Source organism: Paenibacillus sp. FSL R10-2734 (genome assembly GCF_037963865.1).
Taxonomy (GTDB): Bacteria; Bacillota; Bacilli; order Paenibacillales; family Paenibacillaceae; genus Paenibacillus_AQ.
Map to the genome: position 1 here is coordinate 4,728,766 of NZ_CP150170.1, position 57,671 is coordinate 4,786,436.

At 42.1% G+C, this 57,671-nt stretch carries 54 protein-coding genes, 1 pseudogene and 1 other annotated feature (2 of these 56 only partly in view); of the genes and pseudogenes, 17 read left to right on the forward strand and 38 right to left on the reverse strand.

Annotated features, from left to right (window positions below; all coding sequences use genetic code 11):
• Positions 1-167, forward strand: the end of a protein-coding gene (locus NSS67_RS20625; protein ID WP_339315460.1) for a PilZ domain-containing protein. Its footprint begins 211 nt before the window's first position; the window shows 167 of its 378 coding nt (coding positions 212-378); the start codon falls outside the window, past its left edge; it ends in the stop codon at positions 165-167.
• Between the two features lie 114 nt (positions 168-281).
• On the opposite strand, the gene mnhG is transcribed toward NSS67_RS20625, so the two are convergent.
• The 7 genes from mnhG to NSS67_RS20660 all read right to left on the reverse strand — a co-directional run bounded on the left by mnhG (position 282) and on the right by NSS67_RS20660 (position 6,872).
• Positions 282-686, reverse strand: coding sequence for a monovalent cation/H(+) antiporter subunit G (mnhG, locus tag NSS67_RS20630; protein ID WP_339315461.1), 405 nt, complete (start codon positions 684-686; stop codon positions 282-284).
• Entirely contained in the window at positions 661-954 is a 294-nt protein-coding gene (locus NSS67_RS20635) for a Na(+)/H(+) antiporter subunit F1 (protein ID WP_339315463.1), read from the reverse strand. The genes mnhG and NSS67_RS20635 overlap by 26 nt, the downstream gene beginning before the upstream one ends.
• Entirely contained in the window at positions 954-1,427 is a 474-nt protein-coding gene (locus NSS67_RS20640; protein WP_339315464.1) for a Na+/H+ antiporter subunit E, read from the reverse strand. The genes NSS67_RS20635 and NSS67_RS20640 overlap by 1 nt, the downstream gene beginning before the upstream one ends.
• Before the next feature lie 5 nt (positions 1,428-1,432).
• Entirely contained in the window at positions 1,433-2,911 is a 1,479-nt protein-coding gene (locus NSS67_RS20645) for a Na+/H+ antiporter subunit D (protein WP_339315465.1), read from the reverse strand.
• Positions 2,908-3,243, reverse strand: coding sequence for a Na(+)/H(+) antiporter subunit C (locus NSS67_RS20650; protein WP_076121569.1), 336 nt, complete (start codon positions 3,241-3,243; stop codon positions 2,908-2,910). Before NSS67_RS20650 ends, NSS67_RS20645 begins: the two co-directional genes overlap by 4 nt.
• Positions 3,243-6,107: a Na+/H+ antiporter subunit A gene (locus NSS67_RS20655; protein ID WP_339320650.1), complete on the reverse strand. Its 2,865-nt coding sequence runs from the start codon at positions 6,105-6,107 to the stop codon at positions 3,243-3,245. The genes NSS67_RS20650 and NSS67_RS20655 overlap by 1 nt, the downstream gene beginning before the upstream one ends.
• A gap of 126 nt (positions 6,108-6,233) precedes the next feature.
• The gene (locus NSS67_RS20660; RefSeq protein WP_339315467.1) at positions 6,234-6,872 is read right to left on the reverse strand and encodes a universal stress protein; all 639 of its coding nucleotides are present in this window, start codon (positions 6,870-6,872) and stop codon (positions 6,234-6,236) included.
• Positions 6,873-7,166: 294 nt separating this feature from the next.
• On the opposite strand from NSS67_RS20660, the gene NSS67_RS20665 reads away from it, so the two are divergent.
• The gene (locus tag NSS67_RS20665; RefSeq protein ID WP_339315468.1) at positions 7,167-7,499 is read left to right on the forward strand and encodes a metalloregulator ArsR/SmtB family transcription factor; all 333 of its coding nucleotides are present in this window, start codon (positions 7,167-7,169) and stop codon (positions 7,497-7,499) included.
• An 18-nt stretch (positions 7,500-7,517) separates the two neighbouring features.
• Positions 7,518-8,051 (forward strand): SRPBCC domain-containing protein, encoded by a 534-nt coding sequence (locus tag NSS67_RS20670; RefSeq protein WP_339315469.1) that lies wholly within the window; start codon positions 7,518-7,520, stop codon positions 8,049-8,051.
• Between the two features lie 73 nt (positions 8,052-8,124).
• Here the strand turns inward: NSS67_RS20670 and NSS67_RS20675 are convergent, their stop codons facing one another.
• The 5 genes from NSS67_RS20675 to NSS67_RS20695 are packed head-to-tail and all read right to left on the reverse strand — an operon-like array spanning position 8,125 to position 12,780.
• Positions 8,125-8,877, reverse strand: coding sequence for an alpha/beta hydrolase-fold protein (locus NSS67_RS20675; RefSeq protein ID WP_339315471.1), 753 nt, complete (start codon positions 8,875-8,877; stop codon positions 8,125-8,127).
• A gap of 9 nt (positions 8,878-8,886) precedes the next feature.
• Positions 8,887-9,687 carry an alpha/beta hydrolase-fold protein gene (locus tag NSS67_RS20680; protein WP_339315472.1) on the reverse strand — a complete coding sequence of 267 codons (801 nt, stop codon included), beginning with the start codon at positions 9,685-9,687 and terminating at the stop codon, positions 8,887-8,889.
• A gap of 19 nt (positions 9,688-9,706) precedes the next feature.
• A complete protein-coding gene (locus NSS67_RS20685) occupies positions 9,707-10,744 on the reverse strand; it encodes an iron ABC transporter permease (protein ID WP_339315474.1) in 1,038 nt (345 codons plus the stop codon).
• The gene (locus tag NSS67_RS20690) at positions 10,737-11,753 is read right to left on the reverse strand and encodes an iron ABC transporter permease (protein WP_339315475.1); all 1,017 of its coding nucleotides are present in this window, start codon (positions 11,751-11,753) and stop codon (positions 10,737-10,739) included. The genes NSS67_RS20685 and NSS67_RS20690 overlap by 8 nt, the downstream gene beginning before the upstream one ends.
• A gap of 13 nt (positions 11,754-11,766) precedes the next feature.
• The gene (locus tag NSS67_RS20695) at positions 11,767-12,780 is read right to left on the reverse strand and encodes an ABC transporter substrate-binding protein (protein WP_339315476.1); all 1,014 of its coding nucleotides are present in this window, start codon (positions 12,778-12,780) and stop codon (positions 11,767-11,769) included.
• 210 nt (positions 12,781-12,990) lie between these two features.
• On the opposite strand from NSS67_RS20695, the gene NSS67_RS20700 reads away from it, so the two are divergent.
• Positions 12,991-13,125 (forward strand): hypothetical protein, encoded by a 135-nt coding sequence (locus tag NSS67_RS20700; RefSeq protein ID WP_339315478.1) that lies wholly within the window; start codon positions 12,991-12,993, stop codon positions 13,123-13,125.
• Positions 13,126-13,765: 640 nt separating this feature from the next.
• Here the strand turns inward: NSS67_RS20700 and NSS67_RS20705 are convergent.
• The gene (locus NSS67_RS20705; protein WP_339315479.1) at positions 13,766-15,367 is read right to left on the reverse strand and encodes a M56 family metallopeptidase; all 1,602 of its coding nucleotides are present in this window, start codon (positions 15,365-15,367) and stop codon (positions 13,766-13,768) included.
• A gap of 239 nt (positions 15,368-15,606) precedes the next feature.
• On the opposite strand from NSS67_RS20705, the pseudogene NSS67_RS20710 reads away from it, so the two are divergent.
• Both NSS67_RS20710 and NSS67_RS20715 read left to right on the forward strand, forming a co-directional pair.
• Positions 15,607-15,957: pseudogene (locus tag NSS67_RS20710) on the forward strand (SDR family oxidoreductase); the annotation flags it as partial.
• Between the two features lie 123 nt (positions 15,958-16,080).
• Entirely contained in the window at positions 16,081-16,872 is a 792-nt protein-coding gene (locus NSS67_RS20715) for a tyrosine-protein phosphatase (protein ID WP_339315480.1), read from the forward strand.
• Between the two features lie 350 nt (positions 16,873-17,222).
• Here NSS67_RS20715 and NSS67_RS20720 read toward each other — a convergent pair whose 3' ends face one another.
• The 6 genes from NSS67_RS20720 to NSS67_RS20745 all read right to left on the reverse strand — a co-directional run bounded on the left by NSS67_RS20720 (position 17,223) and on the right by NSS67_RS20745 (position 24,079).
• Entirely contained in the window at positions 17,223-17,948 is a 726-nt protein-coding gene (locus tag NSS67_RS20720; RefSeq protein ID WP_339315481.1) for a sensor domain-containing protein, read from the reverse strand.
• A 126-nt stretch (positions 17,949-18,074) separates the two neighbouring features.
• Positions 18,075-19,214 carry a toxic anion resistance protein gene (locus tag NSS67_RS20725; RefSeq protein ID WP_339315482.1) on the reverse strand — a complete coding sequence of 380 codons (1,140 nt, stop codon included), beginning with the start codon at positions 19,212-19,214 and terminating at the stop codon, positions 18,075-18,077.
• A gap of 24 nt (positions 19,215-19,238) precedes the next feature.
• The gene (locus NSS67_RS20730; RefSeq protein ID WP_339315483.1) at positions 19,239-20,927 is read right to left on the reverse strand and encodes a VWA domain-containing protein; all 1,689 of its coding nucleotides are present in this window, start codon (positions 20,925-20,927) and stop codon (positions 19,239-19,241) included.
• 13 nt (positions 20,928-20,940) lie between these two features.
• Positions 20,941-21,687: a hypothetical protein gene (locus NSS67_RS20735; protein ID WP_339315484.1), complete on the reverse strand. Its 747-nt coding sequence runs from the start codon at positions 21,685-21,687 to the stop codon at positions 20,941-20,943.
• A 225-nt stretch (positions 21,688-21,912) separates the two neighbouring features.
• Positions 21,913-23,154, reverse strand: a complete 1,242-nt coding sequence (locus NSS67_RS20740; protein WP_339315485.1) for a molybdopterin-dependent oxidoreductase — start codon at positions 23,152-23,154, stop codon at positions 21,913-21,915.
• A gap of 46 nt (positions 23,155-23,200) precedes the next feature.
• Positions 23,201-24,079, reverse strand: a complete 879-nt coding sequence (locus NSS67_RS20745) for a LysR family transcriptional regulator (protein WP_339315486.1) — start codon at positions 24,077-24,079, stop codon at positions 23,201-23,203.
• A gap of 113 nt (positions 24,080-24,192) precedes the next feature.
• Between NSS67_RS20745 and NSS67_RS20750 the strand changes: the two genes are divergently transcribed.
• Positions 24,193-25,482, forward strand: a complete 1,290-nt coding sequence (locus NSS67_RS20750) for an adenylosuccinate synthase (RefSeq protein ID WP_339315487.1) — start codon at positions 24,193-24,195, stop codon at positions 25,480-25,482.
• A gap of 82 nt (positions 25,483-25,564) precedes the next feature.
• Here the strand turns inward: NSS67_RS20750 and NSS67_RS20755 are convergent, their stop codons facing one another.
• Together NSS67_RS20755 and NSS67_RS20760 are read right to left on the reverse strand one after the other, a co-directional pair.
• The gene (locus NSS67_RS20755) at positions 25,565-25,753 is read right to left on the reverse strand and encodes a hypothetical protein (protein ID WP_339315489.1); all 189 of its coding nucleotides are present in this window, start codon (positions 25,751-25,753) and stop codon (positions 25,565-25,567) included.
• A gap of 187 nt (positions 25,754-25,940) precedes the next feature.
• A complete protein-coding gene (locus NSS67_RS20760) occupies positions 25,941-27,137 on the reverse strand; it encodes a stalk domain-containing protein (RefSeq protein WP_339315490.1) in 1,197 nt (398 codons plus the stop codon).
• A gap of 419 nt (positions 27,138-27,556) precedes the next feature.
• Here NSS67_RS20760 and NSS67_RS20765 point away from each other — a divergent pair, with 419 nt between their 5' ends.
• Positions 27,557-28,093, forward strand: a complete 537-nt coding sequence (locus tag NSS67_RS20765) for a GNAT family protein (protein WP_339315491.1) — start codon at positions 27,557-27,559, stop codon at positions 28,091-28,093.
• 569 nt (positions 28,094-28,662) lie between these two features.
• On the opposite strand, the gene NSS67_RS20770 is transcribed toward NSS67_RS20765, so the two are convergent.
• The 8 genes from NSS67_RS20770 to NSS67_RS20805 form a co-directional block, all read right to left on the reverse strand.
• Entirely contained in the window at positions 28,663-29,778 is a 1,116-nt protein-coding gene (locus NSS67_RS20770; RefSeq protein ID WP_339315492.1) for an IS110 family transposase, read from the reverse strand.
• Positions 29,779-29,980: 202 nt separating this feature from the next.
• Positions 29,981-31,387, reverse strand: coding sequence for a GNAT family N-acetyltransferase (locus NSS67_RS20775; RefSeq protein ID WP_339315493.1), 1,407 nt, complete (start codon positions 31,385-31,387; stop codon positions 29,981-29,983).
• Between the two features lie 196 nt (positions 31,388-31,583).
• On the reverse strand, positions 31,584-32,588 hold the full coding sequence (locus NSS67_RS20780; protein ID WP_339315494.1) for an ROK family protein: 1,005 nt from the start codon (positions 32,586-32,588) through the stop codon (positions 31,584-31,586).
• Positions 32,589-32,601: 13 nt separating this feature from the next.
• The gene (locus tag NSS67_RS20785) at positions 32,602-33,261 is read right to left on the reverse strand and encodes an N-acetylmannosamine-6-phosphate 2-epimerase (protein ID WP_339315495.1); all 660 of its coding nucleotides are present in this window, start codon (positions 33,259-33,261) and stop codon (positions 32,602-32,604) included.
• Between the two features lie 35 nt (positions 33,262-33,296).
• Complete coding sequence (locus tag NSS67_RS20790) at positions 33,297-34,214, reverse strand: dihydrodipicolinate synthase family protein (RefSeq protein WP_339315496.1); 918 nt, start codon at positions 34,212-34,214, stop codon at positions 33,297-33,299.
• A gap of 59 nt (positions 34,215-34,273) precedes the next feature.
• Complete coding sequence (locus NSS67_RS20795) at positions 34,274-35,164, reverse strand: carbohydrate ABC transporter permease (protein WP_339315497.1); 891 nt, start codon at positions 35,162-35,164, stop codon at positions 34,274-34,276.
• Between the two features lie 12 nt (positions 35,165-35,176).
• Positions 35,177-36,025, reverse strand: a complete 849-nt coding sequence (locus NSS67_RS20800; RefSeq protein ID WP_339320651.1) for a sugar ABC transporter permease — start codon at positions 36,023-36,025, stop codon at positions 35,177-35,179.
• A gap of 150 nt (positions 36,026-36,175) precedes the next feature.
• Positions 36,176-37,564, reverse strand: a complete 1,389-nt coding sequence (locus tag NSS67_RS20805; protein WP_339315499.1) for an extracellular solute-binding protein — start codon at positions 37,562-37,564, stop codon at positions 36,176-36,178.
• A gap of 294 nt (positions 37,565-37,858) precedes the next feature.
• Here NSS67_RS20805 and NSS67_RS20810 point away from each other — a divergent pair, with 294 nt between their 5' ends.
• Together NSS67_RS20810 and NSS67_RS20815 are read left to right on the forward strand one after the other, a co-directional pair.
• Positions 37,859-39,487: a response regulator gene (locus NSS67_RS20810; RefSeq protein WP_339315500.1), complete on the forward strand. Its 1,629-nt coding sequence runs from the start codon at positions 37,859-37,861 to the stop codon at positions 39,485-39,487.
• A 41-nt stretch (positions 39,488-39,528) separates the two neighbouring features.
• Positions 39,529-41,298, forward strand: coding sequence for a sensor histidine kinase (locus NSS67_RS20815; protein ID WP_339315501.1), 1,770 nt, complete (start codon positions 39,529-39,531; stop codon positions 41,296-41,298).
• A gap of 10 nt (positions 41,299-41,308) precedes the next feature.
• Here the strand turns inward: NSS67_RS20815 and NSS67_RS20820 are convergent, their stop codons facing one another.
• From NSS67_RS20820 to NSS67_RS20830, 3 genes are all read right to left on the reverse strand, one after another.
• Complete coding sequence (locus NSS67_RS20820; RefSeq protein WP_339315502.1) at positions 41,309-42,880, reverse strand: ABC-F family ATP-binding cassette domain-containing protein; 1,572 nt, start codon at positions 42,878-42,880, stop codon at positions 41,309-41,311.
• 412 nt (positions 42,881-43,292) lie between these two features.
• Positions 43,293-44,390, reverse strand: coding sequence for a DUF4179 domain-containing protein (locus NSS67_RS20825; RefSeq protein WP_339315503.1), 1,098 nt, complete (start codon positions 44,388-44,390; stop codon positions 43,293-43,295).
• Positions 44,391-44,406: 16 nt separating this feature from the next.
• Positions 44,407-44,943 (reverse strand): sigma-70 family RNA polymerase sigma factor, encoded by a 537-nt coding sequence (locus NSS67_RS20830; RefSeq protein WP_339315504.1) that lies wholly within the window; start codon positions 44,941-44,943, stop codon positions 44,407-44,409.
• Positions 44,944-45,168: 225 nt separating this feature from the next.
• Between NSS67_RS20830 and NSS67_RS20835 the strand changes: the two genes are divergently transcribed.
• Complete coding sequence (locus NSS67_RS20835) at positions 45,169-45,540, forward strand: winged helix-turn-helix transcriptional regulator (protein WP_339315505.1); 372 nt, start codon at positions 45,169-45,171, stop codon at positions 45,538-45,540.
• 55 nt (positions 45,541-45,595) lie between these two features.
• Here the strand turns inward: NSS67_RS20835 and NSS67_RS20840 are convergent, their stop codons facing one another.
• On the reverse strand, positions 45,596-46,021 hold the full coding sequence (locus NSS67_RS20840) for a hypothetical protein (RefSeq protein WP_339315506.1): 426 nt from the start codon (positions 46,019-46,021) through the stop codon (positions 45,596-45,598).
• A gap of 203 nt (positions 46,022-46,224) precedes the next feature.
• Positions 46,225-46,508 (forward strand) — a binding site (T-box leader).
• A gap of 102 nt (positions 46,509-46,610) precedes the next feature.
• On the opposite strand from NSS67_RS20840, the gene trpS reads away from it, so the two are divergent.
• Positions 46,611-47,606, forward strand: a complete 996-nt coding sequence (gene trpS / locus NSS67_RS20845) for a tryptophan--tRNA ligase (protein WP_339315507.1) — start codon at positions 46,611-46,613, stop codon at positions 47,604-47,606.
• 161 nt (positions 47,607-47,767) lie between these two features.
• Here trpS and NSS67_RS20850 read toward each other — a convergent pair whose 3' ends face one another.
• Both NSS67_RS20850 and NSS67_RS20855 read right to left on the reverse strand, forming a co-directional pair.
• Complete coding sequence (locus tag NSS67_RS20850) at positions 47,768-49,000, reverse strand: aminopeptidase (RefSeq protein ID WP_339315508.1); 1,233 nt, start codon at positions 48,998-49,000, stop codon at positions 47,768-47,770.
• A gap of 125 nt (positions 49,001-49,125) precedes the next feature.
• Positions 49,126-49,473, reverse strand: a complete 348-nt coding sequence (locus tag NSS67_RS20855) for a hypothetical protein (protein WP_339315509.1) — start codon at positions 49,471-49,473, stop codon at positions 49,126-49,128.
• A gap of 190 nt (positions 49,474-49,663) precedes the next feature.
• Here NSS67_RS20855 and NSS67_RS20860 point away from each other — a divergent pair, with 190 nt between their 5' ends.
• A complete protein-coding gene (locus NSS67_RS20860; RefSeq protein ID WP_339315510.1) occupies positions 49,664-50,761 on the forward strand; it encodes a VanZ family protein in 1,098 nt (365 codons plus the stop codon).
• Between the two features lie 75 nt (positions 50,762-50,836).
• Positions 50,837-52,276, forward strand: a complete 1,440-nt coding sequence (locus NSS67_RS20865) for a serine hydrolase (RefSeq protein ID WP_339315511.1) — start codon at positions 50,837-50,839, stop codon at positions 52,274-52,276.
• A gap of 77 nt (positions 52,277-52,353) precedes the next feature.
• Here the strand turns inward: NSS67_RS20865 and NSS67_RS20870 are convergent, their stop codons facing one another.
• Positions 52,354-53,118, reverse strand: a complete 765-nt coding sequence (locus tag NSS67_RS20870) for an exodeoxyribonuclease III (protein WP_339320652.1) — start codon at positions 53,116-53,118, stop codon at positions 52,354-52,356.
• A gap of 158 nt (positions 53,119-53,276) precedes the next feature.
• A complete protein-coding gene (locus tag NSS67_RS20875; protein WP_339315512.1) occupies positions 53,277-53,693 on the reverse strand; it encodes a hypothetical protein in 417 nt (138 codons plus the stop codon).
• Positions 53,694-53,878: 185 nt separating this feature from the next.
• Between NSS67_RS20875 and NSS67_RS20880 the strand changes: the two genes are divergently transcribed.
• A complete protein-coding gene (locus tag NSS67_RS20880; RefSeq protein WP_339315514.1) occupies positions 53,879-55,048 on the forward strand; it encodes an MFS transporter in 1,170 nt (389 codons plus the stop codon).
• Positions 55,049-55,206: 158 nt separating this feature from the next.
• Entirely contained in the window at positions 55,207-55,494 is a 288-nt protein-coding gene (locus NSS67_RS20885) for a hypothetical protein (RefSeq protein WP_339315515.1), read from the forward strand.
• A 74-nt stretch (positions 55,495-55,568) separates the two neighbouring features.
• On the opposite strand, the gene NSS67_RS20890 is transcribed toward NSS67_RS20885, so the two are convergent.
• Complete coding sequence (locus NSS67_RS20890; RefSeq protein ID WP_339315517.1) at positions 55,569-56,426, reverse strand: helix-turn-helix transcriptional regulator; 858 nt, start codon at positions 56,424-56,426, stop codon at positions 55,569-55,571.
• A gap of 124 nt (positions 56,427-56,550) precedes the next feature.
• Here NSS67_RS20890 and fabF point away from each other — a divergent pair, with 124 nt between their 5' ends.
• On the forward strand, positions 56,551-57,671 hold the 5' portion of the coding sequence (fabF, locus tag NSS67_RS20895; protein WP_339315518.1) for a beta-ketoacyl-ACP synthase II. 118 nt of this gene lie beyond the right edge of the window; the window shows 1,121 of its 1,239 coding nt (coding positions 1-1,121); the start codon lies at positions 56,551-56,553; its stop codon lies beyond the right edge, outside the window.

The window sequence follows — 57,671 nt, forward strand, 5'->3', positions numbered from 1 at the left end:
ATCTTACGGATGAATCTATTTACTTAGAAGGAATTCTGAAATGGAATAGAGAACAGCAAGACTGTTTCCATTACGGTATTCAATTAGACATTCCTGAAGCAGACATTGAGTGTCTTCCGAGGGTACTACGCAGGCTCGCTGGAGAAGGTAAAATATTAGTTCGTTGAACGATCAAAATCAGAAGAGTGATCCGTTTAATAAAAAACAAACCCTCGTCTAGACGAGGGTTTGTTTCAGTTTTTGCTGCTGTTATTAAAAATCAAGATTAATTCCTAACGCTTCTACCTTTGTTCTTGAGGTACCTCTTCTTCAGAGGTTGCTGGTATAACTTGCTCCTTCTCCAGCACCTCTTTTAAATCATCCTGAATTCTTCGATCCCAATGAGGAACACCAGAGCGATACGCCGCTCTACCTGTTAGATGGGCAGTTAAAGGTGCAGTCATAAATACGAAGACAATCCCTAGTAATAGCTTTGCACTAATATGATCCTGAAAAAATGCAAAATATAGAAACGCCCCAACTAAGACACATAAAACACCGAGAGTGGCACTTTTGGCGGCAGCATGTGATCTTAGATAAACATCAGGTAGCCGAATCAAACCAATGGCACTTACGGCGCTAAGCAATGCTCCCATTAGAATTAACAAGGCAAACAGCAGCTCACCTGTAGTCTTGATCATTTCCATGTTCTAGCACCACTCCCTTTTCGATATATCTGGCAAAGGCTGTCGTTCCGATAAAGGAAAGAATTCCAATTAACAAAATAATTTCTATAAAAGCCTGCGTTTGGAGAAAGACTGATAAAACGGCCACCATTGCTAGCAGATTAATTCCAATCGTATCTAGCGCAGCGACTCGGTCAGGTAAAGAAGGACCTTTCACCAAACGCCATGCACATACGCCTATAGCTATAGCCATGATCGTAATGGATAGCATAAGAATAAAATAGATCATTAGCGGGACACCTCCAGTATCGCATGTTCAAAGGTATCACGGATATTTGCTCTGAACTGTGCAGGGTCATCTACATCCATGGAATGAATATACAAAGTCCGATTATCATCGGACACTTCAAGCACCACCGATCCAGGAGTAAGGCAGAGAATCGTGATTAACGTTGCCACTTCCCAATCCGATTTCAGCTCTGTAGTATATTTGAGGATAGCTGGACGTATATTAGGCTCCGGTCTTAGAACGGCTTTTACCACTACATAACTAGAAACAACCAGCTCCCGCAGCACCAACAGGATTAGCTTAATGATCGCCCACACTTTTCCAAGATATAACCTGGGCCAAAAGCGTCGCATTCCGAGCAGAATGAGTATACCGAGCAGGAAACCAATGATAAAACGTGGTCCAGTCCAGTCATTGTGCAGAAACATCCACAGGAATGCTATCATGAAATTCAATAATAGTTGAAAAGCCATAGTATCTACTCCTTCATGACAGCGTTAATGTATAGTGCTGGATCAGCGAGGACGGCTCCAGCTTGGCTTACATATCCGTTTACTGTTTCAGCACCAACACCCATCAGAATTACAATCGCGAACAGAACAGCTGCCGGTGCCATCATAGCTTTATATTGAAGCGGTTTGACTTGTTCTTCCCTTTTCTCGCCACCCCAGAATACCTGCTGGAATACCTTGATCAAGGAATATAGCACTATGAAGCTGGAGCCAAGTGCAATTAGCGCCAGTGCTACGTCATTCTGTCCAAACCCACTACGTACCATCATCACTTTTCCAGCGAAACCACTAAGTGGTGGAACACCAACCAACGCCAAAGTCAGTACAAAAAACATCCAGCCGGTCCACGGATAGCGTCGGATTAAACCGCCCATTTCTTTTAAGCGGTCAGTGCCCGATGCTGAGATAATCATCCCACCCAGGAAGAATAATAATGCTTTAGCAACCATGTCATGCATTAAATAGAACACCACACCATTTAACGAATCCTGAGTCGCAACAGAGATCCCAAAAGCAATAAATCCAACACTGATGATAATATTATAGTTAAATATTCGGCCCAGATCGTTATAAGCCAATGCACCGATTGCACCAAGTATCATCGTCGCTCCCGCCATCCAAGCAATCAGTGTATGGGTGAGTCCCAGATCTTGAACAAAAATCAATGTAAAGGTACGTATAATTGCATACAATCCCACTTTCGTTAACAATGCCCCAAACAGTGCTCTAACAGCCACAGGTGGTGCGCTATAAGAATCCGGAAGCCAGAAAAAGAGCAACAAACCTGCCTTTATCGAAAATACGATCAGCAGCAGGACCGCAATGACGTTCAAAACACCGCCTTGTCCCGCCTCTGCTACACGCATAGATAGATGCGCCATATTCAGTGTTCCTGTCGCGGCATATAAATAAGCAAGCGTCGCTACGAACAAGGAAGAGGAGATCACGTTAACTAATACATATTTTAAGGTCTCTCTCAGTTGACCTTTGGAGCCTCCAAGTACAATTAAAGCATACGAGGCAACTAACAGCACCTCAAAGCAGACGAATAAGTTAAACAGATCTCCAGTAAGAAAGGAACCAAACACCCCAGTTAACAGAAAATGGAAAAACGGATAGTAATAAAACCGTTCTCTTTCTTCCCCAATGCTAGCGAAGGAAAAAAATAGGCAAGCCGCACCAACAATAGCACCGATTAGTACAAGTAACGCCGCAAACATATCGGCAACAAACACAATGCCATAAGGTGGAAGCCATCCACCCATATATAGGGTCTGGATGCCTTTTGTACTTACCTGGTACACAATGATTCCAGCAACCAAGATATTTAAACATACACTAACGGCACTGATAATACGTTGCAGATCCACTCGTTCTTTTAGAAAAATCAGTATAACTGCCGTAAAGGCCGGAATCAGCAGAGGCAGCACTAGCAAGTTGTTCATTGTCTCTCCTCCTTGGTTCCTTCCACATCATCCGTACCCGTCGAACGGTAAGTCCGATATGCCAAAACAATGAAGAATGCTGTTACTCCAAAACTAATTACTATAGAAGTCAAAATGAGCGCCTGCGGTAACGGATCTACATACGCCTCCGCTTTCTCACCTAGCAAAGGTGGAGCACCTGTCTTGAGACCCGACATCGTCAGTAGCAGTAAATGAACACCATGGGTAATTAAATTAGTACCCAGTAGGATGCGTAGTAAGCTTTTGGAAAGGACTAGATAAACACCTACGGAAAACAATACGCCGATCGCCAAGGCAACAACAAGCTCCATTAGCTATCCCTCCCGATCGTAAATATGATATTCATTGTGACACCAATAACAGCTAGATAAACACCGAGATCAAAGAACATTGCAGTGGTTAGTTCTGTTTTGCCCATAAGTGGCAATTGAAAATATCCAAACGTTTGGCTCAGAAAAGGTACGCCGAATATAAATGAGCCTACCCCGGTAAGAAAAGCAATTGAAATCCCGATCGCGATTAACTTACGATAATTAATAGGTAGCACCTTCTCAACCATGTCCATCCCAAAAGTGATGGCGAGTAGCACCAATCCGGCAGAAGCCATTAAAGCCCCAATAAATCCGCCTCCCGGATTATTATGACCGGCAAAAAACAGATACAGCGAAAATATCAGAATAATAACGAATGCTACCTTAGCTACTGATTGCAGTAACACATCATCACTTCGAGAATAACGAGGCTTATTATAGGGAACAACCCTCTTCAGTTGGGCTGCAGCTCCATCTCCATCCAACTGCAGCTTGATCATGGAATAAATAGCAAGTGAGGCGAGGCCTAGTACTGTTATTTCAAACATGGTATCAAAGCCGCGGAAATCAACGAGCAGAACATTGACCATATTTTTACCGCCACCCAAAGTATAGCTATTCTCCACATAATATTTCGAGATGGATTCGAACGGACTACTACCTAAAGCAGCAAGTGCAACCAATGTCATCGTTACGCCCATCCCGATAGAAATAATTAGTTTAAACACGCGCGAACGAAGTTTAAGCTTCTCTTTTTCCAGCCTAGGCAAATGCCGGAAACATAGCAGGAACAATGTAACAGATACCACTTCAACAATCATCTGCGTAAGCGCCAGATCAGGAGCTCGGAACAGAACAAAGAGCAAAGTAACCATATAACCAACCATTCCTGTTAACAAAATGGCTGTTATTCTGGAACGTACAAATGGGATAGCTAAAGCCCCTAGAAGCAAAACCATTACAGCAATAACTTCAAACAAAGAAAACGGAGTATACTTAGTCGTACCAAGTGTAATTCCCTCTGAATACCACACGACACCACAAATCGTTACGATCAAGAAGGAAAAAATATACATTAAATAATGTCGCATGGAACCTGTCATATAGGAACCAGTCACCCATCTAGACAATTTCTCAACCAGCCGGATTACTCCGTCATAGACTTGATTTAAAGTGTAGCCACTGCCCCATTCTTTATCGACCAGGCTTAAGCGGCCATAGATTCGGTATACGGTAATACCAAGAATCACAACCCCAAGTGTCATCCATACTTCTGGTGTCCAGCCATGCCAGAAATAGATATTCACAACAAAAGGTTCTCCGGTCTGCAAGATTGGGTGAATAGCATTCATTGCAGGAATAATAAGTGTATTAGATAATATATTCGGGAAAAAACCGATAACTATAGACAGCACTGCTAGCAGACACGGGGCAAGCAGAAGTCCAAATGGAGCTTCATGCGGTTTTTTGTCAAGCTTCTCAGGCTGATATTTTCCGAAAAAGGTGTGGAATACCAAAATCATACTGTACGCAAAAGTAAACACGCTGGCAATCCAGGCCAAAACCGGGAAGAGCGTAAACAACGAGGGGATAGAGAATATATCCAAGTTTCGGATATTCAGGACAGCTGTAAAAAACATCTCTTTACTTAAAAATCCCGAAAATGGCGGCAAACCAGCCATGGAGAAACTGCCGATCATCGCTACCGTAAAGGTAACCGGCATAATGGAAATCAGTCCGCCCAGCTTTCGCAGGTCGCGGGTACCCGTCTCATGGTCAACTATACCGACCATCATAAACAAAGAGCCTTTAAAGATGGCATGGTTAATAAGATGAAAGATTGCCGCTGTTGTTGCAGCAGTATAGAAAACAGCTTCTTTCCCTACATAAAATGCCGCTGCCGATCCCATTCCTAGCAATCCCATAATCAGTCCAAGTTGACTAATTGTTGAATAGGCTAATAGAGCCTTCAGGTCCGTCTGCTTCATCGCCTGAATCGAGCCATAAATCAAGGTGATCAAACCGACGCCTGACACAATCCAGAACCACTCATATTGCCCCGCAAAAATAGGGCTGAAACGGGCGACAAGATACAATCCAGCTTTAACCATCGTTGCCGAGTGAAGATATGCGCTGACGGGTGTCGGTGCCTCCATGGCATCCGGCAGCCAGATATGAAAAGGAAACTGAGCTGATTTGGTGAATGCGCCTAACAGAATTAGCATCATCGCTGGAATAAACAACGCATGCCCACTAATATCGCCAACCTCGCTCCAAATTTCCCGAATACTAAAGGTGCCTGTCATCACATACAGCATTAAAAAGCCGGCAAACATCGCTAAACCACCGAATACGGTAATCAACATTGATTTCAGAGCACCATACCGCGATTTTTGCCTCCGATGCCAAAAAGCAATCAACAGAAATGACGAGACACTTGTTAACTCCCAAAAACCATATAGCACCATCAAGTTATCCGAGAGCACAACGCCAAGCATCGCTCCCATAAATAGCATTAGATAAATATAAAAAGGGGTCAACGCTTCTTTTCGTTTGTCCAGATAATAAATAGAATAGATAATTACAAGACTACCCATTCCAGTGATTAACAAAGCAAACAACAAGCTTAATCCATCCAGATGGAAAACCAAATCAATTCCTAGTGAAGGAATCCATGAAACAGTCTCATATCCCAAATCCCCTCCCTTAATAACGGGAATCCGGGTTAAAAAATAAACAAACAATGCGAGTGAACCGGGGAAAACAAGCCATCCTCTATGAAGGTTGGATGCTCTTTTGGTCAAAAGTGCGATTAATAAGGCCATTAGAAACGGAACAAGTATGATTACATGCAGCAAAGGCAGTCCTCCTTTTCCACTTGACTTATCAAGTTGTGAACTTAAGTACTTACTTTTTTACCAAAAGCCAAAGATCATATAATTGGTAGGGCCTTAAATGAAAGGCCCTCATGTAGATAAGGGCACGCCCGATTATAAAGAATCGGTCAATGTGCCATCACAAATATGCAAATATCTAGCCTTACCATCTTCTTGCTCAATTTTGAATAAACCGTTCTCAAATTCTGTGTGTAGTTCGTGAAAGAACTTTCCTCTAAGCGAATACTCTCCCTTGGGTTCATCACTGAGCTGATACTCATTCCCGTTTTTGACCAGGTAGGCGATAACACCTTCCTCATGGGTTTCTTCCAGCCCGGCGCGCATCCGCTGAACGGCCACGACATGCAGATCAATCATTTTCATTTTACCAATGAGTTCATTGATGAAATTGCGTTTTGTAAGCTCCTGCCATCGAGTCTGGGCAGATTGTCCAATGACGATCTGGGTAACCTCATTCGCTTCAGCAACTTCTACAATAATATCTGTTGTTTTTCGGCCTTCACGTTTCCGAATGACAAACTCTGCGCCAGCTTCATCGGCAAGACGTTTCCAGACCGTCATATACATTTCTTTGCTCTGATTATATTCATCATTGTCCGAACTATCGACATTTAATACAAACAATGGCGCCCCTATTATTTCAGACAATTGGACACCACGCCGGATTAAACGTTCCCCATGCGGACCATAATGAACACAAACCATAATTTTTTCATTGTGTATGACCTTCACCCTCCTGTAACATGGCCAAGAAATACAAAAGGAGCCCACTGGCGTTAGGCCCCTTGCGTAATTCTAAAACCCGATAAGTTATACTTAATTATATCTATTCCTATGTTTTTTGTAAAGTTTGATGGTTATCATGGAACATATTTCTATGTGATGCTTGTACTATGCCCTTCTTTTTAAGTTCTCATTCAATGCATGTTTTGAATATTCCTTTACACGAATATTCCCTATGTGATATATTGAAAACACGAACTAAGAACTACGAATGAATTCAATGAATCGAAGTGATACCTGTTTATGAATACTAGTGTTATGAGTGCTTTAGCTGAACCACACCGCATGCAGATCGTTGAACTATTACGTGAGAGTCCCCTAACGGTTGGGGAGATTGCAGAAAGTCTTCAGCTACGGCAGCCTCAAGCTTCCAAGCATCTGCACGTCCTTAGTGAAGCAGGCTTAATTGAAGTTCAAGCTGTTGCTAACCGGCGCATTTGCAAGCTCCGCCCTGATCCATTTAAGGAATTAGACGTTTGGTTAGAATCCTACCGCCATTTGTGGGAGGAACGATACGATCGGCTGGATGATTATTTGCTAGAACTGCAAAGCAAGGAATTAGATAAGGAAAAGTAAACGAGGAGGATCTATCCAATGACAAATTCTAACCAAACCAACCAACTAGTATCCAAAATTGAAGGCAGCACTCTAATACTAGAGCGTATTTTTAAAGCTCCACGTGAGCTAGTTTTCAAAGCTTTTTCTGAGTCTGAGCATTTGAAGCATTGGTGGGGGCCAAAAGGTTGGACGCTTCCCGTATGCCATGTCGATTTCCGTCCAGGAGGAACTTGGCATTATTGCATGAAGTGCGAGGATAAGAGTCAGGGCGATTTCTACGGTATGGAGTCTTGGGGTAAGGCGCTTTATCGGGAAATTTCGATTCCAGAGCAAATTATTTACACGGACGGGTTCTCAGATGCAGAAGGTAATATTTCAAAAGATCTGCCCGAGACACTAGTCCAACTAGATTTTATCGAGCTGGATGGTCAAACGAAGCTGGTTAACACCGGTAAATACGCTTCCCCAGAAGCGTTACAACAAGTGATTGATATGGGGATGCTACCGGGTATTGCCCAAACCTTTGATAATCTGGACGTACATCTTGAGAATTTACAGAAGAGCAACTAGAGAAAGCATGAACAAACACTATAAGTAAAAAATAGGACGATGCAAGGATACTCTGTCCTGCTCGTCCTTTTATTTATTTTGCGGGAAATAAGAACCTGATACTATTCGGAAAATATTGCAGAAAAAACGTATCGTTATGCGTACCCAGTGGATCTGTCTCAAACTTCAAATGCTGATCAGCCCCACCCATCTTCTCTTTTAAAATATCACAAGCACGTTTGCTATTAGGCACCATGTCCTTCTGTTCATTTGTCTTGTGGATACCTTCCTGTTCACCTACATACATGTAAACTCTGTACTCCCTATCTAGCCTTGAATTCTCCATGTAATGTATAAAATCTTTAAACCAAACAGACGCAGATATGAATATAAAATTTTCAAAAATAGGCTCACTCTTATACATCGCGTACAGACTTATTAATCCACCTAGTGAGACACCACCCAAAGCTAATTTCTTCGGCTCGTGGGAGATGCGAAATGAACTTTTCATATATGGAACCAGCTCATTATATACGTAATCCAAATAGTCGTCCCCTTTGCCCCCAAAGGACCAATCCTTAAAAAGAGCAGGCATTTCCCAAGGTGTATACTCATCATTCCGCAGCTGAGAATCAATCCCGACAAAAATAACCGGCTCTGTGATCCCCTCCTCCACATCTCTTTCTATATCAGCTATCGCTTCTTTAAACAAGAAATCGCCATCCTGTAAGAAAACCGCTGAGAAGCTTCGTTCAGTAAACAATTGATAAGCTTTAGGGAGATACACGGTAATTTGTCGCCCCATATGCTCGAAAGTTGTAAGTTCCCCTGACATCATTTTCATCATACCCCCTCCTTAACGGTTCAACATACGGAACGCTCTGCTCATGATGGTCGGCACTACTGAAGCGTGATTTTCATCTGGTGCCACGTAATGCTCAATCCGTAAATTAGGCAAAGCATACTCACTTAATTTTGAAAATAATACTTTAGCATCATCGACCATAGACGCCTCTTCACTACCCACTGTAATCATTAGCTTTCGTTCCTCGGTCAATATCGTTTGACCCTTGTTATAGAACTGATCCGCATACGTCATGATTTCATGGTCATTCCACCATATCGAAGGGCTAGAGGCTAAATAATACTGGAATAGGTCCGCACGAGTAAATAGCGTCCAGAGGACAAACAACCCACTTAAGGAGTGACCAAACAAAACTTGCTTCTGCTGATCCACCTTATATTTTTTATAGACTAGTGGCATTAATTCCAACTTTAAAAAAAATAGGAACTTTTCAGCACCACCATGTGGTCCTATGTCAGCATTTTTCAATCGATCCGGATATACATACTGCTCTGCAGGAGGCGTGAAATCATAAAACCTTCTTTTAGAAACCTCTTCATCTGTCCCATGATGGCCAATGCCAATCACGATTGCTGGTGCAATAAACGTTTTTGGAGCATTTCTTGACTGCAATTTCACGACATCCCGGCCCAATTGAAAGTATGAATTCCCATCGAGCATATAATAAACGGGAAAGCCATTTCCGGGTGCTTCTTCTCTAGGAAGAGAAATCTTTATATCATACGTATATCCCATAAGCTGAGATTCTAGCTTCCATGATTCTGTGTGTTCGATCTCTACTTGTGTTGACATTTTTTCTGTTCACTCTCCCCTACACTCTTGACTTGGCTAATAAGTATAAGAAATAAGGAATACCAATAATCGAAACAACTATGCCCACGGGTAACTCTGCTGGTTGAAACAATGTTTTGGCAAAATAATCTGAGATCACAAGCAAGAACATCCCAACCACTGCACTAGACAACATAATATAACGATGATTAATGCCGACTAGCCTTTTGGCTATGTGGGGAGCCATCAATCCTATAAAACCTATAGAACCGGATACAGATACACAAACACTTACGATGCCCACACTGCATAACAGAAAGATCAGCTTCTCTTTTTCAACGGAGATCCCTAAGCTTTTTGTACTGGAATCCTCCAATTGAAAATAATTGAGCAGATAGCTTTTTTGATACATCACAAACCCTAAAATAAGTACCCAAGGTGCGGTCATGATGATATACGTCCAATTCGCGCTGTAAATACTTCCGACACTCCAAACCGCGGCCATCTCATAATCACTTGCATTCATTTTTAGAGAAAGATACAAGGACAACGCCCCGAAACCACTGCTTATCGCGATCCCCGTCAAAATCAATCGTTGCATATCAAGTGCACCGTTCCGCCATGAGAAAATAAAGATAATCACTACAGCGGCAAGCCCACCCACGAATCCAAAGAGTGGCATGGCTAATATCGAGAACCAGCTTTCATTAAAAAAAGTAACCCCCGACATCTGAAAGAAAAACATAAATGCCACGATGGCTGCTCCAGCGCCTGCATTAATTCCGAGGATACCTGGATCAGCCAGACCGTTTCGGGTAATTCCTTGAATGACCGTTCCAGCTATCCCCAGACCTATTCCAACTAATGAGGCAATAATGATCCGTGGCAGTCGAAACTGAAAAATAACCAAATCAAATTTAGGATTAGGATCTATTCGCAGCAGCGTTTTTATCACATCCATTACCGACATACCAAAAACGCCATTGGTAAGATGAAAATAGCCCGCCACAAGTGTTAACAGGATAAAAGCTAGTAGCGTCAATATATAGCGACTAAACTGTATTTTGCCTCTATCCACGTTGTTCTCCCCCTTTAACCCGAATTAAATAAAGGAAGAACGGGATTCCAATAAAGGCTGTCACAACGCCAATTGGCGTCTCAAACGGAAAGTTGATATACCTGCTTAAGACATCACATAATGCTAAAAAAACAGCCCCAATGACTGCCGAACAAGGAATGATGAAGCGATAATCGATCCCAACAATAAAACGTGTAATATGCGGAATGATGAGACCCACAAAGGCTATCTTACCGACTAAAGCTACTGCTGTTCCGGTCAGACATACCACAGATAAAATACTGACCACTTTCACCCATTTTGTTCGTTGACCCAAGCTAATCGCCGTTTCATCCCCTAAGGAAGCTACCATGACAGATTTAGAAATACTAAGCGCCAAGAGCAGACCAACGATTATAAAAGGAATGGACAATATTAGCATATCTGGATTTACGGTATGTATTTTCGAACTATACCAAACGCTAACATTTTGTGAAACTTGAAAAAACATCGCTACTGCTGAGGCAATACTACTTAAAAATGTACCGATTACAGTACCAAGAATGGCTAGCCTGACTGGAGATAGGCCGTTTTTGACCAATGAGCCAAATCCGAAAACCAAACCCGCTCCGATTGCTGAACCCACCATAGATAAAAGAATCATATGAACATTCGATAATCCAGGATAAAACACCATAGCCAACGTAATAACAAATGCCGATCCGTCATTTACTCCCATAATCGATGGTGATGCAAGATAATTACGTGTAACGCCTTGCATTAACGCCCCTGATACTGCCAGAGCTGCTCCAACCAATAAAGCGGCGATTACACGGGGCAATCTAGAAGTCATAATAATGTTGTGGTCAACATCATTCGCATCGAAGTGTGTAATCGCCTGCCATATTGTTTCTATTCCAATATCCTTAACACCATATAAGACGGATACAACAATGGCTAATACGATGAATAATGGAGAAGTCGAGAGGATCAATATAACTTTCCAATTTTTTATATTCATCTTATTCATCGCACCTTCTGTTTTACTTCAACAGGTTTTCAATTGCAGCGTCCAAGAATCTTACTTTCGACCAAGCGGTTCCACCTTGCGCCAACGGATCAATTGCATTTACAAACATATGATTATTTTTGGCAGCATTTACGCTTTTGAAGATCGGATTCTTGAGTATATCATCAAGTGCTGTTGCATTATCAGTATTCTCACTGGTCTCAAACTGTAAGAAAATATAGTCCGGATTAATTTCCGCTAAAGCTTCTAGTGAAAGCTCTGCTTGAGCTTTAGTAGTTGTTATCACTTCGGGAATGGTAGCACCTAAATCTTCGTAAATAACCGGATTCAGATAAACACCCGCTGGATACACACACATACTACCCTCACGAATACGAATAACTAAGACCGATTGATCTTTCAGCTTTTCTCCAACTTCTGCTTTTGCGCTAGCAGCTTTTGTTTCATAATCGCTAATAATCTTTTCCGCTTCTGAGGTTTTACCAGATAATTGACCTAATAAGAGCAGATTATCTTTCCAATTCGTTGAGATATGTGAATAAGGAATCATCGTTTGAATTTTATTAAGCGCACCCGACACATCTTCACCAAACTTGGAAGACCCTAAAATAACATCGGGATCTAGCTGCAATATAGCCTCATTACTTGGAGCAAATTTATCCCCCACTAAAGCTGCACCGGCTAATTCAGTCGACAGATAACCTGGAATGGCATTCGCTATAGCAAGAACGCCTACAGGTTTCACTCCTAGAATTGCAGCGTCTTCCATAGATTCAAGACTTGTAGCAACGATATTATGAACCTCTGCAGGTACCACATAATCCTTACCTAAATATGTAATGGTTTGTTCAGTGGCAACTGCCTCCTGAGCCGCATTTCCTTTGTTATTTGCATTTCCCTCTGCTGCTACTACTGCATTATTTGCACTTTTTGAAGCTGGGTTATCCTTTTCATTGTTACCGCAAGCCGCCAAACTCAAAGCTAAAACCGCTGATACCCCTGCTAATACATATTTTTTTTGATTCATTTTTTCTCTCCCTATCTATATTTTATTTATCATTCTTTTAAACAAAGAAATGATAATGAGAATCGTTATCATATTAAATCAATTGAGAATAATTATCAATACTTTTCTTTAAATAGTTGAAATTTTGTAAATTGTCAGATCAGTATAAAGGGAGAAATTTCCGCAGGTGACGTAATTTTTAAAAAAGAAAATGGAGCTGGCGGTGCATCCGTGTCGCATGTACTGCATCTAATGCAGGTTGGTCTTCAAGAGGTGTACGCTCTAGCAGAGCTTGTCGAGCTAGATCCACTCTCTGTCGTAGTTCGGAATAAGTTTATTAAACAGTTGGGTCTGCCAATGGCCTAGACTCTACCGTCCTATTAAGAACACCGAAGGCGTTTATGCTTGCTATAATAGAATTTTTAAAATTTCTAGATTGCGGAGAAATGTGAAATGAATTCAAGGGATGGGCCTATATTCAACTTGTGGCCATGGGGAGCCCTGTTTTTAATTAAGCACACGCCTCTTTGGGATGACGGACCGAGCGAACCTTATATCCTTCGATATGCATGTTTTAGTCGAGCTTACAGACAAATGTATGCTAAAAACCGGATACAATGTGCCAACGGTAACGTAAACGAGCCAAATGTATGCGAAAAACCGAATACAATGTGCCGACAGTAACGTAAATAAGCCAAATGTATGTGAAAAACCGAATACAATTTGCCGACGGTAACGTAAATAAGCCAAATGTATGTGAAAATCCGAATACAATGTGCCGGCAGTAACGTAAAGGAGCCAAATGTATGCGAAAATCCGAATACAATGTGCCGACGGTAACGTAAAGGAGCCAAATGTATGCGAAAATCCGAATATAATGTGCCGACGGTAACGTAAATAAGCCAGCGCCGATACACATGCTGAAGAACATGCAGAAGAACCCGTACCAAATGCGGGTTCTTCTGCGCTATAAATATAAGCTCAACTTTTTTCATCAGTGGATATATCACGGCACATATCTCTCAGTGATACTGGTGACATATCCGTCTCTTGTAGTTATCACACACGGTGGTACAAAATCAGTATATCGCTTAAAATATTCAATAAACTCCTGCTTGCTTACCTCTTTGTTAGTGCCCGCATTAAGATCCACTATGGAATATTTCGTATCATCTGTAACCTCTAGGGGATCGGTATACGTATATTTGTTGAGAATATAAAATCCATTGGGCGTATCATCGTCTGGGTTAATGTTCAACCCCTTAAAACGAGCGGAATCCTCCATCGTTAGCCATTCAATGTTATCGAAATCAAAGGAATGATTCTCCAAATTAAGATTTAAAACATATCCATTTAATGTACTCTCAGGAGTGATCGCAAAATCATCAGCTGTAGCCTCATTGTCCACCACAAGCTGATCCAGCTTCACATGTTTACCCATTCCAATATCATTGCTTATATAATTCATAGCGACCTGTAAAGGATCAAGAAGCGCTGGCTCCTCCCCCTGATCAGCCAACGACTGCAGACGGGCATAATATTCAGCTATCGTAACATCGGTTTGGGGGGTATGGTAATATTCATGTCCATTCTTATCCTTCCAGCGTTCCACACACCAAATGCCTGAATCGCCTTGAACAACAGGCTGGGATAACAACAATTGGCTTGTTTCGCCAGTCGTTAGGGGGAACTTCACTAGAATATGCTTCCCACTATAAGTTTCATGCGGAAGGTGATGGTTTGCTTCAAGAAACACACGCACTGCCATTTCTTGACCTGCTAATGTGGTTATATCATTCTCTCCACTCCTGATTACGCCTAGATACTGAGGTAATGAATTACTAATGGAAAATAGAAGGATTGGTTTTCCCATGCTTCCTTCTTCGGTAATAAACCCATCGACCACATTTTCCATCATCGTTAGCTTAGTTGGATCATCCGGTTTGAAGCGATACTCAAGGCTCCAAATTTCCAAAGGTGTGGCAAGCAGATCGTCGAATGACGCTATTTTTTCAAGCTTAGTAATTTGACTGTCAATTATTTCAATATTCATGTTGTTCTTATAACTCGCAATGTTCTGCTCCATAAATTGCTCGGCATAATCCTTTACGGTTAATGAGTTATTTCTCGGATTGCTTAGGAGCCCCACACTCAGTGCTGCTACAGCAATGAGTGTGACTAGAACAACCCAAAAGGTTGGCTTTTTGTAATTCAAAATATTCTTAATTCGCCCTTTCGTATTGCTCTCTCCAAAGGCAAGTGGTGAACCGCCAATAAATCGACTTCCAGTAGATAATGACAAAAGTGAGGTCGAATATTCCTTTTTGATGCCACTGCCCATCTGTCTTATGACGCTTTCGTCACAGGACTTCTCCATATCATCACTCATCAGATAAAAAGCAAGCCAAACCACTGGATTAAACCAATGTATACACAGAACCGCAGACGCGAGGGGTTTTATGATGTGATCGTACCTGTGAATATGCACTTGCTCGTGTTTGACTATATAAGCTTTTTCATGATCGGAAAGACCGTTTGGAAGGTAAATTCTAGGCTTATGTAAGCCGAATACAAAAAGGTGTGGAGATGCTGTAATGCTCATATACATTTTCGAAGAGAGGCGTTGCGGCTCTTAAGTTTCGTGAAAGTCGAACAGTGGCAATAATGCTGTAGATGAACAGCAGCGCAATCCCGATCAACCATATATATTGGCCTATGTTAATCCATGATTCTGAAGAATTTGCAGGGGTTATACCAACAGGGATAGTAGGGGTTGCGGGTACAGGTAGATTTGATATATTATTTACGGCTTGGTCAGATGTATTTATTACATTTTGGATTTGGGGGACAGGCTCTATTGTTCTGATGTCTGGCGCATTCGGCCAACGTCCACTTGCAGATGGTGCCTCCTATGCGGCTTGTAACGGCGCGATCGAGAGTCTGGGCAAGGCTTTAGCTGTTGAATTAGCTCCGATTCGGGTAAATGTCATTTCTCCAGGAACCATTCATACCAGCTTTAATTGGGAAGGTGCAGAGCAGGATACTAGAGATAATTCGTACGACGAATATACGAATATGAATATCCTTGGCAGGGTCGGTCATGCCGACGAAGCAGCACATACTACCATTTATTTGATGACCAATAAGTATACTACTGGAAGCACCCTATTTCCGGATGGGGGTTACATATTGCGATGAAGGTTCGAGACGTAGACTCAAACATGATACTATAGCTTATATGGCAAACCCTTATTGTAAATGCGACACCCTTTCTACATTTTAGAATAGCCTATTCAATAACCAACCAAAGGTGGTACGAAAATGAATCAGAAACTAGAAGCAACTGATGCTAAGCGTCGTGTTCTCCCCTTCAAAGGCGTCCTCAATTTTCGAGATATGGGCGGATACACAACCTTAGATGGCCGTAGAGTCAAATACGGTTTGTTTTTTCGATCAGCCGAATTAACAGGAATGACCGAGCAAGATATGAAACTCTTTAAATCACTTGGAATTAAGACCATATTTGATTATCGAGGTGTAGAAGAAGTTCGTTTGAAGCCAGATCCTGTCATTCCAGGAGTCAAAAACATTTGTGTGCCTGCTCTAAAGCAAGAGGTTCCTGGAGACATGCGAGATGTGGTTCGTTCTGGATTTCTTGAACATTTTACGACAGACTTCCTAGTTAATATGTATTTGGATATGGCCTTTAACAACCCTTCCTTTAAGCGACTTATGGCAACAATCATGCTTCCAGATGAATTTAGTATCCTGCATCATTGTGCCGGTGGAAGAGATCGCACTGGTGTTGGATCAGCGTTCATCTTCCTTGCCCTTGGAGTTCCGAAAGAGACGATTATAGAAGACTATCTGCTCTCCAATCAGACACTCGGTCCCATGAATGAACTTATAAAAAAGCAAGCCTCACAACATCTATCACCTACAGAAGTGGATACTGTTATGGCTGCTCTTGTATTACGCCGAGAATTCATAGAAGCTATCTTCTCAGCCATCGATGAGCGTTATGGCAGCGTAGAGACTTTTCTCGAACAGGAATTCGGCATGACTGCTGACAAGCGCACGCAGTTGCAAGCTTATTGTCTGGAAGCAATATAATTCGTGCGACTACACCCCATTTAATTGTATTTCGTACAACTATAATTCATCTAATCAATCTACAAATAGATATAGTTGTATTTCGTACATCTATTCTCTGAATTTAATCTACTATAAGTGGATTCTCTTATTTTTAGTTGTAGAAAGTACAATTATAGTTAGTATTAATCTTTTGCATAACGAAATAGTTGTATTGAATACACTTATCTCAAAGTTCGCACCCAAGCATGCCACCTCGCAAATCAAAAACACCAGGCGGTGATTCTCCACTACCCGAAGAATCGCTACCTGGTGCTTTTTAGCATTTCAAATTCTAGAAATAGACTACTTAGTGCTACGCTTTTTTCACTTTAATACTGACGTTCTTCTTCGTAGGATACAAACAACATTCTACGCTGTACATCCATCAACGACTTAATCACCCAAGTTGCGATCGCGGCAACGACGAGTCCCGCTACAACATAAGAAATATATTGCTGAGATAATGTCCAGTCGATATTAAATAAGGCAAACACACTGTTCTCCAAAATGTTCAAATCCATCGTTTGCAGGAAAATCTGATGTAGCACAGGTAGTGTAATCAGACCCAACGCAGCCGCTACCACGGTTATCGTTAGTGAAAAGAAGATAATGCTTGATACGAATCGTCCCATAATTAACATGATGTTACGTGCAAACTTCGCACCATCAAAACCTAACTTCATCCGTTGCAGGAACCCTGCTCCCTCCACTTGCATATCCGATCCACGTTGTTCATTAGGTCTAGGAATATCAAGCAATGATCTTACTAGCTCTTGCTCAAATTTCACAATGTAATCCAATCCTTTGGCTACTGCAAAAAATAAGGGAATACCGATGAAAATAGGTGTTAACCCAATGGATAACGCTAGCCCTGTCACCATAAACACAAAATATACGATGGTGATCGGTAAAGAGATAATAAAATACAACATATTCCGATATGTTTTAGGACTTGATCGACGTTTGCGGGGTTTAGATTGTGACTTTGATTCTAAAGGAATCTGCATGGAATCAACCGCTCCGATCGGCATTGTATAAAGCTTACTGTTGTTCATTTCTGTTGTCCTTCCTCTCACGTTTTCAATTAATTTCATTATACGTGGGAAAGAGAAGGCACAAAACAGTCTTAGGACCGGAGTCTTACCAGACTAAAGGCTAGGATGGATTTAGACGGACAATTGCTACAACCCCAGCTTATTCCCCTTCTCCAGGCGTACAATCTGCTGTTCACCGCTATCAGCAAGCTCTCTGAACTGGTTAATGGTTTCACGCATTTTAGGGAGTGCTTCCTGCTTATACGTACTAATCGAATCTAAAGCCGATAATACATCTGTGAATGCCTGTTTTAATGTATCTACTGAAATACTAGATTCTAAGGATTGCTTATGGATCGCTGCCCCCTGATCCTTCAGCATTTTTGAGGTGCCGCTTATTAGCGTGTTGGTCGTTTGATTTAGGAGTTCAATCTTTTTCAAAACGATTCGTTGATTGTAGAGAGCACTGGCCACCGTAACGGAGATTTTCAAGGCAGAAACCGTAACATTTCTAGCTCTGTCCACCCCTCTGATTAGCTCTTTATTATTTCGTATGACCACTTCAATCGCCATAATTCCCTGCTGATTCACTACCAGCATCTGTTGCAGATCCATCACACGCTGCCGCAGAGGAAACAATACCTCCTCCGTTATGAATTTCACTCTTTCTTCGGACTCATTACGTAGCTTGGCTGCCTCAAGTTGGGCCTCAATCTCCTGATCCATCAGCATACCGAGCTGAATCTCCTTCTGTAGTTTTTTAGTGAGCTCTCTAAGCGATTGCTGCTCGAACTCTAACGTAGTGTTATCGTTTTTCAATACGGTTTTGCCTTTATCTAAAGAAATAATAATGTCCGAGATTACGGCATCCGCTTTTTGATACTTCGCAAAATAACTCCGCAATGGATTAAAGAACTTTCCTAGAAGACCTGTTTTGGCAAAATCCACTGCGCTTGGGTCTAGATCTTTCAACTGAAGGTTCAGTTCCGTTAACCCCTTAGCTACTTGCCCACCTTCATCCCCTGTTTTCGATAAATTCCCTACAGAAACTTGCAAAAGAGAGTTCTTGTCTGAAGACGATCTCATAGTGCTCATCCCGAAGCTGTCGATGGATTGCAGCACTTCTTTTCGCTTCTCCAAGGATTCTAAATCCAGCTCCAAGATCGTCGAGACATTAGTTATCGCCATTTCCTTCAGTTGGGTTACTTCCTCTGGCTCAGGTTTAACCTGCTCTTCAATCGCTGATTTCAATTTCTCCGGACTTACTACTTCCATCGTAAAAGACATAGAACCCCTCCTATCAAGTTTAGCTTACATTTGGACATTGAGCAGATTACCGATTTTATAGACTACGTCGTCTGTATCCGCATTGATGTTAGCTGCTTCATTAATACTTGAAATGCTCTCCAGTGCTTTAATATTCGCGTTGTAGCCAATGGTGTAAATCGGAATTTTATAGGTTTCAATTAAGCCTCTGATATCATTTAGTGAATGACCTTCATTCGTCTCCCCATCACTCAATACAAAGATCAAAGGTTTTATTTCTGGGTTAATCTTCATTTCCTCTTGAAGCATTTTGAGTGCCACCACAATTCCATCAAAAGTCGCTGTCCCCCCATTCGCCTGAAGACTATCTATCGCGCCAACAAACATCGACTGCTGATTCGTGTCATACTTACCAATAGGAAGGTTTATCGTAACGTTGTCGGAGTAGGAAACAAAACCAATACTATTATCCTTGCCTAAGTACTTCTGTCCCGTTAATAATGATTGCTTTAAGCGATTTAAAGGCTCCCCGTTCATGCTACCTGAGACATCAGCTACAAATACTGCCGCAATGGGTTTATTACCGTTTTTCTTCTCCTTCCACAGCTTTTGTGCCGAGGTTAAAAGACTGCCATCTACTGGATTAACCTCCGATTGATAATCACCTAGTCCATTAAAACCTTTTTCCTCACCCAAACGCTGATATTTATCCTGTTCAACAAACTCCGCAAATTTCTTAATAATATCCACTTTCTCTTGTGGGAGATCACCTAATGCGTAAAGGGGGCTGTCATGCCTTACACCAAAAGGAGTAAATACATAGCTCCCCTTCAGCTCTGGAGCATTTGCGAAAATTTGGTACTCTAAAACAAAAGCATCCAGCTTCCCAGTTTTAGCCGCATCACGCATTTGTAAAGTCGTCGACGCGATAAAGGGTACATTCGCTTGGAATTTCTCAAAGCCCTGAACCGCTTGTTCTCCAAGTAAATCTGAGCTATCAAACGTCCCAAGTGCAGTCACAAGAAAGTTCAGACCTGTTGAGCTGGCAAAAGGATCTGTATAGCCCATAGATAATTCATTATTCGCTATCGCATCTGTAATCGTCTTGACGTTTAAAGAACCGTACTTCTCTACTAACTCATCATATTTCGTTTTATTCGTGACAATACCAGCTACATTACCAATTAGACGATTGGTTATAAGCTGCGTGTTTATTCCGTTCGCTTTAACCATCTCGCCCCATAACTCATTGGAGGGTGTAAACGCATCTGGTATATATTTTCCAGACCTTATGTAATCCGTCGCTGTACCTGAAGCAATATTACGAATCTTAACTGAAGCAGGGATTCCATTCACCTCTATATTGGAATTATTGAAATCTGTGGCCACTTCGTTCAACCATCCATCATTACCCGTTCCAGATTTCTCTGTGGATGAAAATATTTCAACAAAGCTATCCGTTGTATTGGTCACTGATATAGGAAATTTTGAAATATCCGGCAAGGAATCCCCAATGGCCACAGGATCAAGGTCGATTTGTCCTTTGACCTGCTCCGCGGTGTTTACATTAATTTTTTTATAGAGTTTATCCAGTTGTTTACCTGCATCTTCTGATGAGACCTCACTAGTGGTTTTGCCTAAATTAGATGTTAAGGTGATTCCAAAATAAACAAGAGCAAAAACGACCACGGTTATAATTCCGAGTACTAAAAATGTTCTCCCTTTCCTAGCCATTCGCATCTTCCTCTCATTGCTTATAGAATTTCGTCTGTTTGATCAATTCATCGATCTCCTTCATACAAGGCATATCTTCAACATCTTTATAATTCGTGCTGTCTAGTAGCGATATTTCGAGTAGCAATTGGTCTAACTTCAGCAAAATTTCTTCGTTTGCTCCTAGGTAACCTGTTACATAGGCCAAGTATTCATTGTATAGCGCTGTTTTTTTCTGCACCAATTTATCCGAGAACTGTGCAGGTCTCTGCTGACTGGCAAAAAGGGAGAATTCCGAAGCGTCAAAAACACTTAACTTATTAAGTATCCCTCGGATATTCAGATAGAAAAGCTTCTCCACTTCATAACTGACCGCATTGAACTTCTTATAGCTTAGCTCCGACTGCTCAAATCTCTGACCAAGAACAACCATTAACGTGTTTTTCTTCTTTTCCATTCGAGTTACCTGATCCAAAGCCAGCGTAATGTCCTTCTTCAGCACCTTTACATTTCTGTATTGTGTGAGTGCTGCTATATAATCCTCATGCGTCTTTATCTCTTTTACAGGTGGTACCACCGAAGCTTTAAACAACAAACTATAACTTCCGTAAAGAACAACAAGAAGACTAATCACTACTAATGTCACACCAAAGGAAGTTTCTAGAACGCTTACTCCCCCAATTTCGACCCCTAATAACCCGGGTGACAAGACTATAATATTCAGTGACACCACGCCAACTATAAGCCCCAGTAGCTTTACGGATCTCGCAACGTTCAACATGCACACCTCCCTAACCGATCCGGTAACTTTTTCCATCATTTGCTTTATTTTATCAGAAAATAACGCAATAGACTCCTTTTTATTACAAAATTACTATTTTTCCGCAGATTATTCCAAATCCTTTACTGATTCACTTCTATATATATGGAAGTATTTCTGTGATTACGTCCGTAATCACAAAAAAACCTTAACAGGCCCAAAGCCCATTAAGGTTAAAAAAATCATTTATACCCAAGCATCATTCGAATATCCACGTTGCTCCCAATATCCTGTATGCTCTCCCTCGATCAATTCAATCCGGTTCAGCCACTTCACTGATTTGTAAGCGAACATTTTGGGGACAATTAGCCGAACCGGTCCACCGAGCTCGCTCGGAATCGGTTTTCCATCATGCATAACCGCGACCATAACATCGTCCATATCCGCCTGCTCCAGCGTAAGGGTATCCGTATACACCCCATCCCCAGAGTAGAATTTCACCGTCTTTGCTGTAGACTTCACACCAGCCTGTTGTAGAATATCCTTTAGTTTGATGCCTTCCCAGGTATTCTTGTAAACGGACCAACCTGTTACACAGTGAAAATCACTCACTTGAACCGTCCGTTGCAATTGAACGAATTGCTCCCAATTCCACGTAAAGCTCTGATCAACAAGTCCATCTACCTTAAAGGACCAATTATCGTTCGTGAACTCCGGAATAGGGGTTACTGTATAGACACGGAACTGACCCTGCGAACCACCTCCAAGAGGCGGAGAAGATGCCGCCAGTGGTTGCGGTGCAGGCAACAGCTGATTGCGATCATTCTCGATTAATTTATCCATCGTTTCGCTGCCGCCGATGTTTCCAATCGAGCTACCAAGCCATTTTACAAATGAGGGGCCGATTGTAAGGGCAAGCCCTACTCCGATCGTACCCCGAATGAACGCTCTACGTGTATAGACCGGCTGCGGAGTATCCTGAGAGGTAGAATTGGCACTCCCCTCGCTCTCGCTCTTAATAGTCCTACGATTCGGCTCCTTCAGCCATTTCACACGAGTTAGTGAGTGATAGATAATGTAAGGCAGTCCAACCCATGTCAGTACATCATGAACGACCAATGCAAGATTAGATACTTGTGGTCCTACCGTACGAAACTGCCACAACAACACGCCAGACACGAACCAGCCAAGCAACAGGAAGAGCACGACAAGTACATTGAACCGCTGCCATGGTTTCTCCTTTAGCTGTTTCCAATGTTTACTTGCCAGCAAAAGATAATAGATCACTGGAAGAATAGATGCGATCCCTACAATGATGTGTAAGCCTTTAATCCATACCCTGCCTTCACCTAGGAAACCTCGCCAGAAACCGCCTACTAGCACAAGCCCAGTCAAGGCCAATATCACGACGATCCAGCCGTTCCATGTGTGAAGTGACCGCAGCTTTTTACCGTAGCCCTTGCGTAGCCGACCAAGCAAATCACTCATAGCTTAGCCTCCTCCTCATGTGGATGATCCTGCACCTGATTTTGTTTTAGTCCAATAATGTTAGAAAGGACTTTGACGCAGCTGAGAGTGGAACTCCTCTAAGAGTCGCTATCCCTATATTACGCTCTGGAAACGGTGGATCTAAAGGAATTTCTACAAGTTCTCCACTCTTTAATTCATCCGTAACATAATCACGAATAACAAAAGCAAGACCAAAGCCACGCAAAGCGAACTGAACAAGAAGATCTACACTTCCTAATTCAAACTCTGGTGTTATCGTCACATGATTGGAGGCAAGAAACCCATCTATATACTTTCTTGTGCTGCCTCCTTGCTCTAGGAATAACAATGGGTACTGCTTGATGTCTGAAAGTGGCATTGTTTTGTCCTCTAAATGACGGAAACCCTTGCCACCTACAAGGCAATCTTGAAGTCGTGTGCTCTTACGAAATTCGATCTGTTTGTCAGTTGCCGGTAAGCTAACGATGCCAAAATCGATTTTCCCTTCTTTTAGAAGCGAGAGCGTTTCCGGTGTTGTTCGATTCGTAATATGAATGCGGACATTCGGATATTGTTCGTGATATTGCTCAAGATAAGACAACAAGTAATATTTGCAGAGGGTATCACTAGCTCCGATATGAATCTCCCCGCTATTTAAGTTGTTCATTTCAGCAATCGCTCGCTCACCCATCTCCACATTCTGAAAGGCTTGTTCAATAAACCGAAGCAGTACTTTGCCTTCCGTCGTTAGGTCCACCCCTCTAGAGGTGCGAAAAAATAAGGGGCCGCCCATCTTTTCTTCCAATTGCTTAATCGTGTGACTCACTGCTGGTTGTGTGATATTCAGTCGTTCTGCTGCCGCAGTTAAGCTACCTGTTTGTGCTACCCAGTAAAAAGAGCGATACCATTCCAAGTTGATGTCCATGCCCAAGTCATTACCTCACCTTATAATAGATATTACATATATCAATTTTTCTAATGATCTATCTAGTATTATACTTAGATCTGTAGCCAATCACAAGCTTGGGAGGTAATCGCGTGACCGTAATCGCAATTGTAGGAGCTAACTGGGGAGACGAAGGCAAAGGTAAGATGACAGATGTACTAGCCGCACAATCATCCTATGTGGTTCGATTTCAAGGTGGAAGTAATGCTGGGCATACCATCATTAACCAGTATGGAAAATTTTCGCTTCATATGCTGCCTTCTGGTGTATTTTACCCTTCAGTAACAAACATTATTGGACCAGGAACAGCTCTTGATACAGAAGTATTGGTAAAGGAATTACAGGCATTAGCGGATAGAGGAGTTCCAAAACCGAAGTTATACGTATCTGAACGTGCTCAAATTGTACTCTCGATTCATCGTTTGTTTGATGAGCTGGAGGAGGAACGATTGGGATCGCACGGGTTCGGTTCTACCAAACGAGGTATAGCACCATTCTACGCGGATAAATATGCGAAGCTCGGCATACAGGTTGCGGATTTGTTTGATCCTGCCCGACTTGAGAAACGTCTCGAACAATTACTAGCTTCCAAAAATGTATTGCTTGAGCATTTATATAAGAAAGCGCCTATCCAAGTTTCGGAATTAATGACTCAGTTACAAAAAGAAGCAGAGCAGTTGGCACCTTACGTAACCAATACAACAGAATTACTGCATGCGGCTTATGCAAAAGGAGAGACGATTCTGCTTGAAGGGCAATTAGGCGCTCTGCGAGATCCTGATCACGGGATTTATCCGTACTCAACCTCCTCATCGACACTTGCCGGATATGCACCTGTCGGCGCGGGGCTTCCTGCGGCTGCCATCACTAATGTCATTGCTGTAACGAAGGCATATTCCAGTTGTGTGGGTGCCGGACCTTTTGTATCTGAATTAGAAGGCCCTGTAGCAGATGAACTTCGCACACGAGGTGGCGATGCTGGAGAATTTGGAGCAACCACTGGACGTCCTAGACGTATGGGCTGGTTTGATGCTGTAGCTACACGCTACGGTTGCCTTATGCAAGGTGCGACGGAGGTTGTGTTGACCAATCTTGATGTTCTTGGTTATTTAGATGAGATTCCGGTTTGCGTTGCCTATGAGCTTGAAAATGGAGAAATCACCGACAAGTTTCCAGCAACAAATAAGCTAAGCACAGCAAAGCCGATATTAACGCATTTATCTGGCTGGAACTGCGATATCTCACATATCACCAGCTTCGACGAGCTGCCAGAGCAAGCTAAAAGCTACGTAGACTTTATTGAAACGTCTATTGGAATACGAATTTCTACAGTTTCTGTAGGACCTAGACGTGATCAGGTCATTCATCGTACGCTGAAATAATTATATTTTAAAATAAGGATGCCTAGTTGTGCCTACATGCATTATGCATATAGCTACAATTAGGCATCCTTGCGTTACTCTTTTACACCAATACTGCATCCACCTTGGTTTGTGGTGCTTTGTCACAACGCTTACAGACCTTAACGACTGCTCCATCCGTTTTTTTCTTGGGATAAAGCAGTTTAATACGCGTGTTCTGACAGATCGGGCAAGTGCCTCTGCCTCTGGATGGTAAATTCCAAAGTGCATGTCCACGTTTTGACTTTGCCATAATGAACCCCTCGTTTCGGTCACAAATAGTCAACACTTCATTCTGGAAGTGCTTCTCCCACAAGATATGCTTTAGAGACAGGCTCTATGACTAAAACAATGCCGAAGAGGTCAAATATAAGAAAAGGACGCCCGGTGATGAAGCTGAAGGCGTCCTTTGATTAATATGAAGTTGTAGTTCCCTTACATTAGTTCGTATAAATCATTGAGACAACACCATTTGTAAAGGTAACGTAATTATAATTTCTATACTGCCAAGTTTCCACTTTAATCCCACTGCCAGATAGACTTGATTTATTAACTGGAGTGCCCCAGCTTAATTCTACTTGCTGCTTCGTCATCCCTGTCGAAATTGTACCCGCCTTGATTTTGGCCCAAATCGCATTTGACCATTTATAGATTTTGGTAGGATCAGATGTAAAGAAATACTCTTTGTTTGCTAGAACGCGAGTAACCTGATCATATTCCATATCATAAGTCTCCACAACTTTACCTGAAGCCAATTTAAAAGAAATTGCAAACTCATTATCATCGCTCACAAGAATATCAACGATCGTTGCTTTTTGAAATTTATAGTCGGAATCAAACTGGTTGAACCAATAGGTCTTTCCGATTAGCTTGGCGAGATCCCCTTGAGATTCTCTTTTGGCTATTTTTAACGTATTTTTCGTGTACGCAAATAACTCCGCTTTACCGAAATTGATGTTCAAAGACTCATAATGAGCACCAAAGTCCAACACTGCTCCCAATGCTGTTTTTAAGAGGGTTGCAGGGAATACAGCTCCTCCATCCACGGTTTGCACTCTACCACTCATTTTCACCTTATTCCCATTCACCATAGCAATATCGCTGCCTAGCTGAAGTTGGATAGGCAAATCTCCAAGACGAATGCTAAAGGTCTTAGTGGCTGTATTCGCCTGAACAGTAGCACCCAAGAGTTTAAACGTAGATTGTACAGGCAAATACATCGTGCCACTGATTAATACACCTGTTTCGATGTCCTTATCAGCACTGATAGATAACTTTAACGTTTTGGAATTAGCTCCTGAACGTACGGTTACATTGGTTTCACCAACGGCTAATGCTTTTATTGAACCATCGGGCAGCTTTTGCAATAAATACGGCTTCTCAATTACCATATCTGCTTGAGACAGTGGAACACGTTCGGATGAGCCATCAGGTCCTTTTGCATAAATTTGCACTGGAACCTTATCCCCAACAGTCATTTCCGTATAATCCATTTGAAAAATCAAATCATCCGTGCTGGAAATCGACTGTTCGTTCACTACATTTGTGCTATTTACATCTGCTGCCTTAGCTGTATGAATTGGACCATACATAGATACCGCTAGTACTGCTGCAATACTCCATTTAATAGCTTTCATTTTCCAAAATCCCCCTCTAGTAAATAAACCATTACTACTGTATCACAATTCCACTATTATAGTAGATAAAAATGGAAGGATAGTGATCTTATATTTTTTTAATGTGTAAATATTATGAAAAATAAAGGGAATTACATGGATCTACAAGAAGTTACAGAGTAGCATTACAGAGTTTACCATTTATCCGCTTAAATTGGGAGTGGTCATCTGAGAACATTAACCATGGAGGTTATCACATTAAAAAGCATCGAACTTTCGCCATCATAGCTCTAGCCTTTCTTATCGCAGCTATTATTTTGTTAATCAACGATAATCGTGTTGTAGGAGTCCCTTTTTTAGTCGTAGCGTTTTGTAGTCAGATTCTCGATATTTTCTTAAGCCATAGGCCATCTAAAACTTAAACTAGGAGTGTTATGTTCGTGGAAATAATAACAGACAGATTAATCTTAAGAGATTATACAAGCAATGATTCTTCTTTTTATGAAGAACTAGAGCAAAATCCTTTATCCTATAAATTTGAGAACACAGCGCCTGATGCAAAACAAATTAAAGATGACTTCCTTTCGATCTTGTCTCAAGCAACAAGTGATCCACGGCAATATTATGATCTTGCAATATGTACAAAGCAGGATATGAAGCCCATCGGTAATGTGAGTATAAAGTTAAACTGGGAAGAAATCAGAGAATGGGAAATTGGTTGGGTCCTCCTTCCGGATTATTGGAAAATGGGATATGCAACTGAAGCGGTAAAGAACCTGATAACATATGCCTTTACCTCCCTTAATGCACATAGAGTTGTTGCTTATGCCAACGCAGAGAATGTGCAATCTGAGAAAGTAATGATCAGAGCGGGGATGATTAGGGACGGGATTCTTAGGGAGACTAGATTCTGTAATCAGCAATGGTGCAACGAGATTGTTTATTCCTCTTTGGAACAGGAGTGGCCTAATACATAAAGAAGATGTCTCAAAAGTAGGTAATGCTGCTTATGGGGCAGCTTCTTTTTTATTAAGTAGTGCTAGTAACAGGTTCTCGCTTGATGGTTCAACACTAATTAGGGAAAAACTCCCTATAAATAGTCGATATTCGCTATTAATGAATGGAATTAGGGAATTTCTCCCTATAAATCAGGCTAATTCCTTTGATTTTCATCAAATCAGATAAATTTTAGGGAGATTTTCCCTAATTATCAGTCTACCGACCAATAATCTCAGAATTTGAGGGAGAAATTCCCTGCTATGAACGAATTAGTCAATACCCCTGTTTTCCCCTTTAAACCAAAGGGTTTTCAATTCCTTGGGCACAGAGACAAAATGCGAGTCGTCGGCTGGCAATCTGCTATCCGTGGGTTGGTTACCACATATTATGCCTACGTCGAAGGAGCTTCCGCAAACTAATTTCGCACGTCAGATCTGGGATCCTGTGCATAGGGAATTCACGGATTCTCCTCGTACCTTTCTCTTTGTCTCCATGCCCCAAGAATTCAAATCTTTTGGGTATACTTTTTGTGTTTTTTTCATTTCACCTACGCCATTTTCCGTTCTGCATCTACCGCTATTGACCAGATGAATCCAACTAACTCACGACCTACCGCAGCCATAGTTAAATTTCGGTGTTTCCCACGTCTGACTAACTTTAAATACTTGCTGTGTAACCGTTCTTGGGCTTTCCACGACGTTTCATGGACATGAGCACTCTGACCCTCTAAGCGCACTGCTAAATCTCCTTTAACTGCAGGACGGTGACGGTAACTCCATGCGGACTCCACCAGTGCACGTCGCACACCGGAATTTCCGGTTTTTGTAAGACTTCCTCTTTTGGTACTTGCTCCCGATGAATACTCCCGTGGCACTAGTCCCAGGTAACTCATGAGCTGAGCCGGTGAACGAAAACGCTCAAAATTTCCAATCTCGACAACTAAAGTCATAGCCGTCAGCAGGGCAATTCCCCGCAGACCTTGCAACGCTTGAATGACAGGTGCGTATGGACAGATCTGTGCTTCTTCTCGCATTGCGGCTTCAAGTCGCTTGATTCGCTCCTCCACTTCCCGGAGCTGTTGCAGGGATTCCGCGAAAACTTTTTCTTGAGCTACATTATTAAACTTCAACATAGACAGCCATTCCCGGTACCTTTTGGTCCAACGTTTTTTCATGCCTTCTGGCTTGTGAATTTGGTGACGCAACAGAAAATGAATGAGCCGTTGCCGAACCCGATGTAAGTCCTGCCTAGCATCTTCTCGTGCACGAATGAGATCTCTTAAGGCTTCGAGTTCAGGAGTCGGCACATGGATCGCAGTCAATTCTCCTGCGCGGTGCAGTTGAGCCAGTTTTTCAGCATCCCGTCGATCGGTTTTTATAGCATCGCCGGGACGCTGTGGCATACGCGAAGGTGCGATTACCACGCAGGAAATCCCCATTTTCGTCAGCCAGCGATATAAGTCGTACCCCGTAGGCCCGGCTTCATAGCAGACCTCCAGTGTAATCCCTGTACCTTTGATTTTCCGAATCATTCGAGCCACAGCATCTGGGGTATGAGATATGGCTCCATAATATCGTGCGGGTTCTCGACCCTCATCTGCAATCGCCACCGCAATTTTTTCTTTTGATACATCCAAACCTACGTATTTTATGGTATTCTTCATATTAACAGCTCCTTTCGCATGTAGCTCTGAAATGGTTGTCCTTCAACTTCCATTTTAACCTACGGTGTGCGAACAGGGGCTGCCTTTCGTTCATCATAACTAATTGTTCAATTGGAGCTAAATTTGAAGGGTCATTGACTGGATTAGAAAAAAAGCCGCTCCCAAGTAATTAAAAACCACTTGTGGAACGGCCCTTTTCTTTTTACACTACCAACTCTCGTACAACTTCAACCTCATCCCTACTTACTTCATCGAATCCAAGGGATGTATACAAGTTCGAAGCACATTCGTTCTCTATTCTATGCCCAATAACGATTTTGTCGCAGTGATGTTCGGCTTTTAGATATCGAATCAAGGCATCCATCCCAGTTCTTCCGAAGCCTCTATTCTGATATTTCTGGTCAATCATATAAGCCATAATCCAATAACTTCCGTCCTCAGGATCTACGGCATATACTGTGAACCCTACCAATTCTTCATCTGCATATATAGCCAACGGAGTCATTCCACAATAAGCCGATTCTGCCAACCAGTAAACAACGGGTACAGGAAAAACCGCTTTTTGCTCATTGGACACCTCTAATTGAGTACACGCATACCAATTTCTTTCAGTGATTGGCTTCAACACGATATGAGAATGAAAGCCATCCCGAATATGATCACAGATTCCTTCTAGCTTTGATTTAAGCTGTAGTGCCCAATCAGGACAGGTAGAATCGTCCATATTCTCCAAACTTCGGAGCAACCTAGCGAATCCATATAAGTCAGAGAACCTTTGGAACTCAGGCAAAAGCTTGATATATTCATCATCCAGCCGCTTTACTGATCTATACCCACTAATAAACAGATTCATGTTCTTCTTACTCTCATCATCATTCTGCTTGGATAAATCTCTTAGGGCTGATGTGATATCCATCGCAAACCAATGATACATAGAGTCATCAAAGTCGATCGCACTAAATCGAGATTTCTCTTTCATATAAAAGATATTGTCTGTCTCAAAATCAAAATGGATCAGCCCTGTATGTCCTACGCCAAAAGAGAGCTCACTTAACCACGCTTCAATTCGTTCATATTCCTTAAGCGCTTTATGCTCCTCAGGGTGCCTTCTTAATACGGATAAAATAAAATGGAGCGAATCGACCCAACTTTTACGAGATGGTGTGCTCGGAGCATAAGTCTCCGATAAATTATGCAATTGTGCGAGCGTTTGACCCCATTGTTGGAAGTGCAGCTCCGACATCTCTTCAATTGAAACGCACTCCCCTAGGGCTTGTTCAAAAACAACCCCGTGATACCTACCATTTCCAGTTGAAAGCGTCTCAATCCAATTCCCTTGCTTGGAGCGTACTGGCGCTACAGTCTCATACCCCTGTTCCAATAAGTACATCATAAAATCTAGTTCAGCCTGGATATTCTCAGCGGTATTATCCTCTTCGTGAGTAAACCTTAAATAATATCGCTTCTCATTCCAATGAAACGTATAAATAAAATTACTGCTGGCCCTGAAGAACTTTAAAGTTCCAGGCTCATGATTCCAATACTTGATCATTTCTTTGGCAGGTAGATCGTTCTCTGTTCCCCGTACCATGTTCATTAAAGTCATCATTTCCGATAGTGCCTCCCATAGTCATTGAGAGGTGTTCTTCCCTTACGAATACTGACCTCTCTCGGACTTCATTGTGGTGTTGTTCGTACTCAAACATCATCACTCCTTATAAACGGATTAGAGACCCAAAAAAAAAGACGTTGTCGTCTTTTTATTCTCATCCCCTTTAACATTATCGGTAAAATATTCTATTTTATCAAGAGATTTCGATGGATTCTTCAGTGTAAAAAGAACTGACTGAGACAGCGTACTCCCAAATCTGTAATGCCGCACCGATCATTCCACAGGAATTGCCATGATAGGCTGTTTCAATTCGAACGTTGTCATGCATCGATAGCATCGTTCTCGCAGCCACATCTCTTCTTATTCCTTCGAATAATAACTCACCCGCTTCAGCCACTCCACCACCAATAACAATGACCTTAGGGTTAAATATATGAATAAAAGAAGCGATAGCTGATCCAAGAGCAGCTATTGTTTCTTCCATTACTTCTGTGGCTAGAGGGTCTCCTGCCTTCCATCTCGCTATCACTTCTCGTGAGTCTACGTTATCAAGAGGCAGGTTGTTTATAGTTAACTTTTCTCCCATTCGACGTGCGATGCTTGTGCCTGAAGCATAATGTTCCAAGCAACCTTTTCCGCCACAAACGCAAGCAGGTCCTTTGAAATCTACGGACATATGCCCTAACTCTCCAGCACCACCCCAAGCTCCATGAATGAGACGGCCATCTACGACAATCGCCCCACCTACACCTGTTCCAAGTGCAAGACAGATAAAATCTTCAACCCCTATACAAGATCCTAAATATTTCTCTGTTAATGCTAGTACATTTACGTCATTATCTACGATTACCGGAAGCTGGAACTGAGTCTGAAGCAACGCTTTCAGGGCTGTCCCAGCATACCCAGGAATAAGCTCGGAGGCCGAGCGAATGCTCCCTGTTTCCCAATCGACTTGCCCTGCTGTTCCTACACCGATCCCTTTAATCTGAACTCCTGTATACTTCGCTGTAACTTCATTCATTAACTTTTGAATAACAAGAATAGCTCGGTCCACGGTTTTCGTGAACCCAGCCATTGTGCTCAAACTTACTGTATGTAATACATCCCCTTGTGAGGAAACGAGTCCAGCATTAATTTTCGTTCCCCCGATATCTACTCCGATAGCATATTCCATTAGAGGATCATATCCTTCTAACACGGACTCACCTCCTTCAGTCTTTGCAATCGCTCACGGCTTTGACATATCGTGATGTAATTAACTGCGGCCTTGTAATCGCACTACCTACCACGACATAAGAAGCTCCTGCATTCTTAGCTCTCGCTGCATCTTCAGGTATCCAAATACGCCCTTCCGCAACGACGGGAATCTTCACGAACTCACATAATTGCTGAATCAAGACAATGTCTGGTCCTTCTTGTTGCGTACTGTAAGGTGTATAGCCCGAAAGTGTTGTACCAATGAAATCCACACCTAATTCCTCCGCTGCCAGTCCTTCCTCCAAAGTCGATATATCCGCCATTACGAGCACACCCATTTGATGGGCATATGCGATTAAAGGCTTAACCGACTCTAAGCGACCTTCCCGATTCGTAACATCTAAAGCAATAATATCCGCTTTTGCGGCGACTATCGCTTTCACTTCTTCTAGTGTGGGGGTAATAAATATGGCTGATCCGGGAATATCCCGTTTAATAAGTCCAATAACCGGTACATTTACCTCTTCTTTGATCGCTACAATATCTGGAACCCCATTTGTCCGAATTCCAATAGCTCCTGATTGAACCGCTGCTCTTGCCATTTTTGCCATTGTATCCCCACCATGAAGCGGCTCATGCTCAAGTGCCTGACATGATACGATCAGACCTTTCATCGGAAAGATATCGCTCATTCGAGTCATCAGTAACCCTATCCCTTCGCTTCAAGAATATATTCTAATATTCTATTGTTGAGAGCTTCCACCCGATCCTGATCGGAATCTTTGATAGGTAGCAGTGGCATTCTTGGTTTACCCGTTTCAAATCCACGCAAACTCAGTATTGCTTTACATGCGCCATATAAAGATGGGAAGGATAATAATTCTACAATGAGATCATTGATGATGAACTGCCATTTTTGCGCTTCAGCCATATCACCATGCACATAACATTGTTCAACTTTTAAGAATAACTCGGGCATTACCCCGTAGGTTCCACCAATCCCACCATCCGCCCCGATACTGCGGCCAGCTAAGTACTGTTCATCCGGACCATTCAATACTAGAAACTCATTTCCACCTGCTGCCTTAAACTGCTGAAGCTCAAATGTACTTTCTGCTGATATTTTCACTCCAATCACTTTATCCTGTTCGGCCATCTTAATGAGCAAGCTCTTCGATAATTGAAAGCCTGTCGTTTGCGGGATATGGTAGATAATAAAAGGAAGCGAAGTACTATCGATGATCGCTTGCCAATGGCTTTCAACACTGTCCGAAGACAAACGGTAATAGATAGCTGGGACAGCCGATACCGCATGGGCACCTACTAATTCAGCATGCACAGCTAGATCAACACTGTCTCTTGTAGATGGAGCACCTACATGCGCAATGATCGTAAGCTTATCTCCTACTTCCGCTATAACTGCTTCGAGCATTTGTTTACGCTCTTCTACAGATTGCAGCATGCCTTCGCCTGAACTTCCGCCAACATAAAGACCTTTCACACCTGTAGAAGCATAATGACGAGCTAATTTGCGTGCCGCTTCTTTATCTATATTCCCCTCAGCATCATAACTGGAGTACAAAGCGATAATAATGCCTTTAAAAGCTTCAAGATTATATGATTTCATAGATAATAGCCCTCCGTCGTTTATTTCACAATTGTTAATTTTCGTTGTTATAAGAATATTTAACCCTTAACAGCCCCCATGGTGATCCCTTGTGTGAATGCCTTTTGAAACATTAGGAAAATTGCAATCATAGGAATAGAAGCTAACGCAGCACCTGCCATAAGCAGTCCATAGTTCGTTGTGAACTCGCCTCGAAGTGTCGCTACCCCAAGTGGCAAGGTCATCATTGAAGTAGATCTCGTCATGATAAGCTGGCTAAAATAATCGTTCCAAGAAGTGATGAAGGTGAATATCGCCAGAGCACCCACGGCTGGTTTCAATAACGGTAAAATGATCGTTCCAAACAATCGAATCTCAGAGCTACCATCGATTTTAGCCGCTTCTATTAGTTCTCCCGGAATCGTTTGAGCGAACTGTTTCATCAGGAAGACTCCAAATGGCCAACCAATCGCCGGTAAAATAAGCCCTTTATACGTATTGACCCAACCAAAGTCAGCTAACATCGTAAACAGCGGAACAAGAATAACTTGCTTAGGCAATGCCATAGCGGCAACAAATAACGTAAAGATAATTCCTCGCCCAGGAAAAGACTTCTTTGCAAGCACATATCCTGCACAAGAGGATACTATACAAATCGCAGCCATTTCTGCAAAAGCAATAATAAAGCTATTAAACATCCAGCGTTCTACTGGATTCTTGAATAATTCTGTCCAGTTCTGTAGCGTCGGCTTTAACGGAAACCACTCCGGTGGGATGGTCGTTGCCACTGTTTGAAGTTTAAAGGCCCCTGATACCACCCAATAAAAAGGAAAGATAAAAAATATTGTAGCCAAAATCAACAGGATCGTAGCAATTATTTTTGGAATCGTTAATTCTTTTCTCCATGCGCTTACTTTCTTAGATTGGATAATAGGTGCTTTCAGCTCTAATGGATTCGTCGTATAATTCATGATGTCCCCTCCTTAATACTCAACATCGCTGCCAAAGTATTTGAATTGAATGATAGAAATAATCCCAATCACAATCGCGAGTATGACGCCCATTGCTGACGCATATCCGAAATGACCTAGCATAAAGGCTTGTTCATATACGCCATACATTACGGTTGAAGTGCTATATACGGGTCCACCCGAGGTTAGGAGTTGAATCAGTGCAAAGCACTGAAAGGTATTAATCGTAGTAATCACAATAATATATAAGTTCGTTGGCATCAGCATCGGCCATAATATTTTTCGGAAAATTTGCCAAGGCGTTGCTCGATCAATCTCTGCCGCTTCAATGTAAGAAGTAGGAATGTTACCAATGGATGCCACATATAAAATGATCGGTTGCCCTACAGAAGTCGTTATTAAGACCACGATAATTGCAAGTAATGCTGTTCTAGTATCTCCAAGCCATGAAACAGGCTCCATTCCAAACAAACCAGTCAAATAATTAAGAATTCCGTAGTTGGGATGGTAAATCCAGCCCCACACGACTGTGATACTTACGACCGAGGATACGGCTGGCAAGTAGAATACACCGCGGAAAAATGATCTGGCAAACTCTTTTTTCTTATAGATGTTCATCGAGACAAACAGTGAGAAGATAATAACGATCGGTACAGTAATGAGTACAAGCAATAAAGTATTCCCCATAGATTTCATGAAATTATCGTCTTTAATTAATGAAATGTAATTATCGAGGCCAATAAAACTAAAATCTCTCAAAGAGTAATCGAAGAAACTAATATAGACTCCTTTTACCATCGGATAGGCTACAAATAACAGAAAGAACCCAAATGCTGGAAGTAAGAAAAGATAACTCATCATCCAATCGCGTATCACATAACCTTTTATTTTGCGAACTGTTGTCTCCACGACCTTCTCCCCATTTCTCTGATGAAAAATAATGATATTTATAGGTGAGCGCAACTTATTTTTTAAAAAGAATAGAGTGCTTCCCGCACTCTATTCACCTTTTTATTTCAAAGCTGCTTTTGCTTTAGTAATCGCTTCGTTTGCTTTTGTTGCAAAACTATCCAAAGCTTCCTTACCAGTTGCGCCTCCAGTCAAAGCACGTTGTAATTCCGGGAACCAGAACGTACGAATATCAGCATATCCATCAGCAATCGTTGGTGCATCTGTCGTAAATTTACGAGCATATTCAGCGTATTTGTATTCTGCATCATCGTATAAGCCAGTAATCGAATTACGAACCGAAAGGCCGCCTGTCTGAATCAAGTTTTTCTTACCCCATACTGGATCATTAGCAATGAAATCAATCAGCTTTTTGGAAGCTGCGATCTTAGCCTCGTCACCATTATTGAACACGGCCATACCACCCAGATAAGGCTCAAGCTTTGGTTCCGAACCATCTAATGTAGGGAATGGAAGAAGTACATCTTCGAATTGAACCATTTTTTTGGATACGTTCTGAGCCTTTAGTACAGCGGAATAGTTAAGTGTAAAAGCCAACTTCCCTTGCAGGAATAAATCGTTCACATCAGCAGCCGCAAGTGAAGCCGCACCGGAAACGCTAAGCTTATCTTTCGTAGCTTGGACAATCCAATCTAGCGCTTTTGCAGCATTATCTGTATTGATAGCGACTGCGGAATTATCTTCATTTAGGAATCTAGATACGCCTAAGTTAGCTAGATAAGCGCGAGTGCCTTGATCTCCAGCTTGGCTCTTCGCGAAGAATCCTGTTGGAATAACATCCGGAGCCTTTTCTTTCACTGCTGCTAGTGCCTTCTTATATTCTTCAAACGTCCATGTTCTATCTTCCTTATCGAGAGGAAGTAAATCTAGAGCGCCAATCTTTTCAAAAATAGACTTATTAACAGCCATCATAAATGGTGCAGTATTGATCGGGTACATAAAAATGTTATCGCCCACACTAGATTGCTTCCAAAAAGCTTCTGAAATATCATTCTTCACTTCATCAGTCACCATATCGTTAAGTGGTGCAAGTAAACCCTTTTTACCCCAATCGATGATCCGTCCAGGTGCATCATAGATCACATCAGGTGCGGTATTCGAAGCAATTGCGACATTCAGTTTTTCAGGGCCGCCTTCAAAGGTGATCATCTCAAGGTTGACTTTAATTTCTGGATTCTTCTCATTAAAAGCTGCAATGATTTCCTTCTCGTATTTGCCAACTTCACCATCTAAAGCTTGAAAGCTCGGAAAATTCCACCATGTAATTTCTACTGGCTTAGCAGCAGCCTCAGTTGCTGCGGGCTCTGTCTTGTCAGCGTTACTTGGTGTAACCGCTGAATTAGCTGTGTTCGTATTTCCACATGCAACTAACTGTGTACCTAAAAGTGCGACACCAACAATACTCATTAGCCCTTTTTTCATTGCTTTCATGTGCTACCCCCAATTATTTTTTGTGGAATAAAGTACTGCTCTCATTCCTTGCGCTAATCATAAATCAATTGTAAATTCAGGAGAATCCCACTCCTTTTACTTTTAGGGTTCTTTTCTGACCTATCCCTTCAATCCATACCTCTACAATGTTATAATACATTACATATTCCACCTATTAACAATTTAATTTATAATTTTTCACTTTTCCGCCTTAATGTAACCCTTTTAATCTTACATCCAATGGTATTTTCTTACGAATGATCCACTGTAATTCTAGTCTTCCGGAGGGATTTCATGTACAAGCTAATGATTGTAGAGGATGAACCATTAATACGAACGGGCTTAAAGCATTACTTTGCTTGGGATGAGCTCGGGGTGCACAGCATTATTGAAGCAGAGAATGGAAAAGAAGGAATGGCCACCGCACTGCGTGAGAAGCCCGATTTGGTGATCACCGATATCCGGATGCCTGAAATGGATGGACTTCAAATGATTGAGCAGATTCGTACTCTGCTTCCTGATACAATATTTATCATTTTGACGGGATTTAACGATTTCGAATACGCTCAGAAAGCTATTAAACTGGGGAATGTGTATGCTTTTTTGCTCAAGCCTTTGGAATACGAGGAAAGCCTTCTAGTGGTACAAGAATGCATGAACAAGCTTCATCTAAAGCGGCAAGACCGATTAAAACGTTCTAATCTGGAGGGCGCTCAGCTTGTAAAGCTGTTGCTAGAGGACGAACATTCTGTAATAGATGCTTCTATGATCCATGATCTATGTAATTTCAACAGTAGCTACTATCTATATCTACCCTTTGTTTTGACCGGCATTCCAATGAGAGAAGCGCGTGCTCAATCCACCTTGTGGATGAGAGAACATGCGAAGAAGTTCATTCATAACGCTGTGGATGAGTATCTCCATGCCTCTACACCGCACTCAGTTTTTACATATTCATCTAAAACAAAGCTCTACGGACTTATTGTATTGGGATCACCGTCATTCACTGACAACTTCCCTCTTCAAGCACAAGTGCAGTCACGAATCGACCAATATTTGAAGTCACTCACGCTAGAGCATCATCTTGGCCTCTATTTAGTTATAGGTAAAACAACAGAGAATCCTACACAAATAAATACATTGCTGCATGAGTCCGATAAAATGTTATATCAACGCTTTTACAAGAGAGATTCCAGGTTATTTTACGTGCCACAATGGATAGAAGGCTCTAATTCAATTAAAACATCCCTAATTCAACTAGATGAGAATGATAAGAAACGCATGATCTCCTGCATCGAAAGTTCTAACGAAACAGAGACGCTCCAGCTGATGCAGCGCCTGTCTCAAAATATTTTGAGTAAAACAGATATCTCTTCTCCTGATTATTGGCTCGCATTTCTTCAAGAAATCATAAGTATCATTATCCGCTTTGCCAATAAAAACCACATCCATATCGAAGGCGTGTACAGCGAAAAGCTCTTGAACCTTACCTTTGTGGATGATTTTGATTCGCTTGAAGCGCTTTTCGACTGGCTTGGCAGATGGATGGTTCATTTGGGGATCGTTTATACCGAAGGCCTGACGCACAACCATCAACAGGATGTGATCATATTCGAACATATAAAATCCTTCATTAAAGAAAATATTGATCAAGATGTGACTCTACAGATGGTAGCGGATCGATTCTTTTATAATCCTTCTTATTTAAGTCGTCTGTTCAAAAGAAAACTTGATAAGAACTACATGCGATTTGTAACCGAAATTCGAATGGAATATGCGCAGGAATGCTTAAAAAAACCAGAATTTCTGGTGACCGATGTCTGTACGATGTGTGGTTATAAAAGCTATAAGCATTTCGTTAAGACGTTTCGAAGCATCACGAACATGACCCCATCGGACTATAGAAAACAATCAGGCTGGTGACCCAAATGATGCAGATAGAGCAACCAAAGAGACGCTATCGGATGCGGCATGTCAATCGTCAGATTTTCGTGCTGATGATTTTGACCATTACCATTCCACTCCTGATCATATCGGCGATTATTTATATTTTTTCAAATCAAGCCGTCAAAAATGAATATCAGAGCAGCTCTAATCTGATTCTTAATAACCTCTCGTTCAATATTGACCAATATTTGCAAAGTATTGATAAGGGTACACTTAGTGCACAGACAGATAGCCAGCTCCAGGCCGCCCTTGAGCATTGGACCATTCATCAAGAGGATGTTGGTAATGATCTAAATATTCAGTATGGAAACGCAATTGAACATTTCATCAGCGGGATTGAGATGACGATTAAAAATGTTGATAGTGTGCAGATTTTTACGGGATCACGTGTGTTCTACTCTGCCAATTTCAATCGTGCGGATTATGATGTGAAGGATTATACACAAGAGGATTGGTATTTACAGACCCAGCAAAAAAAAGGCGGAGTGATCTTATTCGGAAGCCACATTCCCTTCTATCGCACCAATTCCAAACAATCCGTCATTTCTATCGCCCGAGTCATTAATAAAAAAGGAAGTAAGCAGCCCATAGGTGTTATGTTAATCGACATTCGATTGGATTCATTACGTGAAATCTTAAAGCTCTCGGAGAATAGCAAACGTAAATTCATTATTTTAGATGATAAGGGTGGCAGCGTATATAGCTCTGACATCTTGGAGACCTCTCCTTTACAACCTATTCCCATAGAAGCTCTAGCGCTAAATACTTTCATGAACAATGACACGGGAAGCTTTTATGGTACTTTTGATGATAAGGATTCGTACATTAACTTTGTTACGTCTCCTTACTCCAACTGGAAGGTCATTCAGTATATTGATGAAAAAGAGATGACTAAGCAGGCTACTTTTCTCGGAAAAATTATTTTAACATTAGCGCTCTTGTCGCTTGTCACTGCGATCTTATTCATGTATATCCTATCGGAGCGTGTTACAAAGCCCATTATTCTCTTAAGCCGAAAGGTTAAGCTGGTAGGTATGGGGAATTTCGATGTGGATTTATATAGTGATCGTCAGGATGAGTTCGGTGTTCTGTATAATGGAATCCGTAAAATGGTGAAGGACCTGCAAAATTATATCGAGAGATCCTCAATGGCCAAGGCGCAACAAAAAGTAGCCCAGTACGGCGCCCTCAAAAGCCAAATCAATCCACATTTCCTTGCGAATGTCCTTGAATCTATTCAGATGAAAGCCATCATTAATGGACAGCGTGAGATTGGTGAAATGGTGGGGATTGTAGGTAGGTTGTTTCGGATTCATATCCAGACCGGAAAGATAACCGTAACCCTGCGAGAAGAACTTGAGCACGTCCGGCTGTATGTAAAGATCCAACAATTACGCTTCGGGGACAAAATTCAATATGTTGAACAGCTAGAACCTAATACCGAAATGGTTAAAGTCATGCACTTTTCCCTTCAACCCATCGTTGAGAATGCTATTGTCCATGGACTGGAGTGTCGAAGTGAACCGGGTCTTCTTGAGGTCTCCTCGATGATTTCAGGGGATGATATGCTGATTATCGTGAAGGATAACGGGATTGGCATCGATGAAGAGAAACTTAAACAGCTGCGTTTTCGTCTCTCTCAACCATCAGACACCCTAGATGAAGATCATATTGGTATTAAAAATGTTCATGATCGCATTCAATTTTATTTTGGTGAACAGTATGGGATTGAAATCACTAGTCAAGTAGGAGAAGGGACCACAGTGGTCATCCGACTCCCAGCTTAATCCTATAATCCTAGACATTCTGCTCAGTGATTCCTACTTCAGGATCAAAGGTAAGCATTTTGGTGGCTATTTTATCAATGAAGAAGCGATCATGACTAACAGTAACAACGGCTCCAGGGAAATGAATTAGTGCCTGCTCCATCACCTGAATACTCGTTAAATCCAAATGATTGGTTGGCTCATCCAAAATAATGACAGCCGCGCCAGAGAGAAGGCATTTCGCTAACGCTACTCTGGCCTGCTGTCCACCTGACAGACTGCCGATCGTTTTACTCAGATCCATTTCTGAGAATTGCAGCATGGATAGAAATTTGTTCACTTTTTTCCGTGGAGCGTCGAGTCCCAGCCCATACACATTTACGGCATGACTGACAGTATCCTTAACATCGAGTTCGTCCCACATCCGATTGAAGTACGCGTAGCTGACCCCACGCTCCCAAGTCACACCACCCGTTTCAGGCTCTTCTTGCCCAGTCAATACCTTAATGAGTGTCGACTTCCCGCTGCCGTTAGGCCCTACTATTGCTATCCGATCTTCCTTTTGAATATCGAAGCTAATGTTCTCGAATATCGTTCGCCCATCATAGCTTTGACCGATTCCTTTCACTTCACCCAGCTTGTCCGGAAAACGTAAATTGCTGTAGATATCGGTGATTAGAACGTTCACTGGATGAGGCTCCACGCGCTTTTTCATATCTGTCAGCTTACGGGATAGACGATCCTTAGAGGACTTTTTGCTCCCACGGGTTTCAATAGCCTCCGACTCCATAAGCAGAAGCTCTTCTTCCCATTCAAACTGACGGTCGAGCACCTTTTTGCGCATCTTCTTTTTACGAACATAATCGGTGTAATTGCCTTCATATTCTTGAAAATGATAATTTTCGATTTCTATCGTCCGCGTGACCACTCTGTCAATAAATTGCCGATCATGTGAGACCAGAATCATCGCTCCATTAAAACGGTGCAGCCACTGCTCCAGCCATACGATCCCTTCGATATCCAAAAAGTTAGTAGGCTCATCGAGCAATACGACGTCGGGCATTTCAATTAGGACTTTAGCCAGTGCTGCACGGTTCCTCCAGCCTCCAGATAACTCATCGACTGGTTGATGTCGTGATCTTTCATTGAAGCCCAGCTTGGTCAGGACTGTGTTGATTTCGACGGATACATTCCAGCCATCCAGATGCTCCATTTGTTCAAAAAGCGCCGCTTGCCGCTCTAAAAGTGTATTCATCTGATCATCATCCGTCACTTGCCCAAGCTGTTCACCGATTTGGTTAAGCTCTTGTTCGATAAGCGCTACCTGCTCGAAGCACAGTTCTAACTCTTGCTGTACAGACAAGGACCCGGAAAGCTCCGAGAATTGCGAGAAGTAGCTAATCTTCACGTTAGGATCTAACTCTACTTTCCCTGCTGTTGGCTCCTCTTTTCCCATCATTAGCTTAAAAACAGTAGATTTCCCCGCACCGTTTCGTCCGATTAACCCAATACGTTCGCCTTTGCTAACTCGAAAATAAATATCTCGAAAAATCAATGTATTCTCATATTTCTTAGTTACGTTCTCCATACGGATTACGCTCAAACCTATCACCCCTAGTTCATATAGATCAGAACACAGCTCAGAACACTCAAAGAGTTATTATAGCACTATTTATCCGATTCCGATGGTTCGGACTCAGATGCCCTTATTTCGAATATTCTCGGCATTTCGTAGTGCTATCGGACTCAGCTGCAGCTATTCATCCAAAAACGCTCCAATTTAGTGTGAAAACTAACTAATAGGAGCTATACAGTCCGATAGATCAGCAAAATGGTCTAAAAAAAGCAAATAGCTGCAATACGGTCCGAAAGGTCCGTAAGGTTTAGTGTTTCAGTCATTATCATAAATTGCATACTGTTTCAAAATACATAAAAGGCCGCAGTTAGCGGCCTTTTAATCTGTATTCCGATTTCCAAAGCATGTTTTTGCACATTCAACTCGTATCTCTCACTGCTCATTTTTTTAGGATATCAATATACTCTTCTTTCTCTCGATCTGTCCCCACATTAAGCTTCAAACGCATGGATTTCGGGTGATCCAAGACGTTGCTGCTGAAGTAACTTATAAATCCATCATCGGCTCCACTACCAGAATTTGGATTTACTTTAATTTCGTGCTTTCCAACCTGCGTTGTCAATTCATAGGGGAGCTTTTGAAATATTTCATTTCGGACTATCCAATCAGATTGTAATTCCTCACTTATCGTATATTTGAGCGCTATACTTAACGGAGACAGCTCCACTTCTGCAAGCTTTACTTCCTGTCCATCAATCACGAATGGTTGGTCTACAACTAATGTCTCTGTCTTCTGCTCCCAAAATTTTGGATCCATAGAGAAGTTCACCTTTAAACGTTCGGAATAACGCATATCATTTAAATCAGTTCCCGTTTTTGGTTTACTCAGCATTCCCGGGTCTACAGAAGCAATCTGAAAATCCGCCACTACCTCTGTCGGAGCCGGTTTATTTCGGTCCAGTGAAAATATAGTTTTACCCAGCCAAGTATATATGGTTCCCTCTGCATGTGCTCCCATTCCGCCTCTATTCCCATTCTCCTCCATTACATCTCGTCCAGTTGCAGCATCTGTCAGCTTCACACTATTTACACTATAGACTTCCTGACCATCGCTTGTTGTTCCCGTATACAGGAGCATGATTTTGTTTTCATCAGCCAGCACAGCATTCAGGGTGATTTTATATCCATTTGATTCAGCACTCTTATTAACGATCTGCACATAATCATTCCGAATTGCGGACTCTAAAGTAAGAGCATCAATATCAGCCGCTGCCAATTTTTTAAAAGGTTCCAATACGCCCCAATCACTTGATTCAATAATTGAAGAACCTTGCTGTGGTATCAGCTGGGCTGGATTGAAGAATAGTATTCCAGCGACCATAACTGCAGCAGTCAATACAGCCATCGCGCTTTTTGCGAATATTAGCTTTTTGCCACGTTTCTTACCTAGTTCGAGTCCTGCTTGTATGGCATATATTTGTGCGGCTGCACTCTCCATTTTTTGCTCCTGCGGGATCCGTTCAGCATCGATTAACATGGCAAGCTCCTCCTGACTACTCATGGTACCAATCACCCCGATTCTTTATGATCGTTCTTAATTGCTTGAGGCCTTTATGCTGCCATGTCTTGACTGTTCCCTCTGGTTTATCCAGAATATTAGCAATCTCTATCAAGGTCATATCGTTGTAGTATTTAAGCAGCAGCACATGTCGATACTTAGGCTTAACCTGTTCAAGTGCCCACAGCATTTCCATTCTATGATGGCCGATGTGTGTAATCCGCTCTCCTATTCTCTCGTCTACCAGCGGCATAGAACGTTTTCTGCGTCTTTGTTCATCTATACAGACATAAATCAGGATCCGAATGATCCATGATTTAAACGCTTTAGGTTCCTTTAACGTTTTTCTTTTAATCCAGGCCCGGCAGGTCATTTCCTGCATCGCTTCAAGTGCATCATTCCGGTTACGCAAGTAGCTATAGGCTATACTGTATAGTTGTTCTCTATGTACCAATATGGAATCGTAAAAATCCGTCTCGCTCCGAGAATCGAGCATCGTAACTTTCTTCATTTCTGCATTAGTCATCGTCATATCCTTCCTTAGCCCCCTCTCCTCAACCTTTCATAGATTAAGACGGGGAGCTTATAGAAACGGTTTTTATTTGCATTAACTTTTTTGGGGCTGAGCACTTTAAGATTATAGCATTCTATAAAAAATGAACGATAAATGTTATGATAGGTAAAATTGGACATAATCAATAGTACGCACTTAAAAGTACCATAGGCACTAAAAAGTACCTATAAAATGGAGGCTATCATGACAACAACCATCAAGAAAAAATACAATATTTCCGTGGAGGCCACACTAGAAGTCATTGGAGGGAAATGGAAATGTGTAATTCTCTGTCATCTAACTCATGGCAAAAAACGCACATCTGAGTTAAAGCAGTTAATGCCCGGGATTACTCAAAAAATGTTAACACAGCAGCTTCGAGAGTTAGAGGCCGATGGAATTATCAATCGAATTGTATACAATCAGGTTCCACCAAAAGTGGAATATGAGCTTAGTGAATATGGCGATAGTTTAAGCGACATTTTGACTTCTCTATGTAATTGGGGAGAACAACATATCATTAAGCAGTACGGCGATAAATATGCTGTGTTAGAGGACAACATTTTAAATAAATAAATTATACCCCATGAAAAAGGACAGTTAAATCAGATCGATTCAACTGTCCCATAACTTAAATTACACCCTCTCCTCCGATAGCAGTTGCTGTGAATGATATGGGTCCATATAGATTAATAGGCACGTTTGTATCATTTTGAATTACTAATTCATAGTTGTGGATGCCAATATAAGGACCATCAACCCACTGAACATTTAATTGAATATCAGTAGTTGCAGTAAAACTATAAAAGGATCTATAAATATCGACTCCAGCACGTCGGATTAAAACAAGAAATTGACTATCAGCAAGTGCAGTAAGACTAAAACTACCATTTAACTCAACTCTACTGGAGAAAGAGGCTGGGTTAGCCGGGCTAATATTTACTTGCGCTGTGGCTAGACCCGCTCCAGCTCCAGGAATACCTGCAACCGTTGTAATAGTAGTAAACGGGTCTAAAGGGATTTTTGCCTGTGAGCCATAACTTATATTTGTCGCCATTTATCATCACTCCATTCCAACTAGAAGGTTATACATTATTATATTGTGTATCAACACTGATAGATTGGACATACTTCCTGATGAATATATACATTTAAGTTATACTTTGCTAGATCATATAAACCTAGATCATTCGTCTATCACCCGCTAATTTCCACCCATTGACAAATTCGCTCACCAGCACTACAATTACCCAAATATAATGAATAACGTTGACAAAGGGTAAGTAGACAAACAAGCATGGACTTCAGAGAGCCGGTGGTTGCTGTGAACCGGTGTCCTGCGTTTGCTCGAATGGCCTTTAGAGTTGCTCTTCCGAACCATCTTAGCTGATGTTGTAGGGAAAGCCGGGTTTCCCACCGTTATCAAGGGACCTGTATCGAGATAAACCCTAGACCTTCTCCGTACAGGTAAGAGAAGATCGTAATGCTAATGAAACTGGCGGCACGATCATTTAAGGTGGTACCACGACAACTTCGTCCTTATTGGATGAGGTTTTTTTGTCATTTAAAGGAGGTGATGGCCATGGATGATGGCTGGTGGTGGCGACTCAATGTTAGACAGAAGCAACAAAACAGGAGGAATTCAAATGATAAAAGAACGTGTATTAACTGGAGATCGGGTGACTGGAAAGCTTCACCTTGGCCATTACGTAGGCAGCTTACAGAATCGAGTGGTGCTACAGGAGCAATATGATACTTTTGTGTTTTTAGCAGATATTCAAGCCCTAACGACTCACTTTGATCGCCCTCAACTACTAGGTCAAAACTTGAATGAAATTACATTAGACTATTTATCAGCAGGTATAAATCCAGATAAAGCCACTATATTTATTCAATCCATGATCCCAGAGATCGCTGAGCTGACCGTCCTATTCTCCATGTTTGTCACTGTGAATTCGTTGCGGCAAAATCCTACCATTAAAGCCGAATCGAAAAATTCCAGCTTAGATGAACTGTACTACGGTTTTCTTGGTTATCCAGTTAGTCAGGCTGCAGATATAACCTTTTGTAAAGCGACGATTATTCCTGTAGGAGAAGACCAGCTTCCCCATCTAGAGTTGACTCGCAAAATCGTACGTAGATTCAATGAGCTGTACAGCCCCATCCTAGTAGAGCCCAGAGCGCTCATCAGCGATACGCCAAGACTAGTAGGAACAGACGGAAACGCTAAAATGAGTAAAAGCCTTGGCAATGCCATAGAGCTGGACTCCACGAAAGAAGAGATCACCTTCAAGATCCGTAAAGCCACAACCGACCCAGCCCGTGTTCATAAAAATGATCCTGGACATCCAGAAGTTTGTCCTATTTATGCTTATCACCGTGCTTTCCGTTCACATGACGTCCCAGAAATTCGCGAAGGTTGCGAAAACGGCACCATAAGCTGTTCTGCCTGCAAGCAGCTTATCACGACAGCTCTAGACCAGCTTATAGAACCGATGCGTGAGCGTCGCTCCTATTATGCTGTAAGACCCAAGGTTGTTGAGGATATCTTATTATCCGGAACTAAGCGTGCCCGCGACATCGCTCAAGAAACGATGTCCGAAGTGCGCGAGGCCATGGGCCTTAATTATTTTTCAAAATAAGAAAGATCAGTATGAGCAATAAAAACGCCGGACTCTCTATTTAAGAGAGCTCCGGCTGTTTTTTGTGTGAATATTATTTAATAAGGGTATCCTCTGACATTAACCGCTTCAGGGCATTGAATTGCTTCGCGTCAGCTGAGATTACGGCCTTAAGTTTATTCTTACAACACCCAATTCCCTTTACGGAATACCGGTTCAATCGTGCCATCCGCAAGTTCTCCATCAATATCCAGTTCTGCCGAACCAATCATGAAATCAACATGGGTTAAGCTGACGTTTGCACCTCTAGCTATAAGCTCCTCGCTCGTAAGCTTCGTACCGCCTTCAATATTAACAGGATAGGCACTTCCCAGTGCAAAGTGACAGGAGGCATTCTCATCAATCCCGGTATTATAGAAAATTCGGTTTAAACGCGAGATTGGAGAATCATGCTGCACCAAAGCCACTTCTCCTAGATAGGACGCACCTTCATCCGTTGCCAGCAGCGAGGTCAAATGTTCACGACCTGATTCAGCTTCATAACCTACAACCTTCCCATCCTTAAAAGTAAATGAAAGTCCCTCGACGAGACGTCCGTTTAGATTCAATGGAAGTGTGCTGCGTACTGTACCGTTCACTCCTGTACGATTCGGCATGGAATAAATCTCTTCCGTTGGCATGTTAGCCACGAAATATACGCCCTGATCATTCTCTCCGCCTCCACCGCGCCATAAATGGCCTTCCGGAAGCTCTACATGTAGATCCGTTCCCGGTGCGCGGTAATGCAGGCTTTTATAACGTTTAGCGTTCATTCTATCCTGACTTTCTTTCAATTGACCGATATGTTCTCTCCAAGCAGCTACCGGATCATCATTACCCACGCGGTTCATCTGGAATACCGCTTCCCACATCGCATTCACTCGTTCTTCTTCAGGAAGATCCGCAAACACCTTGTTCGCCCAAGCACGTGTCGGAGCCTTGACGAGGGACCAGCTGATTTTGCTGTTACGGGTATATTTGGAGTAATTCTTACGAGCAACCGCTGCTGCTTTAACTGCTCTTGATACCTTAGAAGAATCAATACCATTGAACAATTCCGGATCTGGGACTTTAATATGTAAAATGGCGCCGTTCTCCTCCGCAAACTTCTCCATCATTTCTGCTTGCCACTGCGGATAGTAATCGAAGGAATCTTCAGAAGCTTTTTCGTAACGAATACGTGTAGTCGCTTCATCGTCCCAATCTACAATTACATATTTGGCTCCCGCCTCATAAGCTTTACCTACAATCAAGCGAGTAAGCTCTGCCGTTTCAATAGGTGCATGCACCATCAGAACTTGTCCTGGCTGAACATTTACCCCTACTTTTACAACTAGGTTCGCATATTTCTCTAACATTACATCAAAATCTTTCATGATTTCTCTTCCTCCATCTCTATGGTTGCTTTACAGCTTCACTTCTTATTTTAACGCAAAATGCAATTAGTTGCGATTCGATATGAAAAAGGCGGCCCCCTCTAAGGGAACCACCACGTAAATCATTATTTTTTATCCACCTGCAGTAAAGTTACGGTCTTTAAAGAATAGGTATGCATTATCTTGTCCTCTGAGATTACGTTAAGCTTGGTCAAACTTGCAACCTTCGCCGGGTCTGATTTGGAGAGCATGCGCCACACTTCGGGGTCTGACAAGGTTTCATATAACTTCAGATCATCATATTCTTTGCGATTTTGCATCACTAGCTTCACTTTGTAGCTTCCGATTTCAGCCTCGTTTGCCCCCAGCTCACTGCAATAACTCAGAATATCCTGCCGAAGTTCCGTCAACTCTTTTTCGATTTCCTTTTGCTTTTGCTTCAGTCGATAATACTGCTGCACCTTTTTCTCCATCAGCTTCACGCTCCTCTATAGACATATGTATGCCGGGAGCGCTAAATAAATTAGTTGAGTTCCCTAGCATAAAATTTTATAATGAGCCGGGAACGCTAGTTTACAGAATACTCCTTTCTTCCACAAAAACCAATGATTTGGCAGGTGACTTATGGTTCATTCGTACTTATTTCCGATTTCTTATGCTTTCATGATGTTTCCTATAGCAGCACTGATCTTTACACTACCTTTTCTCATCGTTCAATATCGTAGACACGGCTATATCCATAAGCTTAGAGCCTTAATCCTATACCTACTGCTGCTCTATTTGATGAACGCCTATTTTCTCGTATTGCTTCCTTTACCTGCCACCCGGCACAATTTGGCACCTTCAGGGACCATCCTACAGCTCATCCCCTTACAATTTATTCAAGATATTGTGGATGGCTCTACGATCATTCCTGATCAGATCTCAACTTACTGGTCGTTACTGCGTGAACCCGCATTTTTACAAGTTATATTTAACATCGCATTAACTGTGCCGTTTGGAATGTTTCTTGGTTATTATTTTCGTACGCGCTGGGGCGCATGCATTCTCTTGTCCTTTCTACTGTCATTATCCTTTGAGATCACTCAGGTTACAGGCATCTATGGATTCTTTGATCATCCCTACCGTCTATTTGATATCGATGATCTTATTACCAACACTCTGGGAGGTATCTTTGGATTTCGAATTGCCATATGGATAAACGGTTTGCTGCCACGTATAGAACAACTGGATACGAATCTAGATCGATCTACCAAAAGAGTCTCCTATACTCGCAGAGGGATTGCTTTTTCCATCGATAGTATGGTGTGGATCATTGGCTTCGGTGTACTCTATGGATTCGATATAAAAAGTGCTTTCTGGATTACAACAGGTATTTACTTCATACTAATTCCAGCTTTCACAGGCGGGCGGACCTTAGGCAAATGGATTGTACGTATTCGGGTAACGAGCAAAGGTAATCGGGCTTCTTTCTGGGCGCTTATGATCAGATATGGGCTGCTATATTGGGTGATGCTTGGAATTCACGCGCTCCTCATCAATTCAGCTGTGACGGGGCTTCTGTCTTCCTCATCGAGAACGTTCGTTTTTCTCATTGTTCTACTGGCTGATCTAGCTTTCTTTATTCATTTAGTCTTTAAGGTATTTAAAAAAGATGACCAGCTAATCTATGAGAAATTAAGCCGAACCTCGCATGTTATTTCATGGCCAGAGAAAAGACTGCATACCGATGACTCAAACAGCATCCCTCTAGAAGATTAACAACATAGTGTTTATCAATTGGAAATTATAATAGAATAGGAAGGTAAGGATTCTCAAAATTTAGGAGATGAATGAATGGAAACTACAAGTAGCTTGCAGTTATCTAGAAGTCTTCCAGAGGAGCAGGGCATTTCATCAGCCGCAATATCCAACTTTATTAGTGCTGTAGAGAAACAAAATTTAGGCTTGCACAGCTTTATGCTCCTTCGTCATGGTTATGTGATCTCTGAAGGTTGGTGGACTCCTTATAAGTCCGACCTTCCACATATGTTATTTTCTCTTAGCAAAAGCTTCACCTCAACCGCTATCGGATTTGCAGTTACAGAAAAGCTAATCACGCTCGACGATTCGGTCATTTCATTTTTCCCAGAAGATGTGCCCGATGAGATTACCGAGAATTTATCTAAGATGAGGATTAGGCATCTATTGATGATGGGTACCGGACAAGTCGTGGATACTATGGATACACTTCATCACAGTGCAGATGGAAATTGGGTCAAAGCCTTCTTCACGGTCCCTGTAGAAAAAGAACCTGGAACACATTTTCTCTATAATACTGGCGCCACTTACATGCTCTCAGCGATTCTTCAAAAGGTCACGGGACAAACGCTACTAGAGTACTTAGAACCACGTCTTTTCACGCCTCTCGGTATCCGTAATGCAACTTGGGAATCCTGTCCTCGCGGAATCAACACAGGAGGATTTGGCTTAAGCATTACCACAGAGGATATCGCTAAATTCGGCCAGCTATACTTACAGAAGGGTATCTGGAATCATCAGCGCCTTCTGCCCGAAGAGTGGATCCATGAGGCTACTTCCAAACACATTTCTAATGGCGAAGGCGATCATGACTGGGCGATGGGATATGGGTATCAATTCTGGCAATGTCGACACGGTGCCTATCGAGCAGACGGTGCATTCGGCCAAATTTGTATCGTTCTACCTGACCAAGATGCGGTAGTTGCTATCACTGCCGGAACAAATAGTATTCAGGGTATATTGAATGAAGTGTGGGAGCATCTACTACCCAACATGAAAGAAGCACCCCTTCCGGAAGATCCAACATCATCAGCCAATTTGGCAGAGCAATTAAAGAATTTATCCATTGATCCTCCACAATTGCAACGGTCATCCTTGCTAGAAGCACAAATAAACGGGAAGACATATACACTCGAAAGCAACCAATTTTCACTAGCTACCTTATCCATACTCTTCAACAACCACGAAGCTGAATTTACTTTATTAGATGAGCTTGGAGAGCAAAAGGTTATTCGTCTTGGCCGAGGGCAATGGGTCGAGAGCTTTGCACATATCCTTGGGGCTTCTACGAACCGGATCATGTCCAGCTTTACTTGGTCAGCAGAAGATCAGCTTGAGTTATCCTTATTGTTTGTTGAGATGCCTTTCTGTATAACGCTTGAGATTAAACTTCTAGAGAACATGCTAAATCTTAAACAGAAGATGAATGTGAATATGGGACCACTTGAATTTGCTGATATAATCGGAAGAATTTAATATACAATATATGTAATCAATAAAAGAAAGGCCGCTTCGTCCCCTGCAGGGACTTAGCGGCCTTAAACGACTTTATTTTAGCTAGTGAAATCAGCAAGTTTGAGGATCACTGGGCAATGATCACTCCCCATGATATGACAATCAATTTGAGCGTCAAGTACATTGGGGGCCAGTCTAGAAGAAGCTAAGAAATAATCAATCCGCCAGCCTACATTCCGCTCTCTCACTTTCGGCATGTAAGACCACCAAGAATAGACTCCCTCAAGCTCCGGGTGAAGATATCTAAACGTATCTATGAAGCCAGACTCTAGAAGGGTACTCATTTTCCCTCTCTCTTCATCGGTAAAACCAGAGTTACCACGGTTAGCCTTTGCATTCTTGATATCAATATCCTCATGAGCTACGTTTAGGTCACCGCAAACAACAACTGCTTTACGCTTGTCCAGCTCTAAGAGATAATTGCGGAAACGGTCTTCCCATTCCATTCTATATTCCAAGCGTGTCAGATCCCGTTTGGCATTAGGCGTATAGACATTGACCAGATAAAAATGATCGAACTCTAATGTGATGATCCGACCTTCTGCTTCTTCATCTTCTTCCATTCCATATCTCACAGAGATCGGTTTGATTTTGGTGAACACTGCCGTGCCTGAATAGCCCTTCTTCACTGCGTAATTCCAATATTGCTCGTATTCTTCGCCTTGCTCCATTGTAATTTGCCCTGCTTGCAGCTTTGTCTCTTGAACGCAAAAAATATCTGCTTCAACTTCTTTAAAATATTCATTAAACCCTTTAGTGACACATGCCCGAAGACCATTCACATTCCAAGATACTAGCTTTATCATCTGCTTATCTCCTTGCATTTTCCTTTAGTTATACTATTACTGCGATTATTATATCACTATAGCTAGCAGACGGGATATGTATAGCACCAAAAGCCGCACCTTTCTCCACTGCGGAGAATTGGTGCAGCTTTTGGTTAATTCATACGCTGACTAACTTAAAGACCAATGGCTGTAGCTGTAAACGTAATTGGTCCTACTACTTGAATTATACTTCCAGGATTATTACTAGCAGCAAATAGAATGCCAAGTGTATAAATTTGGGTTCCTGGCAGTCCACCATCCACAGCAAGCACGTTTACAATCTGAAGGTTGTTACCAGGTTCGAAGAATCGATTGAGCGGGCTACTGTATACTTTTGTGGCACCTCTGTAAATATCTACGCGAATATCATCAGTAAATGAAAAACTATTAACACCGAAACTCGCTTTTAGCTCAACTCTCGAATGATAAGTTGCAGGATTAGCCGGATCAAGATGTACAGAGGTAGTTGTTATTCCTTGACCAACACCAACCCCTAATACTGGACCATCAACAGTTAAAAACGTTGAACCATAATCAATAATTGAAGCCATTCTCAACACTCCCTTCAAGGTTATACAACATCCTATGAAAATGAACTGAACCTTGAATGGATATATCATCAGGGAAAATAGTATATTTTTATCATAGTTTTATATCCTAATCATTCTACATCCATGATACAATAACCAAATTGACACTATAAAAATTTCATTTAATACGTGAGGTAAAGAAACTTATGAATGCACCAACACTATTACGAGGATTTAACTTTTTGTATTTTGCACTGCTAGCCATGTTTATTCCTTTTCTGCCAGTCTATCTAGGGGAGCAGGGTCTTAACCCGGCGCAAATTGGATTCATTATTGGTACTGGAGGTTTTGTTACCATTATAGCTCAACCCTTATGGGGGATGATCAGCGACAAAACAAGAACGATCCGCAAAGTACTTTTAGTTCTACTGTTATGCTCTGCGGTTACAGGATACTTTTTATTCGATTCCAGCAGCTATGTGGGACTTATTCTTTTTGCTATGCTGCTCTATTTCTTCCTGATGCCTATCGATCCATTAGCTGAAAGCTTGAATTTCAGGGTCTCTGAGGCAGCTGGAATCAGCTACGGGTCGATCCGTACATACGGTGCGCTGGGGTACGGTGTAATGGCCTTGCTCACAGGTTATGTGCTGAGTTATTTCGGCTCTCATGGGATGGCCATGTTGTTCGTCACGATTAGCCTTACAAGCTTTATAGTAAGCTGGTTCATGCCAGATGCTCCAGTTACCGGTAAACCGGTTACACTTGATAGCTTAAAGCACTTTCTTAGCAACAAAGAAACACTGCTATTTCTAGTGCTCATATTTATTAGCTCCGTTCCTGCACGGATGAACGATACGTTCCTAGGAGTTTATATCCGCGAGCTAGGTGGAAGTCCTGGATTGGTAGGCCAATCCTTTTTCATCGCCGCAATGAGTGAAATTATAGTTTTTGCATTAAGCTTTTGGTGGCTACGGAAAGGTAAAGAGCTTATCATCATTTCGATTTCAGGAGCCTTTTATTTCCTTCGTTTCTTTATTTCAGCTTGGATTACTGATCCACACATGTTAGCCTATTTGCAAATTCTACAAATCCTGACCTTCCCAGTATTCTACTCTGCGGCTATTCAGTATCTGTATAGAATTGTGCCAGAGGAATGGCGTGCTACAGGTCAAACTGTACTTGCACTTCTATTCTTCGGAGTATCAGGTATCCTAGCATCATATGCTGGTGGAGCATTATATGAAGCCTTTGGTGGCAAGGCTCTTTACTTAACGATTTCTGTGATGTCATTTATCGGCATGCTGTTCGGTTTGATTTTGTACCGAATCTATGGAAAGAAAAACTCCAATAAAAACAATGTAGCTACTCATTAATCTTCCAATAATTAAACGGGTATGTCCCATAGCCAAGTAGACGGCTACCGGACATGCCCGTTTTCTATGAATAAGTGCGAATTCACCGTGTCATTCGCTCTCGCATCAATAGATTTATCGCATAGTATATCCTATAAAATGAAAAGGAGGTCGTTACTATGGCTATCGTATTACCTCTACAATTGTTTGTTTTAGAACCCGTCATTGGCAAATCCTATTATGAAAACCTTGCAGGTGGTATTAATGCTGCAGTTACAGTAAACAATATCTCGGACCACCCTGTAGAACTAGTATTAACCCGTGTGAATGCTCCAGTTATCACTTACACGATTCCAGCATTCAATAGTCTTACGCTTCAAGTTCATGCACTGTTGGTCGCAGCACTCTTAAGTACTGCTTCGGGCACAACATTCGGATTTATTGAAATCTCTACATCAGATTTCTAATAGAATCACAAATACAACGCTCTCTAAAGGACTTCTAGCTGATTATTTAGCTAGAAGTCCTTTACTATAACAATCTACTTAAGTCTTTCTTTAGGCTGCTCCATAAGCTGCTTCAGCTTGACTTCAGTATTAGAATCTACGACAGGAGTATAAATACTACAGCGTAAATCTGTGCTGCCATGAACCTGTAACGAGGTTAAATGAAATAACATCTTCCCTGCTTTAGCATGTCTAAATTCTAGAAGCACATCTGGAGCAGAGCTTACCCGGCTTTGTTCCCACAATTCATTAAATGCTGGATGTAGTCCCTTTAATTCCTCTATAAATTCATCGTACCAACGATCCTCTACATACTGTCCATAATAAGCTCTGAAGATGGACAGATAACCACTAACGAATTGTTCCCAATTTACGGCTAAGCGTCGAAACTCCTTACGAACAAATAACAAGCGAATCAAGTTTCTCTCCTCGATGGGTAGCTCCGAGAAATCGAGAAACACATGCGCTGCAGCCTCATTCCAACCTACAATTCCACAGCGTCGATCTGAAATAATTGTAGGGCAATTCTTGAGCTCTTGTAATATTTTCTGTAGAGAAGGACTGATTACAGAAAATTCATCTTGCTGAAATCGAACAGTTCCCGTACCTGTCTCTAGTGCTAGCGCAAAAAGATACTTCCGCTCATCTGTAGTCAGCTTGAGTGCCGTCGCAATACAGTCCAAAACCGATGACGAGACTTTAATATCCCTACCCTGTTCTAGCCACGTATACCAGGTGCTGCTTACCCCCGCTAGCTGTGCAACTTCTTCTCTTCGAAGTCCAGGCGTTCTCCTGCGTGTGCCTTCTGGCAGTCCAACAGAGCTGGGTGAGATCGCTGCTCGGCGTGCTTTTAAGAAATCTGATAATGCCTGCAGTCTCGTCTGATTAGCCATATGCTCCCTCCCCTTCCTGCTACATTCCTTAGTATAGTACAAATTATACTAGGATAAACGATAACTTGTAATAGGATAAATAAAGTGGAACAATACCTGTATACACTAGTTTAGGAGGTTCATTATGGAACGCGTAGTCATCACAGGTATGGGATTAATCTCCCCACTAGGGAATTCAGTAGAACAATTTTGGGATCGTCTAGTTTCTGGTGAATCAGGGATATCACCAATCACTTCATTTGATACATCAAACTTTAAGGCAAAGATCGCAGGAGTAGTGCATGACTTCGATGCGGAAGCCAGATTTGGCCGTAAAGAGGCACGCAGAATGGATAGATTTAGTCAGTTCGCCCTCGCGGCTACTGAAGAGGCTTGGAAACAATCTGGTTTACAGCTTGATAAGATCGACAAGGAACGACTCGGAGTTTATGTAGGTTCTGGTGTTGGTGGTATTCAGACATTGATGGAACAAGGGAGTGTTTTAGATCGACGTGGACCCGATAGGGTTAGTCCCACTTTAATCCCGATGATGATCTCCAATATGGCTGCGGCGATGATTAGCATTAGATTAGGAGCCATGGGACCTACAATGGCTCCAGTGACTGCATGTTCTATTGGGAATACGGCGATCGGAGAAGCTTTCAGGCTGATCCATTATGGAGGTGCCGATATTGTTATAGCGGGAGGCTCAGAAGCTGCCATTACTGAAATCTCTTTAGCTAGTTTCGGCAATGCCACTTCATTATCCACTCGAAATGAAGAGCCATCTAAGGCAAGTCGACCTTTTGACGGTGGGCGGGATGGATTTGTCATTGGAGAAGGAGGCGGCATTGTCATTCTAGAGTCACTCACTCATGCTCTGCGTAGAAATGCTGAGATTCACGGTGAAGTTATCGGTTATGGCGCCAGCTCTGATGCCTATCATATGGTCGCCACCCATCCGGAAGGGATCGGTGCTTATCAAGCGATGAAGCTGGCTCTGAATGAAGCTAATCTCCAGCCTAAGGATGTGAATGTAATCAGCGCTCATGCCACAAGTACAGTAGTAGGTGACCGCTCCGAAACTCTTGCAATTAAAAAGTTATTCGGCGATCAAGCACATCGGATTCCCATAACTGCCAATAAGTCTATGACCGGACATGCTTTAGGGGCGGCTGGCGGCCTAGAGGCTATAGCTCTGATTAAGAGTATACAAGAAGGAATCATTCCCCCTACTATTAATCAGGAGATCAAAGATTCCATCTG

Coding starts and splice junctions, on each gene's coding strand:
- NSS67_RS20745 (WP_339315486.1), bottom strand. CDS start 24,079: ATGGACATCAACTTGGAATGGTATCGCTCTTTTTACTGGGTAGCACAA.
- trpS (WP_339315507.1), top strand. CDS start 46,611: ATGATAAAAGAACGTGTATTAACTGGAGATCGGGTGACTGGAAAGCTT.
- NSS67_RS20830 (WP_339315504.1), bottom strand. CDS start 44,943: ATGACGATGACTAATGCAGAAATGAAGAAAGTTACGATGCTCGATTCT.
- NSS67_RS20715 (WP_339315480.1), top strand. CDS start 16,081: ATGAATCAGAAACTAGAAGCAACTGATGCTAAGCGTCGTGTTCTCCCC.
- NSS67_RS20705 (WP_339315479.1), bottom strand. CDS start 15,367: ATGTATATGAGCATTACAGCATCTCCACACCTTTTTGTATTCGGCTTA.
- NSS67_RS20795 (WP_339315497.1), bottom strand. CDS start 35,164: ATGAATTATACGACGAATCCATTAGAGCTGAAAGCACCTATTATCCAA.
- NSS67_RS20635 (WP_339315463.1), bottom strand. CDS start 954: ATGATCTATTTTATTCTTATGCTATCCATTACGATCATGGCTATAGCT.
- mnhG (WP_339315461.1), bottom strand. CDS start 686: ATGGAAATGATCAAGACTACAGGTGAGCTGCTGTTTGCCTTGTTAATT.
- NSS67_RS20880 (WP_339315514.1), top strand. CDS start 53,879: ATGAATGCACCAACACTATTACGAGGATTTAACTTTTTGTATTTTGCA.
- NSS67_RS20680 (WP_339315472.1), bottom strand. CDS start 9,687: ATGTCAACACAAGTAGAGATCGAACACACAGAATCATGGAAGCTAGAA.
- NSS67_RS20865 (WP_339315511.1), top strand. CDS start 50,837: ATGGAAACTACAAGTAGCTTGCAGTTATCTAGAAGTCTTCCAGAGGAG.
- NSS67_RS20640 (WP_339315464.1), bottom strand. CDS start 1,427: ATGGCTTTTCAACTATTATTGAATTTCATGATAGCATTCCTGTGGATG.
- NSS67_RS20690 (WP_339315475.1), bottom strand. CDS start 11,753: ATGAATAAGATGAATATAAAAAATTGGAAAGTTATATTGATCCTCTCG.
- NSS67_RS20770 (WP_339315492.1), bottom strand. CDS start 29,778: ATGAAGAATACCATAAAATACGTAGGTTTGGATGTATCAAAAGAAAAA.
- NSS67_RS20860 (WP_339315510.1), top strand. CDS start 49,664: ATGATGTTTCCTATAGCAGCACTGATCTTTACACTACCTTTTCTCATC.
- NSS67_RS20665 (WP_339315468.1), top strand. CDS start 7,167: ATGAATACTAGTGTTATGAGTGCTTTAGCTGAACCACACCGCATGCAG.
- NSS67_RS20670 (WP_339315469.1), top strand. CDS start 7,518: ATGACAAATTCTAACCAAACCAACCAACTAGTATCCAAAATTGAAGGC.
- NSS67_RS20785 (WP_339315495.1), bottom strand. CDS start 33,261: ATGAAAGGTCTGATCGTATCATGTCAGGCACTTGAGCATGAGCCGCTT.
- NSS67_RS20695 (WP_339315476.1), bottom strand. CDS start 12,780: ATGAATCAAAAAAAATATGTATTAGCAGGGGTATCAGCGGTTTTAGCT.
- NSS67_RS20885 (WP_339315515.1), top strand. CDS start 55,207: ATGGCTATCGTATTACCTCTACAATTGTTTGTTTTAGAACCCGTCATT.
- NSS67_RS20850 (WP_339315508.1), bottom strand. CDS start 49,000: ATGAAAGATTTTGATGTAATGTTAGAGAAATATGCGAACCTAGTTGTA.
- NSS67_RS20735 (WP_339315484.1), bottom strand. CDS start 21,687: ATGTTGAACGTTGCGAGATCCGTAAAGCTACTGGGGCTTATAGTTGGC.
- NSS67_RS20825 (WP_339315503.1), bottom strand. CDS start 44,390: ATGTTAATCGATGCTGAACGGATCCCGCAGGAGCAAAAAATGGAGAGT.
- NSS67_RS20650 (WP_076121569.1), bottom strand. CDS start 3,243: ATGGAGCTTGTTGTTGCCTTGGCGATCGGCGTATTGTTTTCCGTAGGT.
- NSS67_RS20855 (WP_339315509.1), bottom strand. CDS start 49,473: ATGGAGAAAAAGGTGCAGCAGTATTATCGACTGAAGCAAAAGCAAAAG.
- NSS67_RS20775 (WP_339315493.1), bottom strand. CDS start 31,387: ATGATGACTTTAATGAACATGGTACGGGGAACAGAGAACGATCTACCT.
- NSS67_RS20645 (WP_339315465.1), bottom strand. CDS start 2,911: ATGAACAACTTGCTAGTGCTGCCTCTGCTGATTCCGGCCTTTACGGCA.
- NSS67_RS20675 (WP_339315471.1), bottom strand. CDS start 8,877: ATGATGAAAATGATGTCAGGGGAACTTACAACTTTCGAGCATATGGGG.
- NSS67_RS20790 (WP_339315496.1), bottom strand. CDS start 34,214: ATGAAATCATATAATCTTGAAGCTTTTAAAGGCATTATTATCGCTTTG.
- NSS67_RS20840 (WP_339315506.1), bottom strand. CDS start 46,021: ATGGCGACAAATATAAGTTATGGCTCACAGGCAAAAATCCCTTTAGAC.
- NSS67_RS20810 (WP_339315500.1), top strand. CDS start 37,859: ATGTACAAGCTAATGATTGTAGAGGATGAACCATTAATACGAACGGGC.
- NSS67_RS20875 (WP_339315512.1), bottom strand. CDS start 53,693: ATGGCTTCAATTATTGATTATGGTTCAACGTTTTTAACTGTTGATGGT.
- NSS67_RS20720 (WP_339315481.1), bottom strand. CDS start 17,948: ATGAACAACAGTAAGCTTTATACAATGCCGATCGGAGCGGTTGATTCC.
- NSS67_RS20755 (WP_339315489.1), bottom strand. CDS start 25,753: ATGGCAAAGTCAAAACGTGGACATGCACTTTGGAATTTACCATCCAGA.
- NSS67_RS20760 (WP_339315490.1), bottom strand. CDS start 27,137: ATGAAAGCTATTAAATGGAGTATTGCAGCAGTACTAGCGGTATCTATG.
- NSS67_RS20725 (WP_339315482.1), bottom strand. CDS start 19,214: ATGTCTTTTACGATGGAAGTAGTAAGTCCGGAGAAATTGAAATCAGCG.
- NSS67_RS20805 (WP_339315499.1), bottom strand. CDS start 37,564: ATGAAAGCAATGAAAAAAGGGCTAATGAGTATTGTTGGTGTCGCACTT.
- NSS67_RS20730 (WP_339315483.1), bottom strand. CDS start 20,927: ATGGCTAGGAAAGGGAGAACATTTTTAGTACTCGGAATTATAACCGTG.
- NSS67_RS20800 (WP_339320651.1), bottom strand. CDS start 36,025: ATGATGAGTTATCTTTTCTTACTTCCAGCATTTGGGTTCTTTCTGTTA.
- NSS67_RS20890 (WP_339315517.1), bottom strand. CDS start 56,426: ATGGCTAATCAGACGAGACTGCAGGCATTATCAGATTTCTTAAAAGCA.
- NSS67_RS20740 (WP_339315485.1), bottom strand. CDS start 23,154: ATGAGTGATTTGCTTGGTCGGCTACGCAAGGGCTACGGTAAAAAGCTG.
- NSS67_RS20815 (WP_339315501.1), top strand. CDS start 39,529: ATGCGGCATGTCAATCGTCAGATTTTCGTGCTGATGATTTTGACCATT.
- NSS67_RS20835 (WP_339315505.1), top strand. CDS start 45,169: ATGACAACAACCATCAAGAAAAAATACAATATTTCCGTGGAGGCCACA.